Origin of the sequence: Amycolatopsis jejuensis (assembly GCF_000717335.1) — a bacterium.
Lineage (GTDB): Bacteria > Actinomycetota > Actinomycetes > Mycobacteriales > Pseudonocardiaceae > Amycolatopsis > Amycolatopsis jejuensis.
Genome location: NZ_JNYZ01000003.1, coordinates 228474 through 280613 on the forward strand (window position 1 = coordinate 228474; position 52140 = coordinate 280613).

The 52140-nt window shown below is 68.6% G+C and carries 70 protein-coding genes and 1 tRNA gene (2 of these 71 running past the window's edge); 13 read left to right on the plus strand and 58 right to left on the minus strand.

Annotated elements, in window-relative coordinates; all coding sequences use genetic code 11:
• Positions 1–185, plus strand: the end of a protein-coding gene (mscL, locus tag OO71_RS04065; protein WP_033288220.1) for a large-conductance mechanosensitive channel protein MscL. 235 nt of this gene lie to the left of the window's left edge; 185 of the gene's 420 nt are visible here — the last part of the coding sequence; its start codon lies beyond the left edge, outside the window; the stop codon is at positions 183–185.
• A 4-nt stretch (positions 186–189) separates the two neighbouring features.
• Here mscL and OO71_RS51180 read toward each other — a convergent pair whose 3' ends face one another.
• Positions 190–363 (minus strand): hypothetical protein, encoded by a 174-nt coding sequence (locus OO71_RS51180; RefSeq protein ID WP_169776512.1) that lies wholly within the window; start codon positions 361–363, stop codon positions 190–192.
• A 53-nt stretch (positions 364–416) separates the two neighbouring features.
• A complete protein-coding gene (locus OO71_RS04070; RefSeq protein ID WP_033288221.1) occupies positions 417–917 on the minus strand; it encodes a MogA/MoaB family molybdenum cofactor biosynthesis protein in 501 nt (166 codons plus the stop codon).
• Between the two features lie 122 nt (positions 918–1039).
• Here OO71_RS04070 and OO71_RS04075 point away from each other — a divergent pair, with 122 nt between their 5' ends.
• Positions 1040–2101 (plus strand): NAD-dependent epimerase/dehydratase family protein, encoded by a 1062-nt coding sequence (locus tag OO71_RS04075; protein ID WP_033288222.1) that lies wholly within the window; start codon positions 1040–1042, stop codon positions 2099–2101.
• Positions 2102–2154: 53 nt separating this feature from the next.
• Complete coding sequence (locus OO71_RS04080; protein ID WP_063740003.1) at positions 2155–2997, plus strand: MBL fold metallo-hydrolase; 843 nt, start codon at positions 2155–2157, stop codon at positions 2995–2997.
• Positions 2998–3009: 12 nt separating this feature from the next.
• Here OO71_RS04080 and OO71_RS04085 read toward each other — a convergent pair whose 3' ends face one another.
• From OO71_RS04085 to OO71_RS04095, 3 genes are read right to left on the minus strand one after another with little or no spacing between them, the layout of a single operon-like run.
• Positions 3010–4050: a sensor histidine kinase gene (locus OO71_RS04085; protein WP_033288223.1), complete on the minus strand. Its 1041-nt coding sequence runs from the start codon at positions 4048–4050 to the stop codon at positions 3010–3012.
• Positions 4047–4748 (minus strand): response regulator transcription factor, encoded by a 702-nt coding sequence (locus tag OO71_RS04090; RefSeq protein WP_033288224.1) that lies wholly within the window; start codon positions 4746–4748, stop codon positions 4047–4049. Before OO71_RS04090 ends, OO71_RS04085 begins: the two co-directional genes overlap by 4 nt.
• An 8-nt stretch (positions 4749–4756) precedes the next feature.
• Entirely contained in the window at positions 4757–6151 is a 1395-nt protein-coding gene (locus OO71_RS04095; RefSeq protein ID WP_033288225.1) for a hypothetical protein, read from the minus strand.
• Between the two features lie 143 nt (positions 6152–6294).
• Here OO71_RS04095 and OO71_RS04100 point away from each other — a divergent pair, with 143 nt between their 5' ends.
• From OO71_RS04100 to OO71_RS04120, 5 genes are read left to right on the plus strand one after another with little or no spacing between them, the layout of a single operon-like run.
• Entirely contained in the window at positions 6295–6954 is a 660-nt protein-coding gene (locus tag OO71_RS04100; RefSeq protein ID WP_033288226.1) for a glycosyltransferase family 2 protein, read from the plus strand.
• Positions 6951–7616: a TIGR04282 family arsenosugar biosynthesis glycosyltransferase gene (locus OO71_RS04105; RefSeq protein WP_033288227.1), complete on the plus strand. Its 666-nt coding sequence runs from the start codon at positions 6951–6953 to the stop codon at positions 7614–7616. Before OO71_RS04100 ends, OO71_RS04105 begins: the two co-directional genes overlap by 4 nt.
• Positions 7613–8242 carry a methyltransferase domain-containing protein gene (locus OO71_RS04110; protein WP_033288228.1) on the plus strand — a complete coding sequence of 210 codons (630 nt, stop codon included), beginning with the start codon at positions 7613–7615 and terminating at the stop codon, positions 8240–8242. Before OO71_RS04105 ends, OO71_RS04110 begins: the two co-directional genes overlap by 4 nt.
• Entirely contained in the window at positions 8239–9435 is a 1197-nt protein-coding gene (locus tag OO71_RS04115) for a molybdopterin-dependent oxidoreductase (protein WP_245633558.1), read from the plus strand. Before OO71_RS04110 ends, OO71_RS04115 begins: the two co-directional genes overlap by 4 nt.
• A complete protein-coding gene (locus tag OO71_RS04120) occupies positions 9432–9875 on the plus strand; it encodes a hypothetical protein (protein WP_033288229.1) in 444 nt (147 codons plus the stop codon). Before OO71_RS04115 ends, OO71_RS04120 begins: the two co-directional genes overlap by 4 nt.
• A gap of 277 nt (positions 9876–10152) precedes the next feature.
• Here the strand turns inward: OO71_RS04120 and OO71_RS04125 are convergent, their stop codons facing one another.
• The 7 genes from OO71_RS04125 to OO71_RS04155 form a co-directional block, all read right to left on the minus strand.
• The gene (locus tag OO71_RS04125; RefSeq protein WP_033288378.1) at positions 10153–11643 is read right to left on the minus strand and encodes a S1C family serine protease; all 1491 of its coding nucleotides are present in this window, start codon (positions 11641–11643) and stop codon (positions 10153–10155) included.
• A 361-nt stretch (positions 11644–12004) separates the two neighbouring features.
• Positions 12005–13075: a galactose-1-phosphate uridylyltransferase gene (gene galT, locus OO71_RS04130; protein WP_033288230.1), complete on the minus strand. Its 1071-nt coding sequence runs from the start codon at positions 13073–13075 to the stop codon at positions 12005–12007.
• Positions 13072–13872: a DeoR/GlpR family DNA-binding transcription regulator gene (locus OO71_RS04135; protein WP_156096155.1), complete on the minus strand. Its 801-nt coding sequence runs from the start codon at positions 13870–13872 to the stop codon at positions 13072–13074. The genes galT and OO71_RS04135 overlap by 4 nt, the downstream gene beginning before the upstream one ends.
• 101 nt (positions 13873–13973) lie before the next feature.
• The gene (locus tag OO71_RS04140) at positions 13974–15413 is read right to left on the minus strand and encodes a sensor histidine kinase (RefSeq protein WP_033288232.1); all 1440 of its coding nucleotides are present in this window, start codon (positions 15411–15413) and stop codon (positions 13974–13976) included.
• Positions 15410–16099, minus strand: a complete 690-nt coding sequence (locus tag OO71_RS04145; RefSeq protein WP_033288233.1) for a response regulator transcription factor — start codon at positions 16097–16099, stop codon at positions 15410–15412. The genes OO71_RS04140 and OO71_RS04145 overlap by 4 nt, the downstream gene beginning before the upstream one ends.
• Before the next feature lie 52 nt (positions 16100–16151).
• Positions 16152–16772: a trimeric intracellular cation channel family protein gene (locus OO71_RS04150; RefSeq protein WP_033288234.1), complete on the minus strand. Its 621-nt coding sequence runs from the start codon at positions 16770–16772 to the stop codon at positions 16152–16154.
• Positions 16773–17426 (minus strand): response regulator, encoded by a 654-nt coding sequence (locus tag OO71_RS04155; RefSeq protein WP_033288235.1) that lies wholly within the window; start codon positions 17424–17426, stop codon positions 16773–16775.
• Positions 17427–17665: 239 nt separating this feature from the next.
• Between OO71_RS04155 and OO71_RS04160 the strand changes: the two genes are divergently transcribed.
• A tRNA-Arg gene (locus tag OO71_RS04160) sits at positions 17666–17738 on the plus strand.
• A gap of 82 nt (positions 17739–17820) precedes the next feature.
• On the opposite strand, the gene OO71_RS04165 is transcribed toward OO71_RS04160, so the two are convergent.
• Entirely contained in the window at positions 17821–18387 is a 567-nt protein-coding gene (locus OO71_RS04165) for a class IV adenylate cyclase (RefSeq protein ID WP_033288236.1), read from the minus strand.
• Between the two features lie 11 nt (positions 18388–18398).
• Positions 18399–19244: a helix-turn-helix domain-containing protein gene (locus tag OO71_RS04170; RefSeq protein ID WP_033288379.1), complete on the minus strand. Its 846-nt coding sequence runs from the start codon at positions 19242–19244 to the stop codon at positions 18399–18401.
• Between the two features lie 77 nt (positions 19245–19321).
• Here OO71_RS04170 and OO71_RS04175 point away from each other — a divergent pair, with 77 nt between their 5' ends.
• Both OO71_RS04175 and OO71_RS04180 read left to right on the plus strand, forming a co-directional pair.
• Positions 19322–19609 (plus strand): hypothetical protein, encoded by a 288-nt coding sequence (locus OO71_RS04175; protein WP_033288237.1) that lies wholly within the window; start codon positions 19322–19324, stop codon positions 19607–19609.
• Between the two features lie 281 nt (positions 19610–19890).
• Positions 19891–20250 (plus strand): hypothetical protein, encoded by a 360-nt coding sequence (locus tag OO71_RS04180; protein WP_033288238.1) that lies wholly within the window; start codon positions 19891–19893, stop codon positions 20248–20250.
• Between the two features lie 70 nt (positions 20251–20320).
• Here the strand turns inward: OO71_RS04180 and OO71_RS04185 are convergent, their stop codons facing one another.
• The 30 genes from OO71_RS04185 to OO71_RS04335 form a co-directional block, all read right to left on the minus strand.
• On the minus strand, positions 20321–20647 hold the full coding sequence (locus OO71_RS04185; protein ID WP_033288239.1) for a hypothetical protein: 327 nt from the start codon (positions 20645–20647) through the stop codon (positions 20321–20323).
• A 2-nt stretch (positions 20648–20649) separates the two neighbouring features.
• Complete coding sequence (locus OO71_RS04190; protein ID WP_033288240.1) at positions 20650–21999, minus strand: hypothetical protein; 1350 nt, start codon at positions 21997–21999, stop codon at positions 20650–20652.
• A gap of 31 nt (positions 22000–22030) precedes the next feature.
• Complete coding sequence (locus OO71_RS04195) at positions 22031–22489, minus strand: hypothetical protein (RefSeq protein ID WP_033288241.1); 459 nt, start codon at positions 22487–22489, stop codon at positions 22031–22033.
• Positions 22490–22567: 78 nt separating this feature from the next.
• Positions 22568–23242, minus strand: a complete 675-nt coding sequence (locus tag OO71_RS46990; protein WP_051790989.1) for a BRO-N domain-containing protein — start codon at positions 23240–23242, stop codon at positions 22568–22570.
• A 119-nt stretch (positions 23243–23361) separates the two neighbouring features.
• Positions 23362–23595, minus strand: a complete 234-nt coding sequence (locus tag OO71_RS04210) for a hypothetical protein (RefSeq protein WP_033288242.1) — start codon at positions 23593–23595, stop codon at positions 23362–23364.
• Positions 23592–24452, minus strand: coding sequence for an N-acetylmuramoyl-L-alanine amidase (locus OO71_RS46995; RefSeq protein ID WP_051790990.1), 861 nt, complete (start codon positions 24450–24452; stop codon positions 23592–23594). Before OO71_RS46995 ends, OO71_RS04210 begins: the two co-directional genes overlap by 4 nt.
• A gap of 17 nt (positions 24453–24469) precedes the next feature.
• A complete protein-coding gene (locus tag OO71_RS04220) occupies positions 24470–24829 on the minus strand; it encodes a hypothetical protein (protein ID WP_033288243.1) in 360 nt (119 codons plus the stop codon).
• A 34-nt stretch (positions 24830–24863) separates the two neighbouring features.
• Positions 24864–25403 (minus strand): hypothetical protein, encoded by a 540-nt coding sequence (locus tag OO71_RS04225; RefSeq protein WP_033288244.1) that lies wholly within the window; start codon positions 25401–25403, stop codon positions 24864–24866.
• Positions 25404–25418: 15 nt separating this feature from the next.
• Positions 25419–26120 (minus strand): hypothetical protein, encoded by a 702-nt coding sequence (locus OO71_RS04230; protein WP_033288245.1) that lies wholly within the window; start codon positions 26118–26120, stop codon positions 25419–25421.
• On the minus strand, positions 26117–27253 hold the full coding sequence (locus OO71_RS04235) for a DUF5047 domain-containing protein (RefSeq protein WP_033288246.1): 1137 nt from the start codon (positions 27251–27253) through the stop codon (positions 26117–26119). Before OO71_RS04235 ends, OO71_RS04230 begins: the two co-directional genes overlap by 4 nt.
• A gap of 3 nt (positions 27254–27256) precedes the next feature.
• Positions 27257–28681, minus strand: a complete 1425-nt coding sequence (locus tag OO71_RS47000; RefSeq protein WP_051790991.1) for a hypothetical protein — start codon at positions 28679–28681, stop codon at positions 27257–27259.
• Complete coding sequence (locus OO71_RS04245) at positions 28678–32259, minus strand: hypothetical protein (protein WP_156096156.1); 3582 nt, start codon at positions 32257–32259, stop codon at positions 28678–28680. The genes OO71_RS47000 and OO71_RS04245 overlap by 4 nt, the downstream gene beginning before the upstream one ends.
• A 52-nt stretch (positions 32260–32311) precedes the next feature.
• Positions 32312–32590 carry a hypothetical protein gene (locus tag OO71_RS04250; RefSeq protein ID WP_033288248.1) on the minus strand — a complete coding sequence of 93 codons (279 nt, stop codon included), beginning with the start codon at positions 32588–32590 and terminating at the stop codon, positions 32312–32314.
• Between the two features lie 29 nt (positions 32591–32619).
• Complete coding sequence (locus OO71_RS04255) at positions 32620–33207, minus strand: hypothetical protein (protein ID WP_033288249.1); 588 nt, start codon at positions 33205–33207, stop codon at positions 32620–32622.
• A gap of 86 nt (positions 33208–33293) precedes the next feature.
• The gene (locus OO71_RS04260) at positions 33294–33764 is read right to left on the minus strand and encodes a phage tail tube protein (protein ID WP_483756971.1); all 471 of its coding nucleotides are present in this window, start codon (positions 33762–33764) and stop codon (positions 33294–33296) included.
• 13 nt (positions 33765–33777) lie between these two features.
• Positions 33778–34014, minus strand: a complete 237-nt coding sequence (locus tag OO71_RS04265; protein WP_033288251.1) for a hypothetical protein — start codon at positions 34012–34014, stop codon at positions 33778–33780.
• Positions 34015–34017: 3 nt separating this feature from the next.
• Complete coding sequence (locus OO71_RS04270; RefSeq protein ID WP_033288252.1) at positions 34018–34356, minus strand: hypothetical protein; 339 nt, start codon at positions 34354–34356, stop codon at positions 34018–34020.
• 3 nt (positions 34357–34359) lie between these two features.
• Positions 34360–34785, minus strand: coding sequence for a gp17 family tail completion protein (locus OO71_RS04275; protein ID WP_033288253.1), 426 nt, complete (start codon positions 34783–34785; stop codon positions 34360–34362).
• Entirely contained in the window at positions 34782–35153 is a 372-nt protein-coding gene (locus OO71_RS04280; protein WP_051790992.1) for a hypothetical protein, read from the minus strand. Before OO71_RS04280 ends, OO71_RS04275 begins: the two co-directional genes overlap by 4 nt.
• A gap of 18 nt (positions 35154–35171) precedes the next feature.
• On the minus strand, positions 35172–35573 hold the full coding sequence (locus tag OO71_RS04285) for a DUF6093 family protein (RefSeq protein ID WP_033288254.1): 402 nt from the start codon (positions 35571–35573) through the stop codon (positions 35172–35174).
• Positions 35570–36160: a hypothetical protein gene (locus OO71_RS04290; RefSeq protein ID WP_033288255.1), complete on the minus strand. Its 591-nt coding sequence runs from the start codon at positions 36158–36160 to the stop codon at positions 35570–35572. Before OO71_RS04290 ends, OO71_RS04285 begins: the two co-directional genes overlap by 4 nt.
• A gap of 12 nt (positions 36161–36172) precedes the next feature.
• A complete protein-coding gene (locus OO71_RS04295) occupies positions 36173–36496 on the minus strand; it encodes a hypothetical protein (protein ID WP_033288256.1) in 324 nt (107 codons plus the stop codon).
• Positions 36496–36846: a hypothetical protein gene (locus tag OO71_RS04300; RefSeq protein ID WP_033288257.1), complete on the minus strand. Its 351-nt coding sequence runs from the start codon at positions 36844–36846 to the stop codon at positions 36496–36498. The genes OO71_RS04295 and OO71_RS04300 overlap by 1 nt, the downstream gene beginning before the upstream one ends.
• Positions 36847–36862: 16 nt before the next feature.
• Positions 36863–37726 carry a phage major capsid protein gene (locus OO71_RS04305; protein WP_033288258.1) on the minus strand — a complete coding sequence of 288 codons (864 nt, stop codon included), beginning with the start codon at positions 37724–37726 and terminating at the stop codon, positions 36863–36865.
• A gap of 18 nt (positions 37727–37744) precedes the next feature.
• On the minus strand, positions 37745–38494 hold the full coding sequence (locus tag OO71_RS04310) for a hypothetical protein (protein ID WP_033288259.1): 750 nt from the start codon (positions 38492–38494) through the stop codon (positions 37745–37747).
• Between the two features lie 51 nt (positions 38495–38545).
• Positions 38546–39451, minus strand: a complete 906-nt coding sequence (locus OO71_RS04315; RefSeq protein ID WP_033288260.1) for a VG15 protein — start codon at positions 39449–39451, stop codon at positions 38546–38548.
• On the minus strand, positions 39438–40898 hold the full coding sequence (locus tag OO71_RS04320; RefSeq protein WP_033288261.1) for a phage portal protein: 1461 nt from the start codon (positions 40896–40898) through the stop codon (positions 39438–39440). The genes OO71_RS04315 and OO71_RS04320 overlap by 14 nt, the downstream gene beginning before the upstream one ends.
• Positions 40899–40909: 11 nt before the next feature.
• Positions 40910–42544 carry a hypothetical protein gene (locus tag OO71_RS04325; RefSeq protein WP_033288262.1) on the minus strand — a complete coding sequence of 545 codons (1635 nt, stop codon included), beginning with the start codon at positions 42542–42544 and terminating at the stop codon, positions 40910–40912.
• A complete protein-coding gene (locus OO71_RS04330; protein ID WP_156096157.1) occupies positions 42528–43001 on the minus strand; it encodes a hypothetical protein in 474 nt (157 codons plus the stop codon). The genes OO71_RS04325 and OO71_RS04330 overlap by 17 nt, the downstream gene beginning before the upstream one ends.
• A gap of 685 nt (positions 43002–43686) precedes the next feature.
• Positions 43687–43872, minus strand: coding sequence for a hypothetical protein (locus OO71_RS04335; protein ID WP_033288263.1), 186 nt, complete (start codon positions 43870–43872; stop codon positions 43687–43689).
• Positions 43873–44329: 457 nt separating this feature from the next.
• On the opposite strand from OO71_RS04335, the gene OO71_RS04340 reads away from it, so the two are divergent.
• A complete protein-coding gene (locus OO71_RS04340) occupies positions 44330–44542 on the plus strand; it encodes a type II toxin-antitoxin system HicA family toxin (protein WP_211260434.1) in 213 nt (70 codons plus the stop codon).
• Positions 44539–44919 carry a hypothetical protein gene (locus OO71_RS04345; protein ID WP_084144686.1) on the plus strand — a complete coding sequence of 127 codons (381 nt, stop codon included), beginning with the start codon at positions 44539–44541 and terminating at the stop codon, positions 44917–44919. Before OO71_RS04340 ends, OO71_RS04345 begins: the two co-directional genes overlap by 4 nt.
• 102 nt (positions 44920–45021) lie before the next feature.
• Here the strand turns inward: OO71_RS04345 and OO71_RS04350 are convergent, their stop codons facing one another.
• The 14 genes from OO71_RS04350 to OO71_RS04410 all read right to left on the minus strand — a co-directional run.
• Entirely contained in the window at positions 45022–45225 is a 204-nt protein-coding gene (locus OO71_RS04350) for a hypothetical protein (protein WP_033288265.1), read from the minus strand.
• A complete protein-coding gene (locus OO71_RS04355) occupies positions 45222–45551 on the minus strand; it encodes a hypothetical protein (protein ID WP_156096158.1) in 330 nt (109 codons plus the stop codon). The genes OO71_RS04350 and OO71_RS04355 overlap by 4 nt, the downstream gene beginning before the upstream one ends.
• Before the next feature lie 32 nt (positions 45552–45583).
• Positions 45584–45814 carry a hypothetical protein gene (locus OO71_RS49865; protein WP_156096159.1) on the minus strand — a complete coding sequence of 77 codons (231 nt, stop codon included), beginning with the start codon at positions 45812–45814 and terminating at the stop codon, positions 45584–45586.
• The gene (locus OO71_RS04360) at positions 45811–46272 is read right to left on the minus strand and encodes a DUF6221 family protein (RefSeq protein WP_033288267.1); all 462 of its coding nucleotides are present in this window, start codon (positions 46270–46272) and stop codon (positions 45811–45813) included. The genes OO71_RS49865 and OO71_RS04360 overlap by 4 nt, the downstream gene beginning before the upstream one ends.
• A complete protein-coding gene (locus tag OO71_RS04365; RefSeq protein WP_033288268.1) occupies positions 46272–46523 on the minus strand; it encodes a hypothetical protein in 252 nt (83 codons plus the stop codon). The genes OO71_RS04360 and OO71_RS04365 overlap by 1 nt, the downstream gene beginning before the upstream one ends.
• A complete protein-coding gene (locus OO71_RS04370) occupies positions 46516–46920 on the minus strand; it encodes a DUF7736 domain-containing protein (RefSeq protein WP_156096160.1) in 405 nt (134 codons plus the stop codon). The genes OO71_RS04365 and OO71_RS04370 overlap by 8 nt, the downstream gene beginning before the upstream one ends.
• Before the next feature lie 5 nt (positions 46921–46925).
• The gene (locus OO71_RS04375; protein WP_033288270.1) at positions 46926–47627 is read right to left on the minus strand and encodes a hypothetical protein; all 702 of its coding nucleotides are present in this window, start codon (positions 47625–47627) and stop codon (positions 46926–46928) included.
• Positions 47628–47787: 160 nt separating this feature from the next.
• Positions 47788–49170, minus strand: a complete 1383-nt coding sequence (locus OO71_RS49870; protein WP_156096161.1) for a hypothetical protein — start codon at positions 49168–49170, stop codon at positions 47788–47790.
• A complete protein-coding gene (locus OO71_RS04385; RefSeq protein WP_033288271.1) occupies positions 49167–49382 on the minus strand; it encodes a hypothetical protein in 216 nt (71 codons plus the stop codon). Before OO71_RS04385 ends, OO71_RS49870 begins: the two co-directional genes overlap by 4 nt.
• Positions 49379–49567 (minus strand): hypothetical protein, encoded by a 189-nt coding sequence (locus OO71_RS04390; protein ID WP_033288272.1) that lies wholly within the window; start codon positions 49565–49567, stop codon positions 49379–49381. The genes OO71_RS04385 and OO71_RS04390 overlap by 4 nt, the downstream gene beginning before the upstream one ends.
• Positions 49564–49782 carry a hypothetical protein gene (locus OO71_RS04395; protein WP_033288273.1) on the minus strand — a complete coding sequence of 73 codons (219 nt, stop codon included), beginning with the start codon at positions 49780–49782 and terminating at the stop codon, positions 49564–49566. Before OO71_RS04395 ends, OO71_RS04390 begins: the two co-directional genes overlap by 4 nt.
• Before the next feature lie 151 nt (positions 49783–49933).
• A complete protein-coding gene (locus OO71_RS04400; protein ID WP_033288274.1) occupies positions 49934–51832 on the minus strand; it encodes a hypothetical protein in 1899 nt (632 codons plus the stop codon).
• Positions 51829–52044 carry a hypothetical protein gene (locus OO71_RS04405; RefSeq protein ID WP_033288275.1) on the minus strand — a complete coding sequence of 72 codons (216 nt, stop codon included), beginning with the start codon at positions 52042–52044 and terminating at the stop codon, positions 51829–51831. The genes OO71_RS04400 and OO71_RS04405 overlap by 4 nt, the downstream gene beginning before the upstream one ends.
• A protein-coding gene (locus OO71_RS04410; RefSeq protein ID WP_033288276.1) for a hypothetical protein crosses the window boundary here: on the minus strand, positions 52037–52140 show its 3' portion. Its footprint extends 124 nt past the window's final position; 104 of the gene's 228 nt are visible here — the last part of the coding sequence; its start codon lies beyond the right edge, outside the window; the stop codon is at positions 52037–52039. The genes OO71_RS04405 and OO71_RS04410 overlap by 8 nt, the downstream gene beginning before the upstream one ends.

Consider the following 52140-nt stretch of genomic DNA (forward strand, 5'->3'; position numbering starts at 1 on the left):
ACTTCGTGATCGTGGCCGCGGTCGTCTACTTCGCGATCGTGCTGCCGGTGAAACACCTGCAGGAGCGGCGCAAGCGTGGTCAGGAGCCCGGTCCGGCCGAGCCCACCGACGTCGAGCTGCTCACCGAAATCCGCGACCTGCTGCGCGCGCAGCAGGGCAACGGCTCCTCCCGCTCCGGCGACTGAGGGGTCACCGATCGTGGTGTGGGGGCCGGTTCTCGAGATACCACGAGTCCGGGGTGGTTTCCGGGCCCCGGCCCCGCTCATCGGACGTGGTCTCCGGCAATACTTCGCCGAAGACCTCGTCGACCCGGCGGCGGCGCTGGGCCTCGGTCGCCGGGGGACGTTGTTCCTCGTGCGGCATGGCTCCATCGTCGCACCTGCTGTTTGACAAGTGCAGAGAGATACCCGCCGAGCTCAGACCTCTTCGAGGCCGGAGAGCTCGTCGATCACGTGCGGGACCAGCGACGAGAGGGTCGCCATGCCGTCGCGCACCGCCGCCCGCGAGCCGGCCAGGTTGACCACCAGCGTGCTGCCCGAAACGCCGGCCAGGCCGCGGGAGATCCCGGCGTCGACCGCGCCTGCGGCCAGCCCCGAGGCGCGCAGGGCCTCGCCGATCCCCGGGATGGGCCGGTCGAGGACCCCAGAGGTGGCGTCCGGTGTGCGGTCGCGCGGCGACACTCCGGTGCCGCCGACCGTGATCACCAGGTCCGCCCCGCCGATCACCGCGGTGTTGAGCGCGTTGCGGATGCCTGCGGTCTCGGCCTCGACCACGACGACGCCGTCGACGATGAACCCGGCTTCCTCGAGCAGCTCGGTGACGAGGGGTCCGGTGGTGTCCTCGTGCTCGCCGTGGGCGACCCGGTCGTCCACGATCACCACGAGTGCCCGGCCCAGCCGCTGTGCGCTCCGTTCCATGTAGACACCGTATCCGGTTCCGGGTCCGCTCCGCCGCCGCGGGCCCGGCGATTCTGACGATTCGGTGACGGCGTCCGCGCAGGCCGCGCGCACGCTGGGCAGGGCAGCCTAGCGTCGGCGGGATGCGAGTGCTCCTCACCGGCGGCGCCGGGTTCATCGGGTCCCGGATCGCCGACCGGCTGGCCGACGAGGGCGACGACGTCGTGGTGCTGGACAACCTGCTGTCCACCGCGCACGGGTCCACCACTCCGCCCGAATACACCCGGCGGCACCGTTTCCTGCGCGGTGACGTCACGGATGCCGAAATCGTCGCCGAACTGCTCGATGACGTCGATGCCGTGTGCCACCAAGCAGCGGTAGTCGGACACGGCGTGGATCCGTCCGACGCGCCGTCGTACGCGCTCAACAACGACTACGGCACCGCGGTACTCCTCGCCGCGATGCACGCGGCGAAGGTGCGCAAGCTCGTGCTCGCCTCGTCGATGGTCGTGTACGGCGAGGGCCGCTACGCCTGTCCGCAGCATGGCGTGGTGCCGCCGTCACCTCGCCGACAGTCCGATGTGGACACTGGTCAGTTCGAGCCGACCTGCCCGCGGTGCGGGACGGAACTGAACTGGCAACTCGTGCCCGAAAACGCGCCGCTGCTGCCCCGAAGCACCTACGCGGCAACAAAACTGGCACAGGAACACCTCGCGGGTGCGTGGGCGCGGCAGACCGGCGGCACGGTCTGGGCCTTGCGCTACCACAACGTCTACGGACCGCGGATGCCGCGGAACACGCCGTATGCCGGGGTCGCGTCGCTGTTCCGGTCGGCGCTGGAACGCGGCGAAGCGCCGACCGTGCTGGAGGATGGGCGGCAGCAGCGGGACTTCGTGCACGTCGAGGACGTCGCCCGCGCCAACGTCCTCGCGCTCCGCACGGATGGACCTGCGGCCGACCTCACCCCGCTGAACGTCTGTTCCGGACAGCCGCACAGCGTGGGTGACCTGGCGCAGGAGCTGGCGCGCGTCTGTGGTGGGCCGGAGCCGCGGATCGTCGGTGGCGCGCGTCCGGCCGACGTCCGGCACGTGGTCGCCGATCCGGCGCGGGCACGGGAGTTACTGGGGTTTACCGCCGAAACGACGTTCGAAGCAGGAGTCGCCGCGTTCGCCACCGCGGAGCTGCGCGCACCCGTCAGCCGATGAGGCGAAAGTCACTTTCCGGAATGAATCGGCCGCACCGGATCTTGATGCTGGGCATGCGTTCCATCGTGGTGGGGGACATCGCAATCCAAGCGCTGACCGACGGGCGCGGGCAGCTGCCGGCGTCGTTCTTCCCCGGGCTCAAAGACGACCGCACGATTCCCGTGGTCACCGGCGCTTTCCTGGTCCGGGCGGGTGGCCACACCATCCTGGTCGACGCCGGTTTCGGCCCGCGACCGGCCGGGTCGCCGCATCTGCCGCAGCACGCCAAAGAGCAGCGGCACCTCGCGGTGGCCGGTCCGGCTGGTGAGCCCGAGGCCAGCGGTGGGCTGCCCGCCGCGCTCGCCGACGCCGGAGTTTCGCCAGAGGACGTCGACCTGGTGGTGCTAACCCACCTGCATGCCGACCATGTCGGCTGGGTCGCGCCGCACGGCGAGCCCTACTTCCCGAACGCCGAGGTGCGGTACGGAACGCCGGACTGGGCTGCGTTCATCGACTCGGCCGGCCGGCACGCCCGGGCCCGGGTGGCGTTGGAAGCCGTCCGTGCCAAGGGCAAACTGCGCGGTCTGGTCGACGGCGAGGCAGTGGCTCCTGGCCTCACAGCGAGGCATGCGCCTGGGCACACCCCTGGGCATTACGTGCTGGAAGTCGCTGATCAGGGCCATCGCGCCGTCCTGCTCGGCGATGTTTTCCAGATCCCGGCGCAGCTGGCCGATCCGGCAATCGGGTCCGCCTCCGACCACGACCGTCGACAAGCAGAGCTGACGCGTCGTCGATGGCTGCGCGAGATCGCCGGGACGGGCACGATCGTTGCGGCCGTCCATTTCCCGGACGAGCCGTTCTTCCGGATCGCAGCCGACCGCACAGTGGAGCCGATTTCGGCAGTCGCCGCGTCCTGACTGTCCGAAGAATCACGAGGCGGCCAGCGGCAGCCGCACCTCGAAACGGCAGCCCGGGCCATGGTTCTGCACGCCGATCCGCCCTCGGTGCGCTTCCACCAAGCCCTTCGCGATGGCCAGACCGAGCCCGCCGCCACTGGTGCGGTCCGGGGTGCGGGCTTGCGTGCCGCGGAAGGCGACGTCGAAGACGCGGCTGATCTCGTCGTCGGGAATGCCGCCGCAGCCGTCGTCCACGGCGAGCAGGGCCTGGTCGCCATCGATGCCGAGCTGGACGGCGACTGTGCCGTCCGGCGGGGTGTGCCGGATGGCGTTGGACACGAGGTTCCGCACGATCCGCGCCAGCTCCGGATCGCTGCCGGACACCACCGGCCATGCCGACGCGTTCTCCAGCACCCGCACGCGTTTGCGTTCGGCCACCGGCGCCTGCGCGGCGACCGCGTCGCTTACCACGTCGCGCAACGGCACCGCCGACATGCTCAGCTCGAGTGCTCCCGCGGTGATCCGGGAAAGCTCGAACAGGTCGCCCACCATGCCGGACAACCGGGTGGTCTCGCCGCTGATGCGCTGGGCGTAGTCGGCCACCTCGGCACGCTCGGAAACTACGCCGTCAGCCAATGCCTCCGCCATTGCCTGGATTCCGGCCAGCGGGCTGCGGAGGTCGTGACTGATCCACGCCACCAGTTCCCGGCGCGACGCCTCGGCGGCCCGCTCCCGTTCACGTGCCTCGCGTTCCCACACACTGCGCCGAGCGATGACCCGGCCGAGCACCATCGCCGCGGGTACTGCGACCAACGCCACCAGCAGGCATACCAGCAGCTCCGTGGTGAGGGCCTCGGTGAACATGAAGCCGCTCACACCGAGGATTCCGACCAGCAGCGCGGCGACCGGCGTCAGCACGAGCGTCGTCATCGTCGTGGCCAGCGACCGGTGCCGCAGCAGGTAGAGCGCCAGCCCGCCGAGCGCCGCCACCGGCAGGGCGAACAGCATCGCGAGCGGCAGGATGTGCAGGACGTGGACGAAGATCTCCCACGCCGATTCACCGGTGCCGATCATGTCCGGACCCCGTCGTAGCGGTAGCCGACGCCCCACACCGTTGCGACGCGGGACGGTTTGGCCGGGTCACGTTCGATCTTTTCGCGCAACCGTCGCACGTGGACGGTCACCGTGGACTGATCGCCGAAGTCCCAGCCCCACACCTTCTCCAGCAGGTCGGACCGGCTGAATGCGACGCCCGGGTGGGACAGGAAGTATGCGAGCAGATCGAACTCACGGGTGGTCAACGGCAGTACGGCGCCGTCGAGAGTCGCTTGGCGGGCGGTCATCTGGAGGCGGAGGTTGCCGTCCACCAGCTCGGCCGCCGGCGGCTCCGGGCGGGGCATCCGGGCCCGCCGCAGGACGGACGCCACGCGCAGCGTGAGTTCCTTGGGGCTGAACGGTTTGGTGACATAGTCGTCCGCGCCCAGTTGCAGGCCGGCGATGCGGTTCTCCTCCTCGCCGAGGGCCGTGAGCATCACGATTGGTACCTGGCTCGTCTGCCGCAGACGTCGGCACACCTCAAGGCCGTTGAGCCCGGGCATCATCACGTCGAGCACCACGAGATCCGGCTCGCGCTCGGCAAACCGGGTGAGCGCGGACGTCCCGTCGCCCGCGAGGTCGACGGTGAAGCCTGCCGTTTCGAGGTAGCGGCGGACGACGTCACGCACCGTCTCGTCGTCGTCCACCACGAGCACGCGGCCCGGTCGGTCGTCCATGCCACACCTCACCAGTTCGTCAGCAGCAGGTGGTTCACCGCCAGGGCAACCGCCGCCTGCGCGGCCAGCCACCCGCGGCGATGGACCGACGGCAGCAGCGCGGTGGCCGGGATCAGCCACGCGCCGAACGGTAGCCAGATCCGTTCTACCTCGGCCTTCGACAGGCCGGACGAATCGGCGAACACGATCGTGAGCACGGCCGCGACCACGATCAGCAGCACCGGGTCATGCAGCAGCTTCCGGCGAGGCGGCAGGAAGAGCGCCGACGCGACGCCGCGCCGGGACGCTGCGACCACCGCGGGCCCGCACGCGACCGCGACCGCGGCGAGGTCGGCCCACACCCAGTACGAGAACGGCCGGACCGCCGCGACGCCCTGGTAGTAGCGCTCCACCACGAGGTGGTACCCGTCGAGCCACCAGAATCCCGCCACCGCGAACGCGGCAACCACCGCCAACGCACCGATGACGGCAGCCGCGGCAGCGCGCCACTGCCGGCCGAGCACGGCAACCGCAAGCGCGACGAGGCCGAGCAAGATGAGCCCGTACGAGAGGAAAATGCCGAAGCCGATGAGCAACCCCGCAGACAACGCCGTGGGCCAGGCATAACCACGTCGGTCGCGAAATCCCACGGCAGCAAGGGCAAGCAACGCGATACCGGTGGCAGTCAGGCCGGCGAACAGCCCGTCGGCCGACACGCCCAGCCACACCGCACCCGGGCTGAGCACCGCGAACGGGAGCGCCGCGCGAGCCGCGTCCGGACGGCCGAGCAGCGCGATCGTGGCGGGTACCGCGACCGCGACCGATGCCGCTGTCAGCACGACGGCGGTCGAGGCCCACGCACCGCCGCGGAGGCCGAGGCGGTCGAGCCAGACGAACACGAGCGTCGCACCTGGTGGGTGGCCGGATACGTGGGTGGTCCAGGAATTGGGCTGGAAGTCGAGGATGCGGGAGGAGAATTCGCCGAGGAAACGCGGGATGTCGGTGATGCCCGGTACCTCGTGCAGGTACTCCTGCGGCGTGGTGAGCCGGTCGGCGAACCCGCGGCTCCAGCCGTCGGCCATGGCCAGCGAAAAGATCCAGCCAAGGGATGTCGCGTAACTCGCCGCCAAGGCCCGCCGCCACGGCAGCCGGGCGGCCAGCGCCGGGCCGTGGAGCACGACACCGGCGGCGATCAGGACGGCGAACACCGACCCGGGACCCACGTGCGGTAGCCAAGACGCGAACAGGGGCGGCGCGAATGCGTAGATGACCACATCCGAGCCCGGGCGGTTGTAATAGACGCCGACGGCCGCAGCGGCGGCGATCAGCACCACCGTGACGCCGACCGTCACGAGGTCGGCGCGGATCCGGGGGCGGGCGGGAACCGGCGGCGCGAGCCGGGCTGCCTTCGTCGACTCGCTCATCGCCGGTCACGATAACCCCGTCGACGGCAGTACGGCGAGGTCAGGGGGATCCGTGAGAACTCGGTAAGATCTGGCCAGACGTCACGATTCGGTAAGCACTGCAAGGGTTATTGACTGTCCTTTACGGACCTAACGTACGTCAGATGAACGCATGCGGAGTGGACGTCGTCCTGCCCTGCCTCGACGAGGCGGCCGCGCTGCCGGGTGTGCTCGCGGGGTTGCCACAGGGATACCGCGCGATCGTGGTGGACAACGGATCCACCGATGGCTCCCCCGAAATTGCCGCTGCGCTTGGCGCGAAGGTCGTCGACGAACCTCGGCGTGGGTACGGCGCCGCAGTGCACGCCGGGCTGGAGGCGGCAACGGCCGACGTCGTGTGCATCGCGGACGCTGACGGGTCGCTCGACCTGGCCGAGTTGCCGCGGCTCGTGGCCGCAGTCGCGGGAGGTGCCGAACTGGCGGTCGGACGGCGGGTGCCGGTGTCCCGCAAGGCGTGGCCGTGGCATGCGAGAGCGGGCAATGCGGTGCTGTCGCTGCTCTTGCGGTCCCGCGGGCTGCCGGTGCGGGACGTCGCTCCGTTGCGGGCGGTACGACGTCGGGAGTTGCTGGAACTCGACATCGTCGATCGTGCCTTTGGTTACCCGCTCGAGCTGCTGGTGAAGGCGCAACGCGCTGGTTGGGTGGTCCGCGAGTTCGACGTCACCTACAGGGAACGGGCGCGGGGCACGAAATCGAAGGTGTCCGGTTCGGTGCGCGGCACGCTGCGCGCGGTGCGTGACTTCGGGCGGGTGCTGGCCCGATGACGTTCTGTCTGCTCGTGGTTGCGAAAGCACCGGTGCCAGGTTTTGCGAAGACCCGGTTGTGCCCACCGGCGACGGACACGCAAGCCGCGGAGATCGCTGCCTGCGCGCTGCTGGACACGTTGGAAGTCGTGTTCGAAACACCGGGCGCGGTCCCGGTGGTGGCGATGACGGGTGACCTTGGGGCAGCGGCGCAGGGCGCGGAGATCGGGCGCGCTCTGCGGAAGGCGACTGTGATCGCTCAGCGCGGCTGGGATTTCGGTTCCCGGCTTGCGAATGCGCACGCTGACACGGCCGTCGTACACGTTGGTCTGCCAGTGCTGCAGATCGGGATGGACACGCCGCAGGTCTCGCCGGAGTTACTGGCCGCGGCGATCGCACCGGTGGTCGCTGGGACGCACGGCGCGGTGCTCGGCAGGGCGGAGGACGGTGGGTGGTGGGGCCTGGGGCTGGCCGATCCGACGTACGCGCAGGTGCTCGCGGGTGTCCCGATGTCGCGGCCGGACACCGGTGCGCGTACCCGTGAAGCGTTGGCGGGTCTGCAGGTTGGCGAGCTGCCGGTGTTGTCCGATGTGGACACTATGGCGGACGCGCGGAAGGTCGCCGCGCTCCGGCCGGGCAGCAGGTTTGCCACGGCGGTCGATGTGGTGCGGGTGGCAGCGTGAAACTCGCGACCGGCAGGGAATTCGACCGTGGCTTGCTCGGGTATCGGTGCTGGCTGGAGCTTGCGAACGGGGGACGCGTCGAGCTTCCGGTGGGCCGTTGGGCAGACGGTTGCGGCGCTGGCGACGCGGTGTTGCTCGACGCGTGCGAAGGTCCGACGCTCGACGTCGGCTGCGGACCGGGACGGCTCACCGCCGCGCTCACCCGACGAGGCGTGGTGACCCTCGGGGTGGACAGTTCGCCGATCGCGGTCAGGCTGGCTCGGCGACGCGGCGCAGCTGCGTTGCAGCGCAACGTTTTCGCGCGCTTACCCGGTGAGGGGCGGTGGAATCATGTGCTGCTGGCCGACGGCAACATCGGGATCGGTGGCGACCCGGAAATACTACTGCTTCGGGTAGGTGAGCTGCTCACGCCGGACGGCGAGGTGCTCGTGGAGTTGGAGGCGCCGGGATACGGCGTGCGGCGGGATCACGTGCGGCTGCGGCCGGATCCGGTGGGCGGGCGGTGGTTTACCTGGGCCTGGGTGGGCGTGGACGCCATCGCGGGAATCGCGGCGCGGACAGGATTCCGGGTCGCGTGGACGACCAGCCGCGGGCGCCGGTGGTTCGCGAAGCTGGAGCGGACATGAAGCGGCTGACGTGGCATGAGTTCGACGCGCGGATCACCAAGGCGCAGGCCAAGTTCAGTGCGCGGGCGGCCGCCGGGATCCCGAAGGCGGAGCAGTTCAAGGGCGGCGCGCACGGCGAACGCGTCACCGCGCGCGTCGGTGTTCTGCTTGGCCTCGCGTTCCTGATCTGCTTCGTCACCGGGCTGTTGAGCCACTTGATCCAGCATCCGCCGAGCTGGTTCTTCTGGCCCAGCCGGCCGGTGTGGCTGTACCAGGTCACGCAAGGAGTGCACGTACTCTCCGGGATCGCGGCGATTCCGTTTCTGCTGGCGAAATTGTGGAGTGTCTACCCGAAGCTGTTCGAACGTCCGCTGGTGCGTTCGGTCCCGCACGCGGTGGAACGGCTGTCGATCCTCGTGCTGTCCGGGGCGGCGTTTTTCGAGCTGAGTTCGGGGCTGCTGAACGTCGCGCAGAACTACCCGTGGAGTTTCTACTTCCCGCAGGTGCACTACGCGGTGGCATGGGTGGCGATCGGATCGATTTTCGTGCACGTCGCGGTGAAACTCCCGGTGATCCGCCGGGCGTTGACCCGGGAGCGCGCACCGGTGGAACCGTCGGGACGTGGGTTGTCGCGCCGTGGATTCCTGGCCACCACGGGAATCGCTACCGGAGCAGTGGTGCTGGCCACCGCCGGAGCGACAGTGCCCGCGCTGCGGAACGTCTCCGGGTTGTCGTGGCGGTCGGATAAGGGTTCGCAGAAGTTGCCGGTGAATCGCACGGCCGTCGCGGCGCAGGTGACGCAGACCGCCCGCGATCCCGGGTGGCGGCTGGCCGTGGTGACGCCGGTCGGGACGAGACAGCTCACGCTCGCCGAGTTGCGGGCCTTGCCGCAGACGACCGTGGATTTGCCGATCGCATGTGTCGAAGGGTGGAGCCAGATGGCGACCTGGCGGGGCGTTTCGTTCCCGGACCTGCTGCGGGCGGCCGGGAGCCTGCCGGGGGTGGACGTCCGGGTGTCGTCGCTGGAAAAGACCGGCCTGTACGGCGTCAGCACGTTGCCGGGTGAGCACACGGCCGACGCGCGCACGCTGCTCGCGCTGGAGTTGAACGGCGAGGTGCTGAACCTCGACCACGGCTATCCGTGCCGTGTGATTGCGCCGAGCCGGCCGGGTGTGCTGCAGACGAAGTGGGTCGCGATGGTGGAGGTGCGGTGAGGATCCTGCTGGCGCTGCCGGGTTTGGCGGCCTTGGTGTTCGGAGCGGTGCTGTTCGTGGATTATGCAGCACCGGCGTGGCCGGGCAGTCTCGCGACGTTGCTGTGGATCGGCGGTGGTCCGATTGTCAACGACGTCGTATTCGCTCCGGTCGCTGGCGTGGTCGGCCTGGTGCTTGCCCGGGTACTGCCGACGCCGTGGCGGGCGCCGGTGCAGGTCGGCGCTGTGGTGACGGTGATGCTCGGGTTCGTGGCGTTCCCGCTGCTGTGGCGGGCGTACGGGGTGCCACCGCAGCCCGGTCTGCACGATGGCAACACGTGGCTGGGGCTGGTGGCGACGCTCGTCGTGGTGTGGAGTGCGGTGCTGGTTGCCGGCATCGTTCGAGTGGCCCGGACGTGGCGTCGGCGGGGCTGCGAAATTCGGTCGCACACAGCCCGTTGACCAGGGTTTTCGTCCCATAGCGGAATTTTCCCGCGGATTTGACGTTTGGGACGGTGAGCGAGTGGGCACCCCATCGCTCGCGGAGAGGCTCTCCGTGCCGAGTCGGAGGCGGCACGGAGAGCCTCGCTGCGTCTTCTTGTTTTGCCTGTGCCGGACGGAAAAGCAACCACGCGCGACCGGCGTGGTCATCCGGTCGCGCGTGGCCTTCAAGGGTCCGGCCCCAGTGAGTGGGGGTCGAGCCGTGGCTGGTCTCGGCCGCGCCACGGCGGCCGAGCGATCAGTTCGCCGGTACCGGCTGTCCGCCCAGGGTGACCTGGACAGTGCGGCCGTCGGCGAGAGTAAAAGTGACCTGCTCGTTGGGCGCGCGGGTGCGGACTGCGGCGACGAGCGTGTTGGCGCTGTCAATCACCCGGTCGCCGATCTTCGTGACCACGTCGCCGGACTTCAGACCGGCCTTCTCCGCCGGGCTGCCGGGCGTGATGTCGCCGAGCTGGGCGCCGCCCTGTGGCGCGTCCTGCACCTTGGCCCCGATGAACGTCTGGGTGGCGTGGCCGGTCTTGATGATGTCGTCGGCGGTGCGGCGAGCCTGGTCGATCGGGATGGCGAAGCCGATGCCGACGTTGCCGCCCTCGGACCCGCTGCCCTGGCCGCGTCCCGAATTCGGGCTGTAGATGGCCGAGTTGATGCCGATGACCTGGCCGCTCATGTTCGCCAGCGGACCACCCGAGTTGCCCGGGTTGATCGCGGCGTCGGTCTGGATCGCGTCCATCACGGTGGCCTGGTCGGTCTTGTCGCCGCCCGCCTGCACCGGGCGGTGCAGCGAGCTGACGATGCCCGAGGTCACCGTGCCGGTGAGCTCGTACGGCGATCCGATGGCGACCACCTGCTGCCCGACCCGCAGGTCGTCGGAACGGCCCAGCTCCACCGGCTTGAGGTTGCCGACACCGGACACCTTGACCACCGCGATGTCCGTGGTCGGATCCCGGCCGACGACCTTCGCCGCGGCCTTCTTGCCGTCCTGGAACACGGCCTGGATCTGACCACCGTTCGCGGCGACCTCGACGACGTGGTTGTTGGTGAGGATGTAGCCGTCGGTGCTGATGACGAAACCGGAACCCTCGCCCGCCGCAGAACGGCCCGACACCTGCAGCTCGACCACGCTCGGCGACAGCTTCTGCGCCACCGATTCGACCGACCCGGCCGGGGCATTTCCGGTCTGCTGCGCGGGTTTCGGCTGGTCGAGCGCGTTCACCGACGAACCGGACGACCCACCGGTGAAGTAGCCGACCGTGCCGCCCGCCACCCCGCCGATCACGAGCGAGACGGCCGCGACGCCCGCGAGCAGCTTGCCCGCGGTGCCTTTCTTCTCGCGCTGTGCGGGAACGTTGTAGACCGAGGTTCCCGGCGCGCTGTACGGGTTGGGGCCGGTCTGCGGGTAGGCGGAGTACTGCCCACCGGCATACGCCTGGCCGGTGCCGGGTTGCTGCTGCTGTTGTGCGCTCTGGGTGGAACCGGTCTGTGCCGCCGCGGCGGCCTGTGCTGACCAGGGGTTCGGGTAGCCTTCCGCGCTCGGGGAGCCGTACGCGCTGGTCGAGCCGGTGTTCTGGGCCGCGCCGTAACCTGCCGCACCTGGCGTGGTGTGTTCCTGGACCGGTTCACCACCGGGTGGGGTCGCTGCCGACTGGCCACCGGAACCTGCCTGCGCCTGACCTGGCTGGCCTGACGACCCAGCTTGACCTGGCTGCCCGGCCTGCGCCGCCGGTGCCACCTGCCCGGCGTACCCCGGCTGCCCAGCCGCCGACTGGCCCCCGGAAACGTCCTGGGTCTGCCCGGCGGAACCCACCTGCCCGGCCTGTCCCGCCGGTGCCACCTGCCCCGGTTGAACCGGCTGCCCAGACGGCCCCGGTTGAACCGGCTGTCCCGCCGGTCCAGGTTGGCCCGGTTGGGCGGGGGGCTGGTTCCAGGCCGCCTGGCCCTCGGCGCCCGGCTGGGCGTCCGGGTTCGGGCGACCCGCCGCGGGGTCGGGCGCGTGGGGGTCGTTCTCGGTCATGTCCTCACCTAAGCGGCCGGGCCTGAGAGGTTCCTGAGTCGAACCTGTGTTTCGTAGATGAGTATGCCGCCGGCATGGGTCAGCCTGCCGTGCGAAGGCGGTCTGCGATCTGTTCCGGGGTGGCGTCGTTGATCCACACTGCCATCCCCGACTCGGAGCCGGCCAGGTACTTGAGCTTGTCCTTGGCCCGCAGTACCGAGAAAAGTTCCAGGTGCAGCCACGAAAGTTCGCGGTCCCGCCGCACCGGGGCCTGGTGCCAGCCGGCGATGTACGGCAGCGGACGGTCGTACAGGGCGTCGCAGCGGCGGAGGACGTCCAGGTACACGCGGGCGAAGTCGTCGCGTTCGGCGGCGGTGAGGGACGGGATGTCCGGTACCTGGCGGTGTGGCACCACCTGCACGTGCACGGGCCAGCGCGCGGCCGGTGGTACATACGCGGTCCAGTGCTCGCCCGTGACGATCACGCGTGCGCCGGACTTCTGCTCTGCCGCCAGCACATCGCCGAGCACCGAACCGCCGTGTTCCCGCGCGACTGCGAGCATTCGCTCCGTTTTCGGGGTGACGAAGGGGTATCCATAGATCTGGCCGTGTGGATGCGAGAGGGTGACGCCGATTTCCTCACCGCGGTTCTCGAACGGGAAGATCTGCTCCACGCCGGGCGTCTGCGCGAGTGCCGTAGTGCGGTCGGCCCAGGCGTCGACGACCAGGCGCACCTGCTCCGGGCTCAGCCGGGCGAATGCACCGTCGTGGTCGCTGGTGAAGCACACCACCTCACAGCGGCCGCGGCCCGGCGCGGTCGGCACGAGGCCAAGGCCGTCCACAGTGGACGGTTCGCCGGACACGTTCTGCGAGAAGGACGGGAACCGGTTCTCGAACACGACGACGTCGTAGTCGGGCTCGGGGATCTCGCTCGGTTTGCCCGGCCGGGTGGGGCAGAGCGGGCAGAGGTCGGCCGGTGGTTTGTACGTGCGCGTCTGGCGGTGCGCGGCCATCGCGACCCATTCGCCGGTGAGCGGGTCACGGCGGATTTCCGACGACGCGGCGACGGGCGGCAAGTCGCGGGTGTCCTCGGCTCGGCGCGGGTGGTCGGCGTTGTGGTCGAAGTAGATGATCTCCCGGCCATCGGCCAGGTGCCTCACGGTGCGTTTCACGCTTCTTCTGCCTCGAGGTTCTCCGCCGTTTCGGCGATCATGAGTTCGCCGACCCGCTCGGCGAGGTCTTCCCGCGCCCGGACGTCCAGCCCGTCGTCGGTCACCACCACGTGCGCCTCCTCGAGGTCCGCGATCGTGGAGATGCCGACCGTGCCCCACTTCGTGTGGTCGGCCAGCACCACCAGCCGACGACCGGCTTCCACCAGCGCGCGGTCGGTTTCGCTCTCGGTGAGGTTCGGCGTGGTGAACCCCGGCCCCACGGCCATGCCGTGTACGCCGAGGAACACCAGGTCCAGATGCAGCGTGCGCAGGCTCTGCACGGCGACCGGGCCGACGAGCGCGTCCGACGGCGTGCGCACCCCGCCGGTGAGCACCACCGTGCGCTCGGGCTGGGCGGAGCTGCGGAGGACGTCGGCGACCTGGATCGAGTTGGTGACGATCGTGAGGCCCGGGATGCCGTCGAGCGCGTGCGCGAGCGTCCAGGTGGTGGTGCCTGCGGACAGCCCGATTGCGGTACCTGGCTTCACGAGCGTGGCCGCGAGCTCGGCGATGGCTTCCTTCTGCGCGCGCTGGCGTACCGACTTCGCCTCGAAGCCGGGTTCGTCGGTGCTCTTGCCGACCAGTGACGTCGCGCCGCCGTACACCTTCTCCACGAGGCCGCGGCCGGCGAGCACGTCGAGGTCGCGCCGGACCGTCATATCGGACACGCCGAGCCTCGCGACGAGGTCACTGACCCGGACCGCGCCGGTCCGCCGCGCCTCCTCGAGGATCACCGCCTGTCGCTGCCGCGCGAGCACCGCCACTCCCCAAGCACACCATCAACTACACAAAATCCTACACGATTCAACATCAGGTGTGCGCGACGTGCTGATCGACGTCCCCCGGCCGGGCGAGGACCTTACGCGACCGGGACGCCGGGCAGCCGGATGGTGAGGAGCGCGCCGCCTTCGGGAGCGCGGTTGGCGTAGACGGTGCCGCCGTGTCGTTCGGCCGCGTGCTTCACGATCGCCAGCCCGAGGCCGGACCCGGGCAGGGTGCGGGCCTCCGACGAGCGGTAGAAGCGGTCGAACACCTTGGGCAGGTCCTCCTCGGCGATGCCGGGGCCGGAGTCCGCGACCTCGACCACCGCGGTGCCGTCGCCGAGCGGCCGCAGCGTGACGCGTACCCGCGAACCCGGCGGCGAGAACTTCACCGCGTTGTCCAGCAGGTTCAGCACCGCACGCTCGAGCGAGCTGTTGTCGCCGGTGAGCACCCACGGCTGCAGCGTGACGTCGAATTCGATCTCACCCGCGCGACGGCGCGCCCGGTCGAGCGCGCGCTCCACCACGTCCATCAGGTCCACGCGCTCGGCCGCCTCGCGGGGCTCGTCCTGCCGGGCGAGTTCGACGAGGTCGCCGATGAGCTGGGTGAGCTCGTCGAGCTGGCCGCGGATGTCGGCCTCGATGTCGGCGCGGTCCTCGTCCGACAGGCTCGGCGAGCCCGGGAGGCTGGCCGACAGCAGCAGTTCCAGGTTGGTACGCAAGGAGGTGAGCGGCGTGCGCAGCTCGTGCCCGGCGTCGGCGACGAGCTGTCGCTGCCGCTCCTGCGAGTCCGCGACCGTGCCGAGCATGACGTTGAAACTGCGGGTGAGGCGGGCCAGTTCGTCGTCGCCGCTGACCGGGATCGGGCGCAGGTCACCCGTCGCGGCTACGCGTTCGGTCGCCGACGTGAGCCGGTCGACCGGGCGCAACCCGGCGCGTGCCACGGCCGTACCCGCGCCCGCGGCCACCACGATGCCGGCGCCACCGACGAGGAACAGGACCACGGCCAGCTCGTTCAGCGTTTGCATGGTGGGACCCAGCGACTGCGCCAGCACCAGGGCCTGCCCGTGCCCGAGTGGCAGCGCAACCACCCGCGTTCCGGTGGCCGTGTCGGTGCGCAGCGACTGGTCCTGCAAGCCCGTCGCGACCCGCAGCTCGGCAGGCCCGACCGGCGGCCGCGCGCCCGGCTGCGGGTAGATCAGCTGGTTGGTCCAGCCGTTGAGCTGGCCGATCTGCAGGTCGGTGCTCGCCAGCAGCGCGCCCGGTACCTGCCGGAGCTGGTCGGTCTGCACCAGCGGCGAGTTGACCGCGGCCTGCGCGCGGGCGAGCAGGTTGTCGTCGAGCTGGGTGAGGAGGTTGCTGCGCACGACCAGGTACGCGCACAACGACACGAGCGCCACCGCACCCGCGACGCACGCGGCCGCCAGCATGGTGACCCGGCCGCGCAGCGAGAACCGGCGGGTGCCCCATCGGGTGCCCCGCGGATCGGGGACCGCGCCGGACTCCGCAGCCTGATCGTCCGGCGGCGCTTCGGTCACGGCGGGGTCTCGCGCAGGACGTACCCCACTCCCCGCACCGTGTGGATCAGCCTCGGTTCGCCGTCCGCCTCCGTCTTGCGGCGCAAGTAGCCGACGTAGACCTCCAGCGCGTTGCCCGACGTCGGGAAGTCGTAACCCCATACTTCCTCCAGGATCCTTCCGCGGGTGAGCACGTGCTTGGGGTACGACAGGAACAGCTCGAGCAACGCGAATTCGGTGCGGGTAAGGCTGATCTCGCGGCCGCCGCGGCGGACCTCGCGCGTGCCCGGGTCCAGCGTGAGGTCGGCGAACGACAGCTCCTCCGACGTCTCCTGCTGCCCGTCCGGCGCGGCCCGGCGCAGCAGCGCGCGCAGCCGGGCCAGCAGTTCCTCGAGGGCGAACGGCTTGGGCAGGTAGTCGTCGGCGCCCGCGTCGAGGCCGGAGACCCGGTCCGAGACGGTGTCGCGCGCGGTGAGCACGAGGATCGGCAGGTCGTCGCCGGTGCTGCGGAGGCGGCGGGCGACCTCGAGCCCGTCGAGGCGCGGCATCATGACGTCGAGGACCATCGCGTCCGGCCGGTTGGCGAGGATCGTCTCCAGTGCCTGCGCACCATCGCTCGCGAGCTCCACGGTGTAGCCGTTGAACTCCAGGGACCGCCTGAGCGATTCACGGACGGCACGGTCGTCGTCCACTACGAGGATGCGCATGCCGTCAGTCTTACTCAGAGTGCTGAGACCCGCCTAAGAACACACGCAGAACTCACAAAGACCGCTCGTCGGGCGGACGCGCGACCGGGGCGTTCCAGTGCCGCCAGAGCGCGATCACACGGATCGCGACCACGACCGCCGCGGCGACGGCGGTCACCGGCCCGGCCGGGAAGTGCAGGGCATGCCCGGCCCACACGCACGCGGCGCCGGTGAGCGCGGCCATCGCGTAGATCTCCTTGCGCAGCACCAGCGGAATCTCCCGCAGGAGCAGGTCGCGGACCGCGCCGCCGCCGATCCCGCTGGTCATCCCGATGAGGCAGGCGGCATACCCGGTGGCGCCGGAGTTGATCGCGACCGTGGTACCCGCGGTGGCGAAGATGCCGAGCCCGACCGCGTCGGCGAGCAGCACCGCGTGCCGCAGCCGGGCGACCTGCGGGTGGAAAGCGAACACGACCAGCGCGGTCGCGGCGCAGACCGCGAGGTACGGCCAGTTGCGCAGGGACGTCGGCGGGTGGATGCCGAGGAGGACGTCCCGGATGATGCCGCCGCCGAGCGCCGTGGTGAGCCCGACCACGACGACGCCGAACACGTCCAGCCGCGCCCGGACCGCGGCCAGCGCCCCGGACGCCGCGAACGACACCAGCCCGAGGAATTCGAGCGCGGTCAGCAGCATCTACTGGTCGAGGAGTCCGCCGCGGTAGGCCAGCAGAGCGGCCTGCACCCGGTTGGCCGCGCCGATCTTGGACAGCACCGCCGAGACGTACCCCTTCACCGTCGCCTCGGACAGATGCAGCCGCCCGCCGATTTCGGCATTCGACAGGCCTTGCCCGATCAGCGCCACCACCTCGCGCTCGCGCTCGGACAGCGAGGCCAGCAGCTTGCGCGCGGGTTGCGCGGCCCGCTGCTCGTCTCGATGGGTCTGGACCATCCGCGCGGCCACCCCGGGATCGAGGACGGCGCCGCCCTTGGCGAGGTCACGGACCGCCCGCAGCAGCGCCGCCGGGTCGATGTCCTTCAAGAGGAAACCGTTGGCGCCGAGCCGCAGCGCAAGGCTGACGTACTCGTCGATGTCGAAGGTGGTGAGCATCGCGACGGCAGGCGGATCGGGCAACGCGAGAATGGCTCGGAGCGCGCGGATGCCGTCGTCAGGAGCCCGCATCTTGATGTCGAGCAGCGCGACGTCGGGGTGATAGCGCCGGGCGACCTCGACCGCTGATCTGCCGTCGCTCGCCTCACCCACGATCTCGATGTCCGCAGCCCCGGACATCATGGCACGCAGCCCCGACCGAACCAGTTCCTCGTCGTCGGCGAACATGAGCTTGATCAACGAAGCCCTCCGGCAGCCCGTGGGTTGGTGGTGGTTCCCTCACCCGTTACGGAAGATTACCTACTGTTGTTCACGGTTTCGAAACCAGACACGACCAGGTGACGAGACTGGTCCACCAGGGCTGCTGGGAACCCCATTAGCCCTGGTTTGGGGTCACCCACGCGGGCGACGACTTCCGTCGCCCCGGGCGGCGGTTGCCGCGGCCGGACGGACCGGTACGCTCCAGGGTGGCAGCACATGCCCTCGTAGCTCAGGGGATAGAGCACCGCTCTCCTAAAGCGGGTGTCGCAGGTTCGAATCCTGCCGGGGGCACTCTCAGTGAGGTAGATGCCCATTTCGATCATGGTTCATTGGAACCTCGATGGGCGAAGGGTCCACAAACGGTCCACATTGGTCAACTCTCGTGGCGCTGTGCCGCCACCATGTCGGTGTAGGACCGGTTCACCGCGTCGTCCTCGGTGACGCCGAGGTTGTCGAGGACGGCACGCAAGGCCCGGAGCGCGACGGGCAGCTGGTCGCGGTCGGCCATTGTCTCCAGCTCGATGAAGGTCCGCCCGGCGAGCTCGGGGATTGTGACGAGGGTGGCGAGCATGTCTCGGCCGTCGGCGGTGAAGCGGGTGTTCTCGCAGTGTTTTTCGAGCGAGATCAGCTCGATCAGGCCCAATGCGGTGAAGATGGTCCCCATGACCTGCGGATCGTCGGCCGTGGTCTCGTGCTCGGGCTTGGATCGCGAGGCGGCGTCCACTGGGGGTTCTTTGTAGGTGACGACGGTGCGCCGTTGCTCGCCGGTCGTGATGGTGCGCACGCGCAGCTCGTAGCCGTCGCGGTCCATGGAATGGTCGGGCCGGTCGTAGTAGGTGTCCGCGTAGACCGAGCGTTCCGCCGCGGCCAGCTCGGCGAGTGCCGCGCGCACGCGGTCGGGGTCGCGGACGACGGCGGTCAGCTCGGCCTCGACGGGCATGCGGCACCTCCTCAGACGACGCGGCGTGCGGTGCGCCGCAGCTCGTGCATGAACCTACGGAACCCGCGGTGCAGCGCGCCATGCGGCGACCCGGTGATCTTGTACATGGGCGAGGTGTGGCCCTCGTGGTTGTCGCCGAACGCGGAGACGAACAGCGTCGAGTCGAGCCCGATCACCCGCCACGTCGGCAGTACGTCGTAGGTGTGCACCTCGACCTCGGCGCCCTCGGCGGCGAGGTCGCGCAGCCGCTCGATCGACAGCCGGATTCCGGCGGCGAAGCTGCCCAGCGTCTCGCCGATCTCGGTGGCCCGGCGCACGGCGGCCTCGCCGTCGGGGTCGAGCAGCAGCACCCGCACGGTCGTCGAGCGCTGCCGGATGCGGGAGCGCAGCAGCGAGTCGTTCATGCCGATGATGCCGAGACCCCGCACGGCCAGGACCTCGATCTCGGTGGCCTCGGCGGCGCGCTGCTCGATCTCCGGCCGCGCCTTGGACTGCGCGGGGAACACGGCCAGGATCTCCGCGCGGCCGGACGCGCCGAGGTGGTCGAGACCGGCCGGGTGCACGGGGGCGAGCCCGAGCAGCATCCGGGCGTCGTCGGGCATCTCCAGCCCGTCGGCGATTCGCTCGAACAGCTCCAGCGTGGTCACGGTCCGGTTGCCGCGCAGGATCTCCGACACCCGCCCCTGCAGCACCCCGACGGCGACGGCGATCCGGCTTTGACTCGCGCCGGTGTACTGCTGGGCAGCCCGCAGCAGCGCGCCGATGTCCCGTGCCTGCAGCGCGTCGCGCACCTCGGCGCGGCGCCATGCCCAGTCCGGCAGCGTGAGCGTCCCGCCGCGGGCGGTCGGTTCGACCATCTCACGATGGTACATATCACCGTGAGATACCCGTCTTGGTATGGAGGCTACCACGCTGTGTAGTCGAGGGTGAGGCCATGGCGAGCAGCGGAAGCATCAGAGGAGAGCTACCGGCCGCCGACGTAGCTGCGGAAGACTACGCCGTGCACCAGTCGGCGAAGGACAACCGGAATCACCGGTACGCGCGCAACCAGGCCGGGAACGACGTGCTGTGGCCGAAATGCACGCGCGGCATGGCGGTGCCGCAGCGGATGGTGTTCAGCTTCGAACTGTCCCCCGAACTCGGCGACGACCGCGACCACGGCGCCGACTGCCGCACCTGCTTCTCCACCGGCCCGCGCGCACCGCGGACGCCGCTGTGGTGACCAGGGCCAGCGGCGATGGGCGATTCCTGTCGGGCGACGCTGAGGTCAACCGGCAGTGGCCCCTGCAGTTCTCGTTCGATCGTCGTGGGCGTCGCCGGTACGAACCACCGGAACCGCCGCCACCCACGCCCCGCCAGTGCCCGCACTGCGGACACCGCCACTGAATCTTCCGGCCGCCGCGCCTTCCCCCTCGGCTGGTGCGGCGGCCGGGTTCCATCCGGTGTAACACCCGCGTTGATCAACGCGAATCTCCGGTGGAGTATCGGTCAAAGGGAGTCGAAATGTCGCTCGGTACCGCCACTGCACGCCGGACCCGGCGAACGTCGCCATGGATGGTCATCTGCGCCGGTGCCGCGCTCATGGCAGTCGCGGTCGTCGTTGCACTCTGGGTGTCCGGCGCGTTCTCCTCACCGACCCAGGCCGATCAGGAACGGCTGTTCGCTGGCCTCGTCAACACCGGCCCTGGACCGCACGGAGACGTCGTGCGAGCTGGGTACATCGCGTGCGGCGACAGCAAGATCTACAGCAGGGCAGAGCTGCAAGACCGGTACGAGCGCAACGGCATCGGCGGCGACCCGTGGACGGCCGATGGCATCCGGTCCCTGCTCGCGAACATCGACGTGCTCTGCTCGGCGAGCTGACCCCCAGACGCGAATCGAGGGCCCCCGCGCAAACTGCGCGGGGGCCCTCGTCGTAGGTCGTACGGGTGGTTTAACCGAGGTCGGCCTTGATTCTCACGGTCTCGTAGCTGGACGGCGGGAACGTCTGCGGTCTCGACCCGGGCCACATGGCCTCGACCTCGACCCGGACGTCCCCGGTCTCGGCTGTTTCCCCGGCCTGCCACCGGCGGGTCAGCACCGCTTTCCACGGGGTGGCCGGGTCGATCACGACGGTGTCCGGGGCGCCGTCAACGACGAGCTGCCCGTGCAACTCCCCCAGCACCCGCCACGCCACCACCTGCCGGAGATCCGCCACCCCCGCGGCGTCTGCGACGTCCATGACGAGCGCCGGTTCCAGGTCGTGTCTCTTGATCTCCATGCTCACGATGTCCCCCCGTGATTGATGGTCAGCTGGGCGCTGTTCTCGCGGATGGCGAGGGTGGCGGTGTTGGGCCGGACGGCCAGAGTCGGTTCAAGCGCCACCGGCACGCCTGTGCCGCCGCGGGCGAGCGCGCGGGCGACGCTGGTCTCCACCACTCGCGCCAGCGCCCGGGCACGCGCGAACGGCAGTGCGCTCTCGACGTCGACCACGCGGCCAAGGAGCCGCACCAGGCCGCGCGCCGGCGCACTCGCGGTGTCCTGCTCGACGACCCGCGAGAGCGTGCGGCCCCGCGCGAACGGGATCGCCGCGCTGGTGTCGACGACCCGGCCGAGCACCCGGGCACCCGCGTGCACAAGGCCCCCGGTGGTGTCCTGCTCAAGTACTCGTCCCAGGCCGCGGCCCCGCGCGAACGGGACGGCCGTGTCCGTCTCGCCGACGACCGGCAGTGTGCGGCCACGAGCCCGGACGGCCGGGCTGACCGTGTCCGTCTCGACGACCCGCGTGAGACCGCGGGCCCGCGCGAACCCGACTGTGCTGCTGGTGTCCACGACGCGGCCGAGGACGCGGCCGCGGGCCCGGCTCAATGGCGTGGTGCTGTCCGCCTCGGCGGCACGCAGCACGCTCCGCCCGCGGGCCATCTTCGCCGTGCTGTCGGTCTCGGTAGCCCGGTTCAGGGACCGGGTGTTCCCGGACGCGGTGGAGCGGATGCAGATCGCGGCCGAACACCACGGCTCAGTCTGCGTGAACGTCGCCGTCTTCGTGCCGGTCGACCCGGACGCGGTGAGGAACTGCCGGAACGACGCGATCGTGACCACGCCGCCGTTGTCCTGCTCGGCAACCTTCGTCGACCCGGCCGGCGCCGTGTAGTCCCCCGCGGCGAAGGTGCCCGAGATGATCGCGGCGAGCCACAGGTCATCCGCACCCACAGGGCTGATCGCGCCGATGGTCTGCGCGGTCGCGCCCGAGGTGCCGTTCACGCTCGACGGCGTCCCGTCCACGGCCAGCGTGACCCCGGCGCCGTTGAGCACGAACCAGTGCGCGTAGTGCGTGCTCACCGACCCGTCGCTGCGGGTCTGGTTCACCGTCACGGTCTGCACGCCATCGACCGTCACCGGCCGGGTCCACAGCTTGATGCTCGGGTTCGAGCTACCCGCATCGCCGGTGGCTTGCAGCGTCCATGTCCCCGCTGTGCCGGTCGGGGTCAACAGCTCCGACGCGGCATAGAAATCCAGCGCGTGGAACAGGACGATCAAGTCCTGGGCCTTGACCGCCGACGAGGTGGTGAAGGAGGCGGACTGCGCAGCGACCGGAGTCAGCTGTCCGAACTCGCGGATCAACGGGTTGGCCACGGCCCACCTCCTTCCCTACGACCGGGTTTGGTCAGGCAGCGCGGAGGAAACCGGGGCTCTGCGGGGTGAACGTCTCATCCACACCGCTAGTGGTGAAGCTCTGGTCGAACGCGACGAGCGGCACCAGGTCGGCGTCCGTGCCGCCGGCGGTGTCCGGGTCGTAGCAGATCACGAGTTTCCCCACGGCCTGGTTGCTGGCGCCGCCGAGCGCGGTGAAGGTGAACGCGGCCGAGGTGATGTCCACCCTGTCGTTCGTGTCGTCCACAGTGGACGACACCCCAGTGAGGGTCTTCCGCGCGTAGTTCGTCGCGGTGACCTCGTCGCTCGTGCCCGCAAGCAGCAGCGACACGTTGTCGTAGTCCTTCAGCGTGCTGTCGGCTTCGAGGTTGGTGCTCTGCAGCAGCACCGCGATCAGCGCGTCGTTCGTGGCCGGGAGCCCGGCGTAGTAGGCGATCTTGCCTTTGGCGATGTTGAACACGAAGTCGGCCATGGCCGGGACTCCTCCTTCGAGCGATGGTGATGGGGCCTCGGCTGGCCCACCGGGATGCCCGGCGAGCCAGCCGAGGAGTCAGGAAGCGAGCCGGGGTGGGTCCTCGACACCAACCCCGTCGAGTTCGAGACGGCCTTGGATGAACCGGAATTCCTGCAACTGGCGGGTGGTGTCCTCGAACGATCTGGTCAGGAACGGGATCGCGTGCGGGTGGATCTCCCACGCCGTGCCGGTGAACCAGAAGAAATGCTGGTGCGCCTTCTTCGGCACACCGGACTGGCGGAGAATCCCCGCGGTGCGCAGCATCCTGGTGAGCTGGGGCACCGACACCCGCAGGCCGTAGCGCTGCCGGATGATCGTGGTGACCTCGTCCCAGGTGTAGGTGAACGGATCGTCGATCGCGCGCTCGTAACGGCCGCCGCGGCGCAGGGCGGGCAGCACCTCGCTGTAAATCCAGTCCTGGAAGCGTTCGACCTGCTCACGGACTACGAGGTTCTTGATCCGTGCGGGCTGGCGCTGGCCGAGCACTCGGTAGAAGCCAGGTTCGGTCAGGTGCCACACCTTCTGGTTTCCGCCAGGGGTGGGAGCTGTCTCCCACCCTTTGTTGCGGTCCGGCACGGTGCGCAGCATGTCCTTGGCTGAGTGGAATCCCAGCGCGCGGGCGATGCCTGGCGCTGACACCGTGAATGAGTCGCCGTCGGGTGTGACGTGCAGTTCGAACTCGCCGTTGTTGAACAGTTGGATGGATGACATTCGGTTTCTCCAGTGGGGATGTGGGGAGATAGGTGTGCCCGGACCACGTCCCCACGGCGAGGCCCGGGCACAACAAAGCCCCGGGGTCTAGGAATCCCGGGGCTGCTTGAGGGGTGCGGCTACGCCGCGGGCGGGTCGTTCGGTTTCGCGACGGCGACAGCGCCCGTGCCGAGAACAGCGGAGCCGACCGTGATCACGACAGCTGCGGTACCCGAGTCGAGGTGCCAGCCCGCGAGCGCGGCGATACCGACGAGCGCCGGGACGGTGAGCGTGCCCCACACCGCGGCGAGCGCCTTGCGGTAGCGGCCCGGCGCGGTGCGCAGCCACGCGGCGAGCCGCTGGAACCGGGTCATCGTGGGCCGTACACGAGGTTCGAGGACGACGGCCCGGTGCAGACGTAGTCCCAGGAGATCGACTCGCAACCGTCCGGGACGGCGAACCACCGGCGCGTGTCCTTCGGCACCCGGTCGATCACGATCGGCGCCAGCGCATGGTTGAAGTACAGGTGCAGGTCGGTGATGTCCTGGTATCCGGCCGAGAGCGAGAACCATGCGTCGCCGACCACCTGCGACCTGGATCGGGTTTCGATGGTGCGGTGGTGGTACTGCCGGTCCTGGCTGGGCTGGTATTCGTGGTCGATGACGCTGGGCATGTCGTCCTCCTCGAAGTGGGGCGGGGTCGGCGGCACGGCGGTGCCGACGGTGGCGACACGGGCACGGAACCCGGTCATGTCGAAGTTCGGGTCGTTCTTGCGGCCGGGCGGCGAGCAGACCTCTTTGTGGCCGAGCACGTGCGATAGGGGGAGGCCGAACGCAACGCAGATCGCCTTGCACAGGCGGGCGTAGGCGTCCAGCTGGACCTCGGGCCACGCGTCGACCCCGGTCGCCTCGGCCTCGATCCCGACGGCGTAGTCGTTGCTCCAGGCGCTGTTCAGTACGGCACCGGCGTGCCAGCACAGCCCGGCAGCCACGACGTACACGGTCCCGTCGCGGCCGAGGACATAGTGCGCCAGCGGGCCCGCCAGGTCTGACCGTCCATTCTGGACAACGCCGAGGGATGGCGCGTTGCCGCTGGGTGCACCGGCGGTGTGGTGACAGACGATCGCGCGGACGCCGGACATCTGCCCGTGCCCGCGGCCGGTCCAGCCGGGTTGCTCGACCACGCGGAGCCCAGCAGAGCGGGCAACGTTGGCCAGCGAGGTCAGCATCATGGTTCAGCCTCCGGGGGTTATTTGAGCGCGGCGACGGTGACGGCAGCGATCGCGATGATGATGGACACCACCGCGATCCATGTGCCGATGTTCCAGCGCCGCCCCTGTACGTCGTTGTCCCGCAACGCTTTGTTTTCAGCAACGTCACGCTCGCGTTGGGCCTTGCCCTCGGCGATTTCGCGGTCGTGCTCATCGAGCCGGTGGTGGATCACCGCCATCTGCGGTGCGACAGTCGACACGTGGGCGCGCATTTCCGCCCACCCGTCAGTCATTTCCTTCCGCAGCGCACCGAGCTCGTCGTGCATGGTCCTTCGGTACGTGTCGAGCTCCTGCCGGATCAGCGCGAGCGCGGTCGAATCGTCGTGCGGCGCAGTCACGTGCCGCCCCCTTTCGTACACAGTGGACGGTCGGTCAGGTGATGTCGACGACCGTGAGGTGTCGGCCGTTGGCGTAGTGCCGGACGGTGGCGCCGCCGTTGGTGAAGTAGCCGCACCCGATGGTGAACTGTCCGGAGGAGGGGGCGGTGAACACGGTGGTGCGGGTGTCGGTGGCGTGCGCGGCGCTGGGTGGCGGGCCGACGAACTGCTGCAGCAGCGTGCCCGCGGTGGTGAGGGTGGCGCCGGAGGCGTACCGGTAGTTCCAGGTCTGCGCGGTCGGCGCGCCGGATGCGATGGCGTAGTCGTCGGTGTGGACGACCAGGTACGGCCTACCAGCGACGGCGGTGAAGGTGACCTTCTCCATCATGATGGTTTCGCCGGTGCCGATCACGTCGTCGGCGGCGGGCCGGGAGGTGCCCTTGAACCTGGTTGCGATCTGGGCGTTGAGGATCGCGTCCATCGCCGCGATTTTCGCTTCCAACGCGAGCGCAAGAGCCTGCTGCCCGGACGGCCCGTCCGGGGAATCGCTGAGTACCCAGAACGGGAATCCGTAGATCGGTGTGGTGCTGGACATGGCGGTTCCCTTTTCTCACAGCGGGATGACGGTGAGGGTCCGGTTGCCGAAGTCGGCGCCGGTTCCTGCACCGGTCACCGCGACTCGGTACATCATCGTGAACGTGTTCAGCCCTTGCCGGAGCCCGGCGCCGAAACTCATGACGTAATGGCCCGAAACGGTGGCCGACACTGTCGGGCTCGGGGTGAGAGCCCCGGATTCCTTGAGCTGGATGGACATTCCGGTGAACGCTCCGGGCAGGACGCTGGAGGCGCCGGTGATTTCCCAGCCGATTTCACCCTGCGATTGGTTCACGGCGACATCGACGCTCCACAGCACCAGGGCGGCGCAGCTCGACCCGATGTAGGTGGTGACCGAGGCCCGGTTGTCGGAGAAGTACTGCCACGCACCGCCCGTCGAGGGAAGCCCGGCGCCACCGGCGCCGAGCCGGTCGTACTGGACCGCCGATCCCGCCGCCCCGCCGGGTGCGGCGACCCTGCCGAGGATGAAGAACGTGGTCTGCTTCTTCATCACGACGACGACGTCGCCTTGGGTGTAGCGGATACCGATTCCGCCTTGCACGGCACGCAGGTTCGGGAACGCTTCGCCCTCGATCTCGACGACATTCTCGCCGGTGAGGGTGTCCCACGACAGCACGACTCCGACGCGCAACCCGATGTCGCGTTCCCCCGAGGGTTTCGGGACGAGGATGTCCTGGGCGATGTCTTCGGACCTCATCCGATTCCTCCCGTGATCTGCTTGCGGGTGGTGGCACTCATGCCTGACCCGGCGTCGAGGGGGATCGTGAGCGTGTCGATCACGTGGCTTTCCGGCGGCTTACTGTCCGAATAGGACACTCGAACCGGGTCGAGCGGTTCCAGCGCAACGTTCGGGACCGCTTGGAAGTTCACGTTGTAGGGCAAGCCGATGACCCGTTCCAGCTTCGCGCGGGCCGCGGTCGCCGCCTGGTCCGTGGTGGTGATGAACGTCGAACTGTAGAAGGTCGGGACCTTCCCGAACGGCCCGTTCCAGTACGTCGGCGAATCCGGGTTCAGGTCGTAGGCCACCGCACGCACTGGCTGGTTCTCCCCCGGCGCCTCACCGGTTGCGACCACTGCGTTGTAGATGCTCTCCCGGCTCAGCGACCGGGACAGCTTCACCAGCACCCCACCGTGGCCGTGGGTCACGTCGAACACCGGCTTGTCCGGGCTCGGCGCGGTCCGCACCTGCAGCACCCCGGCGTAGTCCCAGTACATGACCTTGCCGAACGAATCCGCGATGTCTTTCAGGAACTTGTACCGGTCGTCGTCCATGACGTGGTTGTCCGGGAACAGGGTGGCCGCCGCGTTGAAGTCGTACGCGATCACCGCGTCCGGGTAGACCTCGCCGACCAGATCATCGAACACCGACCCCACCGACGCCCCGGCCGGGAACGACCGGGGCGCGACCGGGCGCGCATCAGTGATCCCCGCCATCCGGTCTTTCCCGCTGATCCGCAGCACGCCGTCCGGGGCTTCGTCCTGATCGACGTCGTAGATCCGGAAATACCCCTGGCTGACCCATTCGATCGAGCCATCGCCGTAGGCGATGCCGCGTTCGACGAACAGTTCGTTCCCGTATGGGGTCAACAGGTCCGTGGTGCTGTCCGGCCAGTCGGCGGGGGTGGTGAGGTCGAGGGACCCGCGGACATCGGCGGTCGCGTCGAGTTTCACGTCCCCGGCGATAATGGGGACCTCGTTGACCGGGTTGCCTTTCGCGTCCAGCGGTCCGGGGTTGGTGCCGGTGAGCCCGGGGGCCACGACCCGGGCCCGCGCGGCCATGCCGTGCGAGTCCCGGACGGCGTCGAGGAACCGCGGGGTGACGGGGCGCATCCGCTACTCCGTGATGATGTTAGTCGGGTCGCCGACGGAGTCGAGGACATCGGCCCAGGTGGCTTTCGCGGCCAGCAGATCCGCCCAGGTCGCATAGGTGGCCTTGATGTCCGCCCACGTGACCGTCGCACCCACCACGCTCGCCGACGGCGCCGCAACCTGGGTCAGCGGCATCCACAGGGTTTTCGCCTCGTCGTCGTAGCTGATGTCCCCGATCACCGCATACATCGACGGCAGCCGCGTGTAGTGCGGCGGCACGTGCAACAGGATCGTGTCCCCGGCCGACAAGACCGCGTCGAGACGCAGATAGTCGGTGTCGTCGTCCAGCAGCGCGCCGAGCGTGTAGGTCTTGCCCTGCCGCTTGTCGGTGACCGCGACCGGCACATCCCGCCCGACGATCTCGAACACTCCCGCCCGGGCCTTGCGCCCGATCGTGATGTACCCGACCGGGACATCAAGAGCAGTGTTCAGGTACGACGCTCGCAGGTTCTTGATCCACACCTTGTCGACGCCGGACGCATCAGCCAGGCTCGGCGTGATCGACGCGGTCTGCTGGAACAGCCACGGCGCTTTCCGGAACGCCAGCGCCGCCGCCCGCGAGATCGCCGCCGCCCCACCGGTCACTGTGAGGGTGCCGGCGCCGATGTCAATGTCGGTCGAGCCTTGGACGGTGTACTCCCACCACATCGCGGCGTCGTCGCCCGCGGTCGAGGACCAATCACCGATCTCGGCGAACCCCCGGCCGCTGCTCGCGCCGGTCCAGTCGTCCTGCTTCCATCCCAGCCAGAGGTTCAGCATCTGCTGCTCAGGCACGGTGAGGCTCGGCAACGCCACGTTCTGCGCCGAGGCGTTCAGGACCGGGTTCGCGACGACCGGGGTCAGGTCCGCGTTGTGGAACGCGGTGACCTGCGCGCCCGTGTCCGCGTTCGCCACACCGCCGGTGAACGCCACAGTCGGCGCGGCCACGCCGGTGGTGTAGCGGCGGGTGAACAGGACTGCGTTGCCCATGTCCACCGCGGTCGTCCACCCGGCTGGTTTCACCGGCGCACCCGCACCCGAGTTGCGGATCGACGCGAACAGGAACAGCGTGTCCCCGTCCGTCAACCCGCCCGCCCCGCCCGCCGGGAGCGCGGGCGACAGGCTGGCGTTGTTCCCGGTGACCGTCGCGCCGGGCGCGGCGACCATCGAGATCGGCGCCGAGTCCACACCCGACACCCGGTAGTAGTTCACGACCCCGGGAGTGAACTCGAAGTCGTCCAGATGGCCCGCGCCCGCCACCACCGGCACAGCGCTGCCGCCGCGCACGGTCACCCACCGAGCACCGTCGAGGGAGCGTTCCACGATCGCCGAATCCACCGCCGCGGCAAACCCATCGAACGCGATCCGCACCCGGGACAGGTCCGTCATCAGGGTGGCGGTCGTCGTCATCGCGCAGCTCCCGCCCCGGTCGTCACCGACCGCCGAGTGTTCCGCTTGTCCTGCCGGATCTCACCGCGCACCAACCCCAGCAACTGCCCGCTGTCGAGGACCAACTGCCCCTCGAACACACCCGACGAACCCCCGGCCGTCGACTGCGGAACCACGATCCGCGGCGAGACCCGCTGCACCGACGCCGCACCCGACATGATCTGCCGCTGCACACCTGCGCCGAGCCACGCCCCGTCGGGCATCTGGGCGCGCCCCATCGCTGCGTTCGTGTAGTCCAAAATGGCCTGCGATCGCGCCGAATTGGGGTCGAGCGGGATGAACGACTCCCGAAATCGCTTGTTGTCCCCGATCAGCCGTTCCATGCCCGGCCGTACGACGGTCGCGATGTTCGGGATGCGGGGGATCACGCCTCCTGCAGCCATCGGCGTCACGCCCTGTGGGAAGTCAATGCCGCCCATCGCACGCGGGCCATAGGAACGGCTGGTGGACGCACCAGCGTTGTCGACGGTGTAGGTGGTGACACCGATGCGGATGACCCGGCGACTGCTGTCGGCAACGAACTCGCCGATCTGGGCGCGCGCAGCCTCAGTATGGGCGTTGACGTTGACCCAGCCCCATTGCCCGTTCGCGTATTGCACCCAGGCCTGTACAGTGCCGTCGGCGAGGGTGCGGTTGGCGTTGACGTTTGCCCAGCCCCACGTCCCATCGGTCTTGCGCTGCCACACCAGAACCTGGCCAGTCGCCTGGTCAACTTTCGCGTCCACATTGGTCATGCCCCAGGTACCGTCTGTACGTTGCGCCCAGATCGTGACCGCGCCGGTGGCATCCTTGGTGTCGGCGGCTACCCGAACAACCGGGTCGTAGTGGTTGATTTCATTTCGCAGCCTCTCCGCTGCATCGCGACCTTCCTTGGTGTTCGCGAACACCTGGAACCTGCCGTCTGGGAGCTGAACAACCTGCTTGCCCAGGTCTCGCAGAGCTTGCGCTGCAGCCTGGTCATTGGCTTCGAGCTTGATTCCCTTCTCGGCCGGTACCTTGTTCAGCTCAGCCATCAGCCCGACGAGTTTGTCCTGCATCTGCTGGTCTTTAGCGACGAACTGAACGGCGACCTCGTCAGGTATCAGCCCGAGCTTGTCGGCCAGCTGGCCGGCCTGGGTTTTCGTGAGCCCGGCGGCGGTTGCGGCGTCGATGAACTTGTCGCGGGTGCGTCCCACGACGGTCCCGACCTTGCTCAGGGCCGTCGCGAGGTCATCACCTGCAGCGCGTGACTGTGCCCACGCGGCCGCGGTTTCGATTCCCATTGACTGCTGCAGCGTGGCGAAGATCGCCTGCAGGTTCGCACCTGCGTGGGTGAGGCCGTTGATGCCGCCCTGTCCGTTCACCAGGTCGGTGAAGGTGCCTTTGAGCTTGCCGCCGGAGTCTCGGATGCTCTTGATCGCCTTGTCGACGTCCTCGAACGCTTTCGTCGATTGCGCCTGTGCCGCGGACAGCGTGTTGTTCTTCCCGGACAATTGGTCCAGGACGGTGGCGAGGGCGCTGCCTTGATCCGTAACGCTCTTCGTCGCGTCGCCGATCGTAGCGAGCGCGGCAGACATCACCGCACTGTCCGCAGCGGACAGTTTGAGGGCTGCGCCGGTGAAGCTGGTGGCCGTGCCGAGCTGCCGCATTTGTTCCTGGGCTTTGGCTGTCGCAGCCGATTGCGTCTTGATTTCGGACGCGAGATCTCGCTGCCCCTGGGTCATTCCCTGCGCCGCCTGCAACGCGCCGGCCATGGTGCCGCCCCACCCCTTGGTGGCGCCGCGAGTCTTCTGAACAGCATCATCAAGATTCGCGTACTGCCGCGTGGACTGGCCAAGGGACAGTGACACCAAATCATTGACATCGACGCCACCGCGCTGCAGAGCCTGAAACTGTTCGACGGACAGCTTACTTTCGAGGGTGCTCTTGACGTTCTGTCGCAGAGATCCATTGACCGAGTCGAGCGCGGTCTTGTTCCCGGTCATCGCGTCGGTCGTCAGCTGAACACTCAAGCCGTATTCGGAAATCAGATCAGCGCCAGTCTTCTGCGACTTGCCGAGCTGCTTCGTCTGGATGTCGTTCGCAGCTTTCGCGCGCGTGTTCTGCGTGATCGCGCCGGTCGAGGACAACGTCCCCTTGATGTCAGCCACGTTCGCCGCGAACTCGGCTGCCTTCTGTGCGGCCTCCTGCGACTTCTTCCCCCACTGGTCAAGCAGCAGTCCGCCGCCAACGAGCGCGAGCCCAAGTGGGTTGAACCCGCCGGACACGATGGATTTCAGACCGGCCTTGAACTTGCTGTTGCCGTCGGCGTCGGCTTTCTTCAGCGCCTCACGGAATGGGCTGGTTTTGTTCCCGGCCTCGTCCATCTTGGTCGAGAACGCGTTCAGCCCGAACCCGGTCTCTCCCAGGCTGGTGCCGAACAGCTTCGCGATCGAGTTCGTTGCCAGCAGCGACCCGCCCGCGGACCCGAGTGGGGCCGCCCATGTCCCGAGTGCGGACGCGAACGCGTTCACAACGTTCAGACCGCCGCCCACTGTTCCGAGAAACCCCGACGTGGTGCCGACGAGAGCGGGCATCCCGGACGAGGTCAGCGTATTCGCGACACCGAGGACCTGATGCAGCGCGCCACCGAACTGTGGAAGCGTCTGGTGCGCACCGCCCGCGAGGTTCGCGAACAGCGTCCCGGTCTGCCCGAGCAGATCCCGCGTGATGCCGCCGAGATCCCGCATCGCGAGCCCGGCGTCCTCGCTGCCTTCCGCAGCGTTGTGGAAGAAATCGCCCACGCCCTGACCGGCTTGACCAGCGAAGTCCCGGACACCGGCGATGGCGGGTTTGGCTTTGTTGATGGAGTCGACGATGCCGGGCATCGCGTTCTCCGCGAAGTCCGTTGCGGCGCCGGTGAGTTCCCGGATCTCGGGTGCGGACCCTCGGATCGCGGACTGCACCGCCGGGCGTACCGCATCCCAGGCGTGGGACATGTCCCCGATCGCGCCGGTCAGCTCACCCGCGATGGGTTTCGCCATTTCCCGCACATCGGACTGCACTCGCCGCGACAGGTCCCCGAACTGGGTCTGCACCTGCTCGTTGCTCGCCGCGGCGGAGACACCCAGCGCGAGGAACCCGCCGACCGCCAGTCCGAGCGCGGCGGTGACACCGGCCGCGCCGAGCGCTGCCGCCGCGGGCAGCCCGGCGGACAGGCCGAGGAACAGTTTCGCGTCGAACGCGGCGTTCGCGCGGGCCGCGACCCGGGAGATGGTCCGCTCGGTGCGCTTGCCAGAGTCGTCGACGTCGTCCGCGGCAGCTTTCTGCGCTTTCGCGTACCGTTCGGTCGCTTCCTTGGTGCGGATTGACGCAGCCTCGACCTTGCGCAGGTTCGAGGCGTGGTCTTCCTCCGCGGCAGCCAGCTGCGCCACCGTGGCTTTCGCGTTCTTCCGGACCTCGGCGAGCTTCGCCTCGGAAACCCGCGCGCGACCGGCGGCGTCATCCTCCTCATCGAGGGCTTTCCTGAGATCCCGGCCCGCGGCCTCAAGGTCGCGCGTCGACTTGCCCGCGGTCTGCATCTTCGCCACATAGTCGGCGATGTCCGCACGGAGCTTGACGGAGACGGTCCGCTCAGCCATTCCGCCTCCTCAACTCCGTGGGCCACAACACCAGCGCGCTCGCATGCGGCGCTTCCTCGTAGTCCTCGCGTTTCCGCGCGATCGCGGTGCACCGGTGGCACCGGTGCGGCGCCTCGGCCTCGTACCGGCCTTCGTTCTCCGCGGCCGTGGTTTCCGGGATGTACCCGCCGCACCCGGAGCAGGTGAGCAGCTCGTAGTCGAGGTACGCCAGCACCAGCGACCGGTCAGTGTCCGTCCACTCCGGACTCCGCGTCGCGACAGCCCGGATCAATCGGCCCTCGTCGTCGTACTGGTATTCGGTCAGCTCTTGCGGTTCTTGCCCCGCGAACCGGGACGGGGAGATCCCGAGCCGGACTGCCGCCGCGGTGTCTCGCCGGAGTCGGGCGTCTCCCGCGAAGCGGCCCGGTTGAAAACCGGAGAATCCTTGTCCCCGCGGCTCAACAGCCACGCCGCGTTCTGCAGCGTGGCGTACTGGTTGTCGCTGATGACGTCGATCAGCAACTCGTACTGCTCGTCGCTCAGCTCCGGCTCGACGATCGAGGCACGGACCATCGCGGGAACGAACGTCTCCAGGTTCATCCCCATCGCGAGATCACCCGGCTTGTCCTCGCGCGGAGGGTGGGCAGCGAGCAGCTTCGCCCACGGTTCGTGCGAGAGGCCACGCAACACGATCGGCAGCGTGTGCTCGGCGATCTCGGCTTCCAGCGCCGCGAGCTCGTCGGCCAGCTCACCCTCACGCAGTCCGGGTGCGAGTGTGGTGCGGTCACTGCGTTCCCGCAACAGCTCGCCGTCGAGCTTCTCGAACCGGTCCCGCAGATCCGGGCGCAGGCACAGCGCAACGGTGTCCTCGGGCAGTTTCGCGCTTGCGAGTAGGGCGTCGATGTCCACTGTGGTCTCCTCGACTCAGGGGTTTCTCGACTCGGGAAAGGGGGTCCGGGCCGCCCGGGAGTCGAGGACCGGGCGGCCCGGAGATTTCAGGCGACGACCGCGTCGAGGTTCGGCGAGGCAGTGTTGTAGCCCTGGCTCATGAACTTCTCGACCCCGTTGGCCTCCGGTTTGATCGGGCGCCGGACACCGAATTTCACCGGGTACACCTCGACCTTCTGGGTCGCGGCATAGGCGGTCGCGACGGGGATGCCGCGGCGCACCACGACGTATCCGGCGAGGCCGCGCTGCAGCAGAGTCCACGCAATGTCTTCGGCGGGGACGTCCTTACGGACACAGGTCAGCTGGATCGTGGTCTTGGACCGGCCCGGCTGCTCCGCGTCGATCGTCTCGCACAATTTCGGTGCAGCGACAACGGATTCGTCGGTGGAGATGTCCAGCCCGTCCGCGGTGATCAGGCACTCCAGCGAGGTACCGCCGGTCAGCTCGGTCGTGGTCGGTGCCGCGAGGTTCGCGATCGCCGCGACGAACGTGACTTTGTTCGCGCCGTCAGAAAGCATGTCGGCCACGGGTTTACTCCTTCTCTTCGGCCGACGAGGTGTCGGCGGACTTCTTCCTGCGCCGCGACGCGGGGGCCGCGGTGTCGGTGTCCGGTGCCTCGTCACCGGGGAATGCGTTGACCTTCGGCCCGGACGGCGCCGGACCCTCGACCTGCACCCAGCCGGGGCACATGCCGAGTTCGAGCGCCTCGGCCGGGAGGGCTGCGACGTGCCCGGTGGATTCCTGTCTTGCCCGCACGAGTTCGCTCATCGGTCAGCCCCGGAACGCGAAGAAGTTGACCGACGTCGTGCTCGACGCGGTGATGTTCACGAACCCGTCGCCCTGCTTCAGATCGGGCTCGACCGGGCCGAGCACACCCAGGCCACCAGCGGGCACCGACACGGACGTGATCGACGGGTTCTGCTGCCCGTACTTGGTTTTTCCCGGGTCCGCGACCGACGCGGTCATCGCGGACGCGCCACCGTTCTGCACGATCACGTACACCTTGCCGCCGCCGTCACCGGGCGCGACCTTGTCCGGGCCCGCGGTCGCTGGCGTCGCGGTGAGCACGGTTCCGGCGAGTTTTGCCTGTACCTGCACGATGGTTGCCATGGTTCAGTCCTTCCAGGACTCGAATACGTAGGTGTCGACCGCGAACATCGGGTGGCGTTGTGTCGCGGTGTCGGTGACGTCCCGGTCCTCGCGGACCGGGATCGTGGTTTCGTTCCGGACCCGGTTGGGCTTCCAGCCGGCCACGCCGGGCCGGATTCCGAGGACGCGGGCGCTGGTCTGGTCGACGACGATCCGCGCGGACGCCGCGGTCAACCCGACCGAGGTGACCTGGAACCGGTAGGTCGCCATGTCCGGGTCCCCGCACAGCTTCGTGCCGTCGTCGATCCCGGCGTCGCCGTAGAACACCGCGTACGGGAACGAGGGCCCGTCGGGGACTTGCCCGTCGTAGACAGTGAACGGCGGCGAGCCCGCCCGCAGCAGCGCCAGGATCGCCTCGTGATGCGCGGTGACCGGGCCGGGCGCCGTCACAGAATGTCCTCGGCGACGTCAGCGAGCGCGTCCGCGAATCGGGGCGCCTCTTTATCGATCGACTTATTGATATTTAACACACCCGGCGTATTCGAACGACCGAAATAAATTAGGTTCCCGAGCGCGCCTTGGATCAAATTCTTGTCCGGTCCGATGACCGCGCCGAGCCCGTCATCGGTGGTGTCGTAGGAGATCGACCTCGGGAAGTGCTTGAAGGTCGCGTGCCCTTCTGCGTCGGCGCGCATCCCGTTTTTCACGTTCACGGCACCTTTCGCCACGACCCGCTTCAGCTTCGGCGTGATATCGGCGGGGATCGCTTCCAGGTCGTCTGCCAGCTTGTCCACCTGGCTCATGTCCACTTCGGACACAGCGGGCTCCTCCCTGGTTCAGCCGGTGATTTCCTCCACCTGGCAGCGCAGCGCGGTCCCGTACGACTTCCGGTCACCAGAGCGGATGCGGAAGACACGGCCGACGTTGGCCGGATCGATCGAGCCAGTAATCTCGACAACCAGGCCAGTGCCGACCGGCGCTGTTCCGGTGATCGGCAGGTGCAGCTCGGTCGGGGTCACAGTGAACTGGTGCTCACCCGCGTCCGGCGTGCTGGGGAACGACGCGCGCTGGTTCTGCAGCTTGCATTTCCCGCTGTACACCGGGTTCCCGTACGTCGGTGTGACTTTCCCGGTGTTCGGGTCGGTGGTTTCGCCGGTGACGGCCCGGATACGGCAGGTATCGAGCATCAGCGTCTCGGCGGCACGGCGGCCACGGAGGACCGCGCTTCGGGCGGTCACCGTGATTTCACCACCGCGACAGCGCCGCCGAACCGTGCGCTGAGCCATTCCCGAGTCAGCCGGGGCAGTTCGAGCGGACCGGCCTGTTTCTCACCAGCCGCGCCCTGGTACTGCTCGGAGTAGTCGTCGATCCGGAAACCGGTCTGGTCTCCGCGGGACGCGTAGTCCCCGCCCGCCGCGCGGTTCATGCCGAGCCCGGCCAACGCGCACACGAGGTCGACGATGTCCCGCGGAACGTCGAAAAGCCCGCCAGTGATGGTGGCGGTCACGTTCGATGGCTCGTCGCAGTGGTTCTGCCACCCGTGACGGCGCCACAGGCGCCCGCCGACGAGCTTCCAGTCAGAGACCGGGGTGTCGTCAATCAGGACGCCCGTCACCGACACCACGGGCCCGCCGGGCGGGGTGAGCCATTCCTCCAGCCCGCCGGGGAAGGTGACAGTGAACGTCTCCCGGGTGATCGGCACGCCCGCCGCGTCCCGGACAGCGTCCTGAGCGGCCGCGAGAAACGCAGCCGCCTCAACGCCATCCGGGACGAGGATGTTCCGGGCGGTGAGGTCGGCCACCGTCGCCAGGTCCTGCAGTGCCACGGTGGCCTCCCTCTACTTCGCCAGGTCGATCAGGTCCTGCTTGGTCGCGGCCTCGGCGTCGTTGGGGTCCATGCCGAGGGCGTTGACCGCGTAGCCGACCCATTCGGCTTTGGCTGCGTTGACCGCCGGCCGCGGCGGAACCCCGTTTGTAAGTTCGCTGCCGGTGTCCTCGGTGTCGTCGACCGGTTCCTGCCACGGGGACCCGTCCGGGTTGACCCGGCGCAGGTATCCCTTCGTGACCTTGTCCTGCATGTGCTCGTCGAGCGGCAGGTCCATGCCGATGACCTGCCCGCTTTCGCTGTGGAAGTGCGCGAGTTCGCGCGGTTCGTCGGCCATCAGGTGTTCCGCGGAACCTTGAGCGCCACGATCGTCCCGACGATCGTGGTGGCGTCGATCAGCATCGAGCCGTCGTTCTGCAGGAACCGGCCCGACTCGAACGGGCCGATGTCGCGGGTCTCGACGCCGACGGTGATCGACAGGTCGCCCAGGCCCGCGGCGAGCGCGGGCGGGTAGGAACCGGTCTTGATGGTGAGGTTCCCGCCGGTGCTCGCGACGACCCGCAGGACCGTCTTTTCGGGCTCGGCCTTGGCGATCACGTGGTCGTTGGTGGCGTCGATCGTGGTCGGCGTCGCGACCACGCTGCCGTTCGGGACGGCGCTGGTGTACGGGATTGCGGTGCGTGCCATCGTGGATCAGCTCCTATCAGGAGATCGGGTTGGCGTAGGCCACGGCGATCGAGTCGGGACGCAGCAGCTTCGCGCCGTAGAGCGCGAGACCCTTGACCGCATCGGCGAACTTCGCTTCCGGGCGGTAGGCCTCGGTCTTGTTGATCTGCTCGGCGAAGCTGATCGCCGACTGCACACCGGCCTGGATCACGTGCACGTTGCCGGTCGGGTTGGGCACGTTGTTGGATTCGAGGATGTCGAACCCGGCCGCGCGGCCGACCATGCCGTTGCGCAGGCCCTCGCTGGTGCCGGACTCGTTCACCTTGATGAACCGGGAGTCGAGCAGCAGCTGCGCGTGGAACTCCGGGGACACCACGACGTAGCGGCCCTCGGTGGGGACGTTCGCCCGCGACAGCTTCGTGCGCAGCGGCACCAGCACCTTGTCGTAGGCGTCGCTGGGCGTGGTGAACACGTTCACCGCTGCACCGGTCGAGCCGATGACGTTCGCGGTCTGCGCGCCGGTGTAGAACGACGCCACGAACTGGTCGACGGTGTCGGCGAGCTTGTAGGCTGCGCGGCTCATCGCCTCCGGGATGACGTTGCCCTTGGCCTGCCGAGCGTCGACGTCGTCGACGAAGAACGCCCAGTACTTCGCCTGGTCCACGACCAGGGTTCGCTGTGCGTCCGACAGCTCCTCCGGAGCGATGACGGTGGAGTTGGCGTTGTAGGTGCCGATCGTCGGGTCACTGATCGAGGTGATCCGGACCGTGTCTCCGGCCTCGCGGATGTCGCCCTCGTAGTCGCGGTTGACGATCCCCGGACCCGCGTACACGAGCGCCTTGCGCAGGGAGACCAGGAGATTGGCGGACCAGATCTCCGGGCGGAAACGAGTGATGGCCACTGTGGGGCCCCTTTCTGGTTAGCCCGCACCCATCAGATCCGCGAGTCGGCCCTCGTTCTGGGCCTTCACGATCTGGTCGGGCGTCATGGTTTTGAGCTCGGCTTCGGTGACCTGCTTCTTCTTCGTGCCGGCCTTGCGCGCGGCCCCGCCGTCACCGGTGCCCTGGAACCTCTTCGCCGTTGCGGCTGCCAGGTAGGGCTTGTTCTTGATCAGCTCGTCGATCGCGTCCGCGATCTCGTCGCTATCGACCTCACCGTTCTCGTCGACCTCGAACTGCGTGAGATCGAGAAAGGTGAGGGCGTCCTTCGGGTCGGCCAGCTTGCCGGTCGCGGCAGCCCGGATCTCCGATCGGATGATCCGCGCGTTCGCCTTCGTGGCCGCCGCCGTCTCCGCCTCACGGCGGATCTGGTCGACGTCCGGCTCACCGTCCTTCGTGGACCCGCTCTTCAGCGTGTCCCGCTCGGCCTCGGCGGCGCGGCGCTTCGCTTTCTCGTCGCGCAGTTTGGCCTTCATGGCGTCGAGCGCCTTCTTGCCCTTGTCGCCGAGATCCTCGGCTCCCTCCGGGTCGCCTTCCGGCTCCTCGTCAGGATCGTCCTCGGGTTCCTCGGCGGGGTCGCCCACCGGCTCGCCCTCCGGGTCCTCGTCGGGATCGCTGGCGCCCGCGATGGGCCAGATCGGCTGTTCGCCGCCTTCGCCGGGGCGGGCATTGCGCCAGCCAACGGCCTGGAGGCCGGTTCGCGGGTGGATGGGCAGGATCGTCTCGATCATTCGGGTACTCCCCATTGCGGGTGTTGGTGAAAGCCGCGCGTTGCGCGCTGCTCAGACGATGTAGCCGTGCTGGCACAGCAGCTGCACCGCTTCTTCCCGCGAGCTGGCCTCGCGGTAGATCTGTTCCGGCATCAGCCGGGCCCGGCCACCGAGCCTCCGCCCAGCGGTGCCGCGGCGCGTGATGCCCGTCCGAGTCAGCTTCCGCGCCCCGGCGACGTACATCCCCTTGTGCGCGTTCACGATCTGCGCCATGTCGGCACCGTCGCGGATGGCCTGGTCGTCCGCTTTGGACAGTCCCTTGACCCGGCCTTCCTCGAACGCACGCCGCGGGTCGGTGGTGAAGTCGTCCCCGGTGTCCTCGGCCGTCGGGATGTGCACACAGTCGCACTGCGGATGCCGTTCGAATCCCTGGCTGTACCGGTAAACCCGCCCCGCGAGGATGATGCACCGCGGACACGAGTCCCCGACGACCATCCGCGTCCACGACACCGTCGGCCGCGCCACCACGGCGATCCCGTCCGCGACCCGGCCCGCATCAGCCACCTGCGTGCGCGTGATCAGATCGAGCCGGATCTGCCCGACGGCGAGTGCCTGCTTCGATGTGGCGCCTTTCGCGATCGCCGCCTTTGCCGCGAACACCGGCCCCATCAGCAACGTCTCCAGCGGACGCCCGTCCGAGGAGATCCCCGCCAACTCCTCCGCGGCGACCCGGCCGGCCGCCGGGTCGCGGTAACCCTGCGCCCGGAGCGCCTCGGCCGTGTAATGATCGGCCTGTCGAGCCGCCGTCAACTGCGCCTGCGACACGGCCACGAACATCCGCATCAGCAGGCTCAGCCAAGACTCCTCGATCGCGCGCGGCTCGACCTGCCTCCACAGGCGTCGGCCATCCGCCCGGGCGGCCTTCGCCAGCCGGGCGCGCGCGGCGTGGTGACTGCGCGCACGATCAAGCGGCGTCACCGGTGGGCTCCTCGCCCGGATCGCCAGCCTGGCCACCGAGGCCCATGTCGCGCGCCACCGCGGCGACAGGGTCGATTTCGGCCTCGCGCTTCTTCATGTCGATCAGATCGACGATCTCTGACGGGGTGAGACCCCACTTCGCGGCGAGGTACTCGAACGGGAACCCGATCTGCGCGAGTTTCAGCAATGCGTCGGCGAGCTGCGCCTGGGACCGGGACTCCGCGTCGGCCCACAGCACCGTGCCCGCGGTGAACGCCTTCGCCTTCTTCTCGTTGCCCTGCGCCAGCGCGATCAAGCCGAACATCTGCCGGATCGCCTGCCCGAACCACAGCTGCTTCTCCTCGACCCGCTTCACCAGGCCGGTTTCGGCGGCGATCAGCGCGTCACCGGACAGGTTCGCCATCTTCCCGATGAGGTAGTGCTGTGGGGTGCGCGTCTGTGCGGCAATGTGCCCGACCGCGATCTCGATGACGTCGGTGTAAGCAGCGAGATTCGCCGCCTGCCACTCGGCGATTTTCGACTGCTCGCCGGTGATCCACAGCACGCGGTCGACCGCGAACTTCGCCAGATCCACCGGACGCTGCCCAACGACCTCGCCCTTATCGTTGAGGATCGGCGTGGTCGGACGCTCGGCGCCGAGCACGATCCGCTGCGGGAACGACGCATAGTCCGAGGCCGTGAACAGCTGTGCCCACAGCAGGTTCACCGCGTCCTGCATCGCCGTCACACCGGTGACGTCCGAGATCGGGTCATCGGCCAAGGTCGGCTTGTTCGGCAGCTCCACCAGCGGCACGACACCCATCGGGTTCGGCTGCGGATTCGGCTCGTCAGTGTCCCGCGGCGACCACTTCTTCAGTTCCTCGTCCACCGCGGACAGCAGGATCAGCTTCGTCTGCTGCCGCGTCACCGGCCGCTCGAACTTCCACACCTCGTCCGGGAGGTACAGGGTGGCGTAGTCGCAGTTGCCGTCCTGCCACTTCTTCAACGCCGCTCGCCGACGACGCCGCGACCCCGGCCAGTACGCGATGACGCACTGCGAGGCGTCCTCGAAGGTCACCTCCGGGGTTTCCTCGTCGTCAGGATTTCCCCACACGAGCCCAAAGGACCGCGCCGAGTTCACACCGCCGAGGAACCCCAGCTGCGAATCAGCGTCGAGCGCATTGGTCTGCCACACCCGCCACATCTCCGAGTCCGGCTCCTGCTCGCCGAGGCCCTTGATCCCCATCACAGTGAGCCGCTCCACCGGGGCGTCCGCGACCGGCGCGACCCAGTTGTCGGAGAAGTCGACGTACCGATCGCCGTGGTACTTCTTGAACTGATCCGACGCGTACTTCAGCGGCTGCTTCCCGCGGTAGTACCGGTCGTTGCGCTCCACCTCGGCGGATCGGTTCAGCAGTTCCTGCTCAAGCAACGCCACCAGCTGAAGGGCCTGGGCCTCGGTCGCCACGGTCACCCTCCTCAGGCGGTATAGACGAAGTTGTCGTGCTGCTTCCACAGCTTCGCGGCCGTGACGTCGCCGGCGGCCTCGTTGCAGATCACCGACACGACCGCGAGGTCGATCTTCCGGCCGTCGCCCGGCTTCGTGAGGACGTAACGGTTCTGCGGCCGGGCCGCCTTCTTCGCCGCTCCCATGTGGAGCTCGGTGTCGTCGCAGCCGTCGTGCGCGAAGCCGCTGTCGGCCTTGTTCACGTCGACCAGCAGCCGCTCGCACGCGGCGTGCATCTGGACAGGCCGGTACGTCTCGAACCGGACCACGCGCTTCTCGCCGAACTGCTCCGCCCACGTGTCGACCTCGGTCTCCCAGTACGGCGGGTCGGCGTACATCCGGATGATGTCGAAGTTGCTGAACAGCCACTCGACCGCCGCATGCACCTCCAGCCGCGGCACTTTCCCGCCGTGCTTGGCCGGGTTCCAGATAGTCGGCCCGGCCGGCGTGTACGGCGTGAACTGGTAGCCGCCGCGGGTCTGCGCGCGGATTGCAGTCCAGTCGTCTACATCGGACCCGTCGAACCCGAGCACCAGCTGAGTCCGACGCCGCAGCGGCGGGGCCTTCTTCGCCGCGCGGGCCTTCCACTTCTCGACGTCCATCCACGTGTCGAGCCCGGCCACGATCCGGTTCCCGAAGAACCGCTCCGCCTGCCCCGGGTCCTTCTCCATCAGCTCGGCAGCCTCAGCCTCGATGGAGTCGAGGTTCACGTGCGGCGAGCCCGCGTAGTTGAACGCGTGGATCTTCCGGCGATCCGCCTTCACCGAGTACTTCAGGCCCGCCGGCGGCGGCTCGTAGAACCTGAAGACGTCCTTCGCACGGGACTCCCGCGTTCGCTGCGCCGTCGAGTTCTGCGACGGGTCGTAGCAGTTCGTCGTCTCCCCGCCCCGACCGCCCATGCCCGCCGCGCCACGCCGCATCGTCTCCGCGACCTTCACCATCTTGTTCTCGACGGTGTACAGCTGCGGCTCGTCGTGGAAGTACGCCGAGATCGGGTTACCAAGCCGCGACTGCGCGCTCGAAGTGACCGCGTCGATCCGGCCTTCATTCGGCAGCCGGATGAAGCCTTCCCGCGGCAACATCAGGTCGGCGAGTGGCCCGTTTTTCGCCATCGCCTGCAGCGGTCGGTAGATGTTGTCAACCTGGTCCTTGGACGTCGCCAGCAGTTGAATCAGCGGGGTCGCCCACGGCATCCCCATCGGCTCACCCGGGTCATACGGGTACTCCCAACCGCAGCCACAGCCGTGCTCCGCGCAGACGTAGCCGTCGTCTTTCCCCGCCCAACCAGCAAACAGCGCCGGCCCGACACCCTCGTTCGACGCGAGCGTCGCTGTCCATGGCCCCTTGCCGACCTTCTGTGGTGCGATGACCTGGAAGCGCCTGTACCAGAACGCTGCCGCCCGCGTCGGGTAGCCGTTCTCGTCGTACGCCTCCGCGTCCGGCCGCACACGGTAGTGGTTGAGCGTGCACCACAGCTGCCAGTCGTAGTGCTGGAACGGCGCACCCTTCCGGAACCCGTCCGGGATGATGCAATGCCGCTCCACCCAGGCCGGCGCGACCCAGAGAGTCGGGAAGTCGACGACGTACCGCTTAGGCTCCGGCGCCATCGGTCGTGACCGCCGACATTCGCGACTTCATCTCGCGTGCCGCGGCACGCGAGTCAGCCCGGGGATCCTTCGCAGAGCTGGCGCGCTTGTCGGCCAGCTCGTCGACAGCGATCGCCCACCCGTTTTCCCGCAACCCGGCCGGCGTCAGCCCGATCTGATCGGCGAACCGGTGCAGCGAGTTCTTGTCGGCCGCTGTCGCCTCCGCGGACTCGCACAGCGCCGACGTCCGAACCCACATCGCGACCGCATGCCAGCGCCACCGCTCGTTCGCCCACGCGCATGCCTGCGGAGTCGACCACGCCCACTCCCACAGGAAGATCTCGCGCTCCCAGCGTGCTTCCGTCGCCCCCTCGTCCGGCACGCGGACCCGCTGCTTGTCCTCGTAGTACTCGTCGTACACCGTGACCTTCGTCAACGGGAACTCCGGCACCTCACCGCGGTACCCTTCAGCCGGCAACGCCGTCAGCTTCACGCCGCGCCGATCACTCCGGCCCGAGGTCGGATCCGCGCTCGGACCCGACCGATTCCGTGCTCCGCCCTTGGTCATCGTGCTCACTCCTCAGCGGCCTTGCGCCACGTCGGCGGACGCCGCCTTGCGCGACACCCAGGTGCTTGGACGGTGACCGTCCGGATGTTCTGAACCCTCCGCGCTATCCGGAGCCCTCCCCGGCGGTCCCGGTGTGATCCACTTCGGGGGGTACCCCCCAGGGGGTATGGAGTCTCGGTGATCGACTCCGCGCCGCGTTGTGGATCACCGAAGATCGAATGTGCCTGCCGTCAGCGTGCGTTCCAGCCGCCCGGCTGAGCTTCAGCTGTGTGCTTGCTATGGCACCGAGCGCAGATTCCGCGCCCGTGCTTAGGGTCGTTCGGGTTCTCGCCGCGCAGCACGAGCGTGCGTCGGTCGATCGGATGATGGTCTGCGTGCACTGACCATGCGCGTCCGCACAGTTGGCAGATCGGGTGCTTGGCCAGCACGCCCCGGCGGAACCGGGTCTCGTGTGCCCGGTCGTACCCGCGGTCGCGTGCACTGCCTCGACGTTGCTCAGCTGCGCGCTCGTGCTCGGTGCAGCGGCCAGTGCCAGCGGGCACCAGCTCGGGGCACTGGGGTACCGAGCACACCTTGAGCGCCCTCGGCATGGTGACTACTCGCGCCCGTCCCAGGCGTGGTGCACAACCATCCAGCCCGACCGGTCCTCGCCTTGCACATGCTCGACGTAGGGCAGGCAGGCGCAGTCATCGCCCGGGGTGTGACCCACCACGTCGTCCACGGGGGTGACCTCGGAGCCGGTATCAGTGGGGGCGACCAGCCACCCGGTGCGCACGGCCATCCGATACCCCTTGATCGTTCTTACCCGCCGGTTGGGAGTAGGCATCTTTCCGCAGGTCAGCGGGGTGCATGGTGTTTCGAGTAGGTTTCGAGTAGGCGCGCCCGTCGCGCTGCCCGCGGGGCATGAGAACGGCCCCCGTGCCTACCTGCAGAGCAGGCAACGAGGGCCGGTCTGTCGTCTGGCTCCCGCCCCCGGGACTGGTCACGGCCAGTAGACGTGTCCCCGGTTGCTGCCGCTCGCGCAGAGCAGCCGTGTCCGGCGAGGCAATCGGGCTTCTCTGCGCGTCAGCCCGCAGCGGCCGGTGGGCATAGCTCACGCCCGGGGTAAGCGTGACACACGCGATCACCTGGGGCAATCACTGGGGTGGATCTTGGGTGTGTCGTGGTGTTCTATCCGCCCCCGCATTACTATCTAGCCCCCCTTTACATTTACTATCTAGTGGGGGTAGAGTACGGTCATGGTGTTCAAGCCGATGAAACGAGCAGACGTCATCACGGCACTGGAGTCGAACGGCTGCCGGAAGCTCCGCGACTCCGGCGACCACACCGTCTACGGCTGCCCGTGCGGCAAGCACCGCGCCCCGGTGCCGCGCCACAACAGCATCACGCCGGGCGTTGTCCGCAGCATCGGCAAGCAAATGGCCTGCCTACCCCAGGGATGGTTGCAGTGAAGACCTACACAGCGACAGCGACCCGCGAAGGCGGGTGGTGGATCGTCGAGGCCGACGGCATCGGCACAACCCAGGGACGCACCACCGCCGAAGCGCAACGCATGGCCGTCGACATGGTCGCCCTCATGGAGGACGTCGACCCGTCCGAGGTGACCGTGGACGTCACGTTCGTGCCGCCGGGCGGGTTGGCGGACGAGGTCCGCGAGGCCCGCGAGGCGACGCGCCACGCAGCCGAAGCACAGGAACAGGCTGGACGGAAGACGCGTGCAGCGGTGCATCGGCTCCTCGCCGCGGGCATGTCAAAGCAGGACGCAGCCCGGATTTTGCGGGTAGCTCCTCAGCGCATCAGCCAGCTCACGAAGCAGCGTGAGAAGTAGGCCCGGAGCCGATGGCGTCCTTGCAGCCGGGGCACAAGATGCCGCCCGGCCCGGCCGGCGCGGTGCCGCACTTCGAGCAGATCGGGGTCGTTGGGTCGTCGCTCATGTCGGGATCCTCGCATCCCTACGGTCGAGGTACGCCAGGATCTCCCGGAGGCTGTAGCCGCCGTCACCTCGGGTGATGTGGCCGCGGCGCACCCACTGGCGCAGCGTGGCCGGGCCGATCCGGTAGCACTCGTCGCCGGTTCGGTCGGCTTCCTGGGCGAGGAGGAGGACGACGTCCGCGGCGCGGGCCCGGCCGGTCACCGGCGTGCCTGCCCGGCAAGCTCCGCCTGCCGGTTCGCCCAGCGGGCATCGACGAGGCGTCGGCGGCGCGCCCGGTCCTCGGCGATGGCGCGGTCGAGCGGGCCGCGGACCCGCTCGACCGTGAAGTCGCGTTCCACGTTGAGCCCGAACCCTGCCAACTGCTTGAGGAACCAGTCTCGTTGCGCGTCAGTGGCAGCGAAGTCGGACAGGGTGCTGCAGGTGCCGATGCGCTCGGCAAGCAAGTCGTCGCGGCGGCTGATCCGCCACAGCCACGGCATGTTGTGCTGCCTCTGGATCTCAGGCGGAAGCAGGCTGTCTTCGCTCACGTGTTCGACTGTAAGTAGCGTGACAGCCGAGGTCAACCGACGTGTACCCACCGGCGCCGTCGTGCCCGTGCCAGCTGCAGCAGCACCCGCGCCCGCCGAGTGTCGCGCGGCTGGCCACGGAGGAACAGGTCACGAGGCGGACGGCCCTCGTACCATTCGACGCTCGTGGGCTGGCGGGGAGTTTCCTCACGCGGGACACCGAGCTTTGGCAACGCCACATACCAGCACGGCGGACGGATGCCGAGACGAGCTCTCACGCTCATGGCTTCCACTCCTCGCGGTAGTCCGGGTGACCGGCGTACGGGAGGGCGAGCAGGAGAAGCGTCTCGCACGGAGCGTCCTCGTGTTCGACGTAGCGGAACCGATTGCCGCCAGCGTCTTCGTCTTCGCCTGTGTAGACGCACGTCGGGCATTCCAGGTCGCCATCGTGGCGCTTGCGGGGCGTGTGCAGCTCGATGATCCGTCGTTTGGCGTCGACCTCGGCGAGCACCCGGGCCGGGTCGTGGCGGGCGATGTGCGCGCGGTACGCGAAACCCAACTCGTTCGGATCCGAACCTGCAACGTAGCCGAGATTCCCGTAGGCCAGCTTGTTGTCACGGATCTCTGTCGGATCGACCTGCACCCCGAACGGTCCGGACACCCACCGAACGGGGCAGCAAGCTTGTGCGTGCTGTTCGTCTTCCTCAAGGCGTGCGCGGAGGAACGCGATCAGGTCATCCATCAGCCCAACGCCTCCCAGTCGCCGAGGCGTTCGAGCTTGCGTGCCAACACGGCGCGCGGGTCAGCATGTTCGCGACGACGCATCGCGGCCAGCTGGCCAGGCGTCGGGTTCAGGCCGCCCAGCGCGGCGACCTCATATTCCCGGTGCCCACAGAAGCCGCATACACCGCCCTCGGAGAACCACCGGTTACGGTCGCACCGGATGCAGAAGAACGTCCCCGGTAGGGCGCCAAGGCTGATCAGGTCATCCACGGGCGCGCCTTTCCTCTTCCGGGTCGATGCCGAGGATTGGCCGGTCTCCGGCGATCTCCCGCAGCTCGGTCGACGGCTCCCGGCCAACGTACATGCCTTCCGGCATCGGCTCGACCGGGTGCATCGCGCCGTGCTTCTCCGTGGCGCCGACGAGCCAGCGCAGCACCTTCTCCTCGCTGTCGAGCCCATCAGGGACGGTGATGTCCGCGAGCCATGGGTGCTGTTCGAGCAGCCATGGCTTGACTACGTCCGCGGCGCGGGGCAGTTGGTGGGTGAAGTGCGCTTGCCCGGTGACGAAGCCGATGAGCTCGTACACGCCCGCGATGTGGTTGGGCGACACCAGATGCCCATCCGTGATCGAGAGGAGCTGCCCGAGGTGGAATTCGCGTGTGGCCATGGTGGTCATCCTGCCTTGGTGGTGGGTGGGCATGCTGCTGTCTCCTGCGCTGCTTCCAACCTGACTAAATCGAGACCGTCATATGTGCGTTTGCACGCCTTGCATTGGGCTGGTTTGCCGACACCGGCCCAATGCACCTGCCCGTCGCAGGTGACGGTGAGGCAGGCGCCGAGGGCTCGTTGCGGGGCGTCGCCGGCCAGTTGGCGGGCCATGTGGTGTAGCTCGGTGAGGTCGCCGACAGCGTCGTCGACCCAGTCCTGTCCGCCGAGCCACCAGGCGTTGCGGGTGACGTAGTCCGCGTCGGTGTCGAGATTCCCGCCGGGGCGGGACTCGTCGCGCTCCTCGGCGATCGCGTCCGCGAGGTAGCGGAGGCGCCCGGGGATGGACGCGACCCAGCTGCCCGCGTCGTCCGGGCGGCGCGTCACGGCGTCACCGTGCTCGTCCACGTCCCCCGCCAACGACCGCGGATCAAGCGCCGCGATCACGTCGTCACGGGCCGGAGAGTGTGGCCCGTAGCCCGGGGACATCCTGCCCGTCATGCCCCGACCCGGCTCCACCATGAACGGGAGGATCAGCGTCGCGTACACCACGATCTCCCGCACCAACCGGATCAACCGGTTCACACAGTCGTTGCACGAGTACGCGACGCTCGTCGCGTCCTTCTGGCGGCACACGTGGCACTTGCCGACAGCGACCTCGGTCGTCACGATGCCTCCTCCAGGGGTGGTTTCGATGTCAAATGCCAACTGCCGCAATACGGACACTGGTAGGCGCGACGCTCCAGACGCCTGCCCGGATGCGGTGTCGCCCAGATACTCCCCAGCACCTCGTCCGCGCGGGATTCGCTGCGGTACCGGGCTTTCCCCGTCACCGGGCAGCGGGCGGACACAAGCCCTCCTCGTGCCCGTCCTCCTTGGCTACAGGGGAGGCAGACGCGGGGAGCAGCGGCTCCCACAGGAGCCGAATGTGTTCTGCCCGTTCGGTCAGCCACTCGCGCACGGCTGGCTCGTCGGCCTTGCAGACCTCGACCTCAGTGCAGCGGAAGATCCCCTTGCGCTGCAGCATCCAGAACACCTGGAGCGTCCAGGCGTGGTCGCGGTCGCCGAACCGATCTGCGTACTCCTGACGACCAGCCAGCGTGTCGTCCTCGATGAACTCGCGCGGCTTCCAGTCCCAGCGGAACACGAGGTTCCTGTCGAAGTCGTTATCGCCTTCCGACTCGACGAACCCTTCCCACGACCCGTACCGCTCGTAGTAGCCGGTCGAGAAGTAGTTGCCCTCCGAGCAGTAGTACGGGTGATCGATTTCCCAGAGCTTCATCGCCCCTCCTCCGGCTTGTGCTCCACCACGTGGCCGTGCGGGAGTGGCTTCCCTGCGTGGGGGTTCGGGATGATGTGCGGCGCCCAGCGTTCGAGCACAGCCTGCATCTCGGGCGTGCGGTCGAACGTCCCCGGTGACCTCCCACGGGCGTGGATCCTGCAGCGGTGCCTTTATCTCGATGGCTGCCCGTTGTGGTCCTTGCTCGTACGGGTCCCCGGTGTTCTGGGAGTTGGTGTACGCCTCGGAGTCCGAGTGACCGGTAGCGGCGGTTTCCTCGCGCGGGGCGGGCTCCGGTTCGACGCCTGCGCACACCGCGCACCAGAGCGGCTGTTTCCCGTGCTTGCATCGGGAGTCGATGCGCATCCTGGACGCTTCCTCGCGTGGAGCGGCAGCGGGCTCCGAACTCCCAGTTTGGGAGAAGTTGGGAGTTCGCTGGGAGTTCGGCTCCTCGCTCGACGCCTGGGCGGGTTCAGCGTCCAGGCACCCGCTCAAGCAACCGCAGCAGCCTCCGCACGGTTCCGGGGAACCCCCGCACATTCCCTGGTTGCATTCGCCGTCAAGGCAGCGCGACGGCTCCTCGCGGCCCGGCTCGCGGTCGAGGATGGCACGCAATTCCTTGAATCTTCTGTCTGCGTCGTCGTCCCATGAGACGCCGTCGGGCCAGTCGGAGTCCAGCACGGCGCGGATGTCCGCGCGCAGCTTGGTCAGGTCGGTGTACGCGGAATCGCTGGCGGCCTGCTCTCCCTGCGCAAGGCCAGCGGCGAACGCCGCCTCGACATCTCCGAGCGGGCCGACGGCGTCGGCGGGCAGCTCGGGGGCCGAGAATCCTGACCAGGCTTCAAAGAAATACCCAGGCCCCGAGCGAAGGAACACTCTCTCGCTTGGGCTCCACCACACGTCTGGCACGCGCGGGGGGTCGGCGTCGGTCACGGTCGTTCCCCTTCCAGCCAGCCGCGCGCCACGTCCACGGTCACGGGGCCGTCGGCCCGAACGAAGTCGATCACTTGCGCCAGGTGCGCGGGACAGGCCCGCGACCCGTACGTCACATCCGCCGAAGCGCGCACCCGGAACCGGGCAGCGTGGGAGCAGCGGTCTCCCCGGGGAGACAGGCCGGTGCAGGGCGGGGTGTCGGCGTCGGTCATCGCTTCTCCAGTTCCGCAACCAGCTCGTCGATCTCTTCCTGGTGCCACCACTTGTCCGGGCGCTCCGCCATCTCCGCCAGCGCGGCGGCCAACGCTTTCGCTGTCGAGCAGTCGAGGACGTTGCCGGTGTCGTTGCCGAGCGCGTCGTTCGCGGCGTTCAGCATCCGCTCGGCCCACTCGCTCATCGCTGTGCCTCGCTGTCCGATTCGACACGCGCCAGCGTCGGGTACAGGTCGCGATGCGACTTCGCGGCGCGGAGAACTTTCGCCACCACGGCGGAATCCTTCGGATAGGGCTCGCCGGAACTGCGCGGGAACGCGTGGCCCCACAGCACGCCATGGACGTGAGCGAGCACGATCGCTTCGCGGACGAGTTTCGCAGTGCGTTTCCCGAGGATCATCGCTGTGCCTCGCTGCTCTCTTCAGTCCACGACCACACGTCGAGTCCCATCTGGTCGAAACCGCGGAACACCCAGTGGCCGTCGGTGTTGAGCGGTTCAGGCGCATCAGGCATCGCAGCGTCCGGGTATCGGGATTCATTCACGGGTGCGCTCATCTCTGTGCCTCGCTGTCCGCCTGGCGCTCGACAGGCTGGGCTGCACATTCCCGACGCGCCGAGTCCACGAGAGCCTGCCACTGCTCGATGATCGAATCTTTCAGGTCGACGTACACATCATCGGCGACCCACGAATCAGTTCGACCGCCGTACCGGTACCCGTACTCGTCGGACACGATCACCTGTGCGGGCACGGTGTCACCGGGGAAGAACACACGCGGCTTCGTCTCGCCGGCCGGTTCCTCGCTGGCTGTGCGGAGAGCGTCGGCGTGCGGCTTGCAGTACTCGCCGTCCGTGGCGTTCGCGATGCAGTAGCCGCCGTCTTCCCGGGACACGCCGGGTATCACCTGGTACTTGCACGGCACGTAGCCGCGCGCCGGTTCCTCGCGGTCCGCGCCCACCCACGACTCGATCAACCGAACGGTCTTCGCTGTCGACCGCGTATCCACCGCGCCGTTCTCAACCTTGTGCAGCTGCCTTCGCCAGTCGGCAGGCAGCACGGCAACCTCGCGGTCCGTGACGTAGCCGCCTTCGCGCAGCCAACGAGTCAACTGGACGGCCATCCCACGCAGCGTGTCCGTGGTGGTGGAGAACCAATCCGAGTCCGCAACTTCCCGCCCCGCGTGGAGATCTTGCAACCTGTGGAAAAGGAACTGCTCGACATCGCACGCCGTTTCCTCGCGGTCCGGCAGAGCCTTCGCGCCGTGCACGATCTCCAGATGTGTCCACAACGCGTGGTAGACGACGCTGTGCGGCTCGCCAAGGCTCTGCACGTAGCAGTGGGCGCAGTAGTAGTCAGGGCATTCCAGCTTCAACGGCTCGACGGTCCGCGCCGGTTCCTCGCGGTCCGTGACGGGCTCGGCGTGGTCGTGGAAGACGATACGGGAGATGCGCCCTATGACGGCACCGTAGTCGTTGATCGGGTCGAGCACCTCGGCGCGTACCTGGTCGAGTTTCGCCGCCAGCCCGTCACGCTGCTTCCGCACCAGATCGCGTTCACGCAGGGCCAGCATTTCGAGCGTGCTGCGCACATGGTCGACGGTCGTGGGCTCGCGGTCCGTGACGGGCACGGCGAAGTAGGCCGCCGTCATCTCCCGCACCCGGTTGAGGATCTCGTGACAGTCGGGGTGGTTGACGGTGTCGTGGCACGGGTCGTCGTCGCCGACCGCGTCACTGATCGCGACCAGCGTGCTGCGCGCCTGGTCGACGATCGTGGGCTCGCGGTCCGTGACGGGCTCCATAACTGGCTTCGAGCCGGTCAGGGCAGCGCGGATGTGGCTGAGCGGGAAGAGCCCGGGGTCGTACCGGTTGACGACCGCCAGCGCGGCCTCGATCCGCTCCCGGGCGTCGTCACGCTCACGCTCCAGCCACATGTGGGTACGCTCGATCGCCTCCGAGTCCCGCAGCACCGACAGATCTTGCTCAGCCGCGGCGAGCTTCGCCTCCGCGGCCTTCTTCCGTTCCGCGAGTAGCGCCACGTCCGCGACTACACCCTCCCCGGTGCCATCTGTCACGTTCGGGCCAAGCGCTACGTCGAGGATCTTCTCGATATCGAGGCGCAACTCCGCGGCTTTCGCCTCCGCGGCATCGGCGCGGGCGATCGCCTTCTTGGCTTCCTGCCCGATCTCGTGAGCGAGGATCCGATAGTGCTCGGCGAGGACGGCGGGATCATCGCTGTGCGCCGTTTCCTGGCCCGCATTCGGCTGCTCGCTGGCGAGGTTCCAGGTGTAGCAGGTGCAGTTCGGCTCCGCGAAGTCACGATGGGTTTCCCCGTGCCCGGCAGCCTTGGTGCACCGGACGTGATCGTGATCCGGGTGCTGTGCGTCGCATTTGCCCGTTCCGCCCGGCTGGTTCGGCCGCTCGCTGACGTTCTCGTTGTCCAGACCCTGACTCATCGGGGCAGCTCCTCAATCGTCACACGGACACGCTGGCCATCGACCGTCCCCAGCCACGCCGATACTGTGCCCTCCTCGTTGGATTCGGCTGAATCGAGATCGATCACGAACGACTCCTGATCGACCAACTTTCCGTCACGGTCAAGCTCGATCGCAGTGAACGTCACCAACCGCGTCGTTCCCTCGCTGGCGTTCTCGGTCTGGTCAGGCATCCGGGTCTCCTTCGGGGTTTCGGGGCTCCTGACGGAGCTGGTCTGCGTCGAGCAATGCGCGACGCAGGTTCGGCGGCCGGAGTTTCGGGCGGCAGT

What these genes read in the sequence shown, in the direction of transcription:
- OO71_RS51180 (WP_169776512.1), bottom strand. Translation starts at nt 363, where the DNA reads ATGCCGCACGAGGAACAACGTCCCCCGGCGACCGAGGCCCAGCGCCGC.
- OO71_RS04070 (WP_033288221.1), bottom strand. Translation starts at nt 917, where the DNA reads ATGGAACGGAGCGCACAGCGGCTGGGCCGGGCACTCGTGGTGATCGTG.
- OO71_RS04075 (WP_033288222.1), top strand. Translation starts at nt 1,040, where the DNA reads ATGCGAGTGCTCCTCACCGGCGGCGCCGGGTTCATCGGGTCCCGGATC.
- OO71_RS04080 (WP_063740003.1), top strand. Translation starts at nt 2,155, where the DNA reads ATGCGTTCCATCGTGGTGGGGGACATCGCAATCCAAGCGCTGACCGAC.
- OO71_RS04085 (WP_033288223.1), bottom strand. Translation starts at nt 4,050, where the DNA reads ATGATCGGCACCGGTGAATCGGCGTGGGAGATCTTCGTCCACGTCCTG.
- OO71_RS04090 (WP_033288224.1), bottom strand. Translation starts at nt 4,748, where the DNA reads ATGGACGACCGACCGGGCCGCGTGCTCGTGGTGGACGACGACGAGACG.
- OO71_RS04095 (WP_033288225.1), bottom strand. Translation starts at nt 6,151, where the DNA reads ATGAGCGAGTCGACGAAGGCAGCCCGGCTCGCGCCGCCGGTTCCCGCC.
- OO71_RS04100 (WP_033288226.1), top strand. Translation starts at nt 6,295, where the DNA reads ATGAACGCATGCGGAGTGGACGTCGTCCTGCCCTGCCTCGACGAGGCG.
- OO71_RS04105 (WP_033288227.1), top strand. Translation starts at nt 6,951, where the DNA reads ATGACGTTCTGTCTGCTCGTGGTTGCGAAAGCACCGGTGCCAGGTTTT.
- OO71_RS04115 (WP_245633558.1), top strand. Translation starts at nt 8,239, where the DNA reads ATGAAGCGGCTGACGTGGCATGAGTTCGACGCGCGGATCACCAAGGCG.
- OO71_RS04145 (WP_033288233.1), bottom strand. Translation starts at nt 16,099, where the DNA reads ATGCGCATCCTCGTAGTGGACGACGACCGTGCCGTCCGTGAATCGCTC.
- OO71_RS04150 (WP_033288234.1), bottom strand. Translation starts at nt 16,772, where the DNA reads ATGCTGCTGACCGCGCTCGAATTCCTCGGGCTGGTGTCGTTCGCGGCG.
- OO71_RS04165 (WP_033288236.1), bottom strand. Translation starts at nt 18,387, where the DNA reads ATGCCCGTCGAGGCCGAGCTGACCGCCGTCGTCCGCGACCCCGACCGC.
- OO71_RS04170 (WP_033288379.1), bottom strand. Translation starts at nt 19,244, where the DNA reads ATGGTCGAACCGACCGCCCGCGGCGGGACGCTCACGCTGCCGGACTGG.
- OO71_RS04175 (WP_033288237.1), top strand. Translation starts at nt 19,322, where the DNA reads ATGGCGAGCAGCGGAAGCATCAGAGGAGAGCTACCGGCCGCCGACGTA.
- OO71_RS04180 (WP_033288238.1), top strand. Translation starts at nt 19,891, where the DNA reads ATGTCGCTCGGTACCGCCACTGCACGCCGGACCCGGCGAACGTCGCCA.
- OO71_RS04185 (WP_033288239.1), bottom strand. Translation starts at nt 20,647, where the DNA reads ATGGAGATCAAGAGACACGACCTGGAACCGGCGCTCGTCATGGACGTC.
- OO71_RS04195 (WP_033288241.1), bottom strand. Translation starts at nt 22,489, where the DNA reads ATGGCCGACTTCGTGTTCAACATCGCCAAAGGCAAGATCGCCTACTAC.
- OO71_RS46990 (WP_051790989.1), bottom strand. Translation starts at nt 23,242, where the DNA reads ATGTCATCCATCCAACTGTTCAACAACGGCGAGTTCGAACTGCACGTC.
- OO71_RS04210 (WP_033288242.1), bottom strand. Translation starts at nt 23,595, where the DNA reads ATGACCCGGTTCCAGCGGCTCGCCGCGTGGCTGCGCACCGCGCCGGGC.
- OO71_RS46995 (WP_051790990.1), bottom strand. Translation starts at nt 24,452, where the DNA reads ATGATGCTGACCTCGCTGGCCAACGTTGCCCGCTCTGCTGGGCTCCGC.
- OO71_RS04225 (WP_033288244.1), bottom strand. Translation starts at nt 25,403, where the DNA reads ATGTCCAGCACCACACCGATCTACGGATTCCCGTTCTGGGTACTCAGC.
- OO71_RS04230 (WP_033288245.1), bottom strand. Translation starts at nt 26,120, where the DNA reads ATGAGGTCCGAAGACATCGCCCAGGACATCCTCGTCCCGAAACCCTCG.
- OO71_RS04235 (WP_033288246.1), bottom strand. Translation starts at nt 27,253, where the DNA reads ATGCGCCCCGTCACCCCGCGGTTCCTCGACGCCGTCCGGGACTCGCAC.
- OO71_RS47000 (WP_051790991.1), bottom strand. Translation starts at nt 28,681, where the DNA reads ATGACGACGACCGCCACCCTGATGACGGACCTGTCCCGGGTGCGGATC.
- OO71_RS04245 (WP_156096156.1), bottom strand. Translation starts at nt 32,259, where the DNA reads ATGCAGACCGCGGGCAAGTCGACGCGCGACCTTGAGGCCGCGGGCCGG.
- OO71_RS04260 (WP_483756971.1), bottom strand. Translation starts at nt 33,764, where the DNA reads ATGCTTTCTGACGGCGCGAACAAAGTCACGTTCGTCGCGGCGATCGCG.
- OO71_RS04265 (WP_033288251.1), bottom strand. Translation starts at nt 34,014, where the DNA reads ATGAGCGAACTCGTGCGGGCAAGACAGGAATCCACCGGGCACGTCGCA.
- OO71_RS04270 (WP_033288252.1), bottom strand. Translation starts at nt 34,356, where the DNA reads ATGGCAACCATCGTGCAGGTACAGGCAAAACTCGCCGGAACCGTGCTC.
- OO71_RS04295 (WP_033288256.1), bottom strand. Translation starts at nt 36,496, where the DNA reads ATGGCCGACGAACCGCGCGAACTCGCGCACTTCCACAGCGAAAGCGGG.
- OO71_RS04300 (WP_033288257.1), bottom strand. Translation starts at nt 36,846, where the DNA reads ATGGCACGCACCGCAATCCCGTACACCAGCGCCGTCCCGAACGGCAGC.
- OO71_RS04310 (WP_033288259.1), bottom strand. Translation starts at nt 38,494, where the DNA reads ATGATCGAGACGATCCTGCCCATCCACCCGCGAACCGGCCTCCAGGCC.
- OO71_RS04325 (WP_033288262.1), bottom strand. Translation starts at nt 42,544, where the DNA reads ATGGCGCCGGAGCCTAAGCGGTACGTCGTCGACTTCCCGACTCTCTGG.
- OO71_RS04335 (WP_033288263.1), bottom strand. Translation starts at nt 43,872, where the DNA reads ATGGCCGTGCGCACCGGGTGGCTGGTCGCCCCCACTGATACCGGCTCC.
- OO71_RS04340 (WP_211260434.1), top strand. Translation starts at nt 44,330, where the DNA reads ATGGTGTTCAAGCCGATGAAACGAGCAGACGTCATCACGGCACTGGAG.
- OO71_RS49865 (WP_156096159.1), bottom strand. Translation starts at nt 45,814, where the DNA reads ATGAGCGTGAGAGCTCGTCTCGGCATCCGTCCGCCGTGCTGGTATGTG.
- OO71_RS04360 (WP_033288267.1), bottom strand. Translation starts at nt 46,272, where the DNA reads ATGGATGACCTGATCGCGTTCCTCCGCGCACGCCTTGAGGAAGACGAA.
- OO71_RS04370 (WP_156096160.1), bottom strand. Translation starts at nt 46,920, where the DNA reads ATGGCCACACGCGAATTCCACCTCGGGCAGCTCCTCTCGATCACGGAT.
- OO71_RS04385 (WP_033288271.1), bottom strand. Translation starts at nt 49,382, where the DNA reads ATGACCGACGCCGACACCCCGCCCTGCACCGGCCTGTCTCCCCGGGGA.
- OO71_RS04390 (WP_033288272.1), bottom strand. Translation starts at nt 49,567, where the DNA reads ATGAGCGAGTGGGCCGAGCGGATGCTGAACGCCGCGAACGACGCGCTC.
- OO71_RS04395 (WP_033288273.1), bottom strand. Translation starts at nt 49,782, where the DNA reads ATGATCCTCGGGAAACGCACTGCGAAACTCGTCCGCGAAGCGATCGTG.
- OO71_RS04400 (WP_033288274.1), bottom strand. Translation starts at nt 51,832, where the DNA reads ATGAGTCAGGGTCTGGACAACGAGAACGTCAGCGAGCGGCCGAACCAG.
- OO71_RS04405 (WP_033288275.1), bottom strand. Translation starts at nt 52,044, where the DNA reads ATGCCTGACCAGACCGAGAACGCCAGCGAGGGAACGACGCGGTTGGTG.